General features: G+C 42.2%; 44 protein-coding genes, 2 tRNA genes, 1 pseudogene and 1 riboswitch. Of the genes and pseudogenes, 26 read left to right on the top strand and 21 right to left on the bottom strand.

Features of this window, described 5'->3' with window-relative positions; all coding sequences use genetic code 11:
• Positions 1-91 (top strand) — tRNA-Ser (locus IOC57_RS19820).
• A gap of 3 nt (positions 92-94) precedes the next feature.
• Positions 95-166: transfer RNA gene (locus tag IOC57_RS19815), tRNA-Glu, on the top strand.
• 41 nt (positions 167-207) lie between these two features.
• Here IOC57_RS19815 and IOC57_RS19810 read toward each other — a convergent pair.
• Together IOC57_RS19810 and IOC57_RS19805 are read right to left on the bottom strand one after the other, a co-directional pair.
• Positions 208-957 carry a TraR/DksA C4-type zinc finger protein gene (locus IOC57_RS19810; RefSeq protein WP_207440306.1) on the bottom strand — a complete coding sequence of 250 codons (750 nt, stop codon included), beginning with the start codon at positions 955-957 and terminating at the stop codon, positions 208-210.
• Between the two features lie 148 nt (positions 958-1,105).
• Complete coding sequence (locus IOC57_RS19805; RefSeq protein WP_207440305.1) at positions 1,106-2,026, bottom strand: 1,4-dihydroxy-2-naphthoate polyprenyltransferase; 921 nt, start codon at positions 2,024-2,026, stop codon at positions 1,106-1,108.
• A 300-nt stretch (positions 2,027-2,326) separates the two neighbouring features.
• Here IOC57_RS19805 and IOC57_RS19800 point away from each other — a divergent pair, with 300 nt between their 5' ends.
• The 7 genes from IOC57_RS19800 to IOC57_RS19770 all read left to right on the top strand — a co-directional run bounded on the left by IOC57_RS19800 (position 2,327) and on the right by IOC57_RS19770 (position 10,399).
• Positions 2,327-3,736, top strand: a complete 1,410-nt coding sequence (locus tag IOC57_RS19800; RefSeq protein ID WP_207440304.1) for an isochorismate synthase — start codon at positions 2,327-2,329, stop codon at positions 3,734-3,736.
• Positions 3,729-5,480: a 2-succinyl-5-enolpyruvyl-6-hydroxy-3-cyclohexene-1-carboxylic-acid synthase gene (gene menD / locus IOC57_RS19795; protein WP_207440303.1), complete on the top strand. Its 1,752-nt coding sequence runs from the start codon at positions 3,729-3,731 to the stop codon at positions 5,478-5,480. The genes IOC57_RS19800 and menD overlap by 8 nt, the downstream gene beginning before the upstream one ends.
• The gene (gene menH, locus IOC57_RS19790) at positions 5,477-6,295 is read left to right on the top strand and encodes a 2-succinyl-6-hydroxy-2,4-cyclohexadiene-1-carboxylate synthase (protein WP_207440302.1); all 819 of its coding nucleotides are present in this window, start codon (positions 5,477-5,479) and stop codon (positions 6,293-6,295) included. Before menD ends, menH begins: the two co-directional genes overlap by 4 nt.
• A 7-nt stretch (positions 6,296-6,302) precedes the next feature.
• The gene (gene menB / locus IOC57_RS19785; protein ID WP_370029151.1) at positions 6,303-7,115 is read left to right on the top strand and encodes a 1,4-dihydroxy-2-naphthoyl-CoA synthase; all 813 of its coding nucleotides are present in this window, start codon (positions 6,303-6,305) and stop codon (positions 7,113-7,115) included.
• 86 nt (positions 7,116-7,201) lie between these two features.
• Positions 7,202-8,683, top strand: a complete 1,482-nt coding sequence (locus IOC57_RS19780) for an o-succinylbenzoate--CoA ligase (protein WP_207440301.1) — start codon at positions 7,202-7,204, stop codon at positions 8,681-8,683.
• Entirely contained in the window at positions 8,680-9,783 is a 1,104-nt protein-coding gene (gene menC / locus IOC57_RS19775) for an o-succinylbenzoate synthase (RefSeq protein ID WP_207440300.1), read from the top strand. The genes IOC57_RS19780 and menC overlap by 4 nt, the downstream gene beginning before the upstream one ends.
• Before the next feature lie 466 nt (positions 9,784-10,249).
• Positions 10,250-10,399, top strand: coding sequence for a hypothetical protein (locus tag IOC57_RS19770; RefSeq protein WP_185151124.1), 150 nt, complete (start codon positions 10,250-10,252; stop codon positions 10,397-10,399).
• Between the two features lie 53 nt (positions 10,400-10,452).
• Here IOC57_RS19770 and IOC57_RS19765 read toward each other — a convergent pair whose 3' ends face one another.
• A complete protein-coding gene (locus tag IOC57_RS19765) occupies positions 10,453-11,148 on the bottom strand; it encodes a response regulator (RefSeq protein WP_207440299.1) in 696 nt (231 codons plus the stop codon).
• On the bottom strand, positions 11,141-12,751 hold the full coding sequence (locus IOC57_RS19760) for an ATP-binding protein (protein ID WP_207440298.1): 1,611 nt from the start codon (positions 12,749-12,751) through the stop codon (positions 11,141-11,143). Before IOC57_RS19760 ends, IOC57_RS19765 begins: the two co-directional genes overlap by 8 nt.
• Before the next feature lie 140 nt (positions 12,752-12,891).
• Between IOC57_RS19760 and IOC57_RS19755 the strand changes: the two genes are divergently transcribed.
• On the top strand, positions 12,892-13,956 hold the full coding sequence (locus IOC57_RS19755) for a DctP family TRAP transporter solute-binding subunit (protein ID WP_207440297.1): 1,065 nt from the start codon (positions 12,892-12,894) through the stop codon (positions 13,954-13,956).
• 50 nt (positions 13,957-14,006) lie between these two features.
• Here the strand turns inward: IOC57_RS19755 and IOC57_RS19750 are convergent, their stop codons facing one another.
• Both IOC57_RS19750 and yidD read right to left on the bottom strand, forming a co-directional pair.
• On the bottom strand, positions 14,007-14,954 hold the full coding sequence (locus IOC57_RS19750) for a metal ABC transporter solute-binding protein, Zn/Mn family (RefSeq protein ID WP_207440296.1): 948 nt from the start codon (positions 14,952-14,954) through the stop codon (positions 14,007-14,009).
• 119 nt (positions 14,955-15,073) lie between these two features.
• The gene (gene yidD, locus IOC57_RS19745) at positions 15,074-15,295 is read right to left on the bottom strand and encodes a membrane protein insertion efficiency factor YidD (protein WP_286185065.1); all 222 of its coding nucleotides are present in this window, start codon (positions 15,293-15,295) and stop codon (positions 15,074-15,076) included.
• 209 nt (positions 15,296-15,504) lie between these two features.
• On the opposite strand from yidD, the gene IOC57_RS19740 reads away from it, so the two are divergent.
• Positions 15,505-15,978, top strand: a complete 474-nt coding sequence (locus IOC57_RS19740) for an S-ribosylhomocysteine lyase (RefSeq protein WP_207440294.1) — start codon at positions 15,505-15,507, stop codon at positions 15,976-15,978.
• 38 nt (positions 15,979-16,016) lie between these two features.
• Here the strand turns inward: IOC57_RS19740 and ytzI are convergent, their stop codons facing one another.
• Positions 16,017-16,172: a YtzI protein gene (gene ytzI / locus IOC57_RS19735; protein WP_207440293.1), complete on the bottom strand. Its 156-nt coding sequence runs from the start codon at positions 16,170-16,172 to the stop codon at positions 16,017-16,019.
• A 124-nt stretch (positions 16,173-16,296) separates the two neighbouring features.
• Between ytzI and IOC57_RS19730 the strand changes: the two genes are divergently transcribed.
• Positions 16,297-16,737 (top strand): Dps family protein, encoded by a 441-nt coding sequence (locus tag IOC57_RS19730; protein ID WP_207440292.1) that lies wholly within the window; start codon positions 16,297-16,299, stop codon positions 16,735-16,737.
• Positions 16,738-16,832: 95 nt separating this feature from the next.
• On the opposite strand, the gene IOC57_RS19725 is transcribed toward IOC57_RS19730, so the two are convergent.
• Entirely contained in the window at positions 16,833-17,099 is a 267-nt protein-coding gene (locus IOC57_RS19725) for a DUF6154 family protein (RefSeq protein ID WP_396020867.1), read from the bottom strand.
• 226 nt (positions 17,100-17,325) lie between these two features.
• Between IOC57_RS19725 and IOC57_RS19720 the strand changes: the two genes are divergently transcribed.
• A complete protein-coding gene (locus tag IOC57_RS19720) occupies positions 17,326-17,676 on the top strand; it encodes a hydrolase (protein ID WP_207440290.1) in 351 nt (116 codons plus the stop codon).
• A gap of 113 nt (positions 17,677-17,789) precedes the next feature.
• On the top strand, positions 17,790-18,260 hold the full coding sequence (gene ytkD / locus IOC57_RS19715) for an RNA deprotection pyrophosphohydrolase (RefSeq protein WP_207440289.1): 471 nt from the start codon (positions 17,790-17,792) through the stop codon (positions 18,258-18,260).
• Between the two features lie 68 nt (positions 18,261-18,328).
• On the opposite strand, the gene IOC57_RS19710 is transcribed toward ytkD, so the two are convergent.
• Genes IOC57_RS19710 through IOC57_RS19700 form a run of 3 tightly spaced genes read right to left on the bottom strand, consistent with a single transcriptional unit; the run spans position 18,329 to position 20,864 of the window.
• On the bottom strand, positions 18,329-19,120 hold the full coding sequence (locus tag IOC57_RS19710; protein WP_286185063.1) for an ABC transporter permease: 792 nt from the start codon (positions 19,118-19,120) through the stop codon (positions 18,329-18,331).
• Complete coding sequence (locus IOC57_RS19705) at positions 19,110-19,880, bottom strand: ABC transporter ATP-binding protein (protein WP_207440288.1); 771 nt, start codon at positions 19,878-19,880, stop codon at positions 19,110-19,112. Before IOC57_RS19705 ends, IOC57_RS19710 begins: the two co-directional genes overlap by 11 nt.
• Before the next feature lie 27 nt (positions 19,881-19,907).
• Entirely contained in the window at positions 19,908-20,864 is a 957-nt protein-coding gene (locus tag IOC57_RS19700) for an ABC transporter substrate-binding protein (RefSeq protein WP_207440308.1), read from the bottom strand.
• Between the two features lie 141 nt (positions 20,865-21,005).
• On the opposite strand from IOC57_RS19700, the gene IOC57_RS19695 reads away from it, so the two are divergent.
• From IOC57_RS19695 to IOC57_RS19680, 4 genes and pseudogenes are all read left to right on the top strand, one after another.
• Complete coding sequence (locus IOC57_RS19695; RefSeq protein ID WP_207440287.1) at positions 21,006-21,833, top strand: alpha/beta hydrolase family protein; 828 nt, start codon at positions 21,006-21,008, stop codon at positions 21,831-21,833.
• Between the two features lie 48 nt (positions 21,834-21,881).
• On the top strand, positions 21,882-22,124 hold the full coding sequence (locus tag IOC57_RS19690; RefSeq protein ID WP_207440286.1) for a DUF2584 domain-containing protein: 243 nt from the start codon (positions 21,882-21,884) through the stop codon (positions 22,122-22,124).
• A gap of 317 nt (positions 22,125-22,441) precedes the next feature.
• Positions 22,442-22,899, top strand: a pseudogene (locus IOC57_RS19685) (2-thiouracil desulfurase family protein).
• A 41-nt stretch (positions 22,900-22,940) separates the two neighbouring features.
• On the top strand, positions 22,941-23,711 hold the full coding sequence (locus IOC57_RS19680) for a sulfite exporter TauE/SafE family protein (protein ID WP_207440285.1): 771 nt from the start codon (positions 22,941-22,943) through the stop codon (positions 23,709-23,711).
• Between the two features lie 73 nt (positions 23,712-23,784).
• Here IOC57_RS19680 and IOC57_RS19675 read toward each other — a convergent pair whose 3' ends face one another.
• The 3 genes from IOC57_RS19675 to wecB all read right to left on the bottom strand — a co-directional run bounded on the left by IOC57_RS19675 (position 23,785) and on the right by wecB (position 25,885).
• Entirely contained in the window at positions 23,785-24,192 is a 408-nt protein-coding gene (locus tag IOC57_RS19675; protein ID WP_207440284.1) for a VOC family protein, read from the bottom strand.
• A 198-nt stretch (positions 24,193-24,390) separates the two neighbouring features.
• Entirely contained in the window at positions 24,391-24,510 is a 120-nt protein-coding gene (locus IOC57_RS26350; RefSeq protein ID WP_309487738.1) for a Fe3+ hydroxamate ABC transporter substrate-binding protein, read from the bottom strand.
• Positions 24,511-24,748: 238 nt separating this feature from the next.
• The gene (gene wecB / locus IOC57_RS19665) at positions 24,749-25,885 is read right to left on the bottom strand and encodes a non-hydrolyzing UDP-N-acetylglucosamine 2-epimerase (protein WP_286185060.1); all 1,137 of its coding nucleotides are present in this window, start codon (positions 25,883-25,885) and stop codon (positions 24,749-24,751) included.
• Between the two features lie 196 nt (positions 25,886-26,081).
• On the opposite strand from wecB, the gene IOC57_RS19660 reads away from it, so the two are divergent.
• Genes IOC57_RS19660 through IOC57_RS19650 form a run of 3 tightly spaced genes read left to right on the top strand, consistent with a single transcriptional unit; the run spans position 26,082 to position 29,970 of the window.
• On the top strand, positions 26,082-27,287 hold the full coding sequence (locus IOC57_RS19660) for a glycosyltransferase family 4 protein (RefSeq protein WP_309487737.1): 1,206 nt from the start codon (positions 26,082-26,084) through the stop codon (positions 27,285-27,287).
• 23 nt (positions 27,288-27,310) lie between these two features.
• Positions 27,311-28,627: a glycosyltransferase gene (locus IOC57_RS19655; protein WP_207440282.1), complete on the top strand. Its 1,317-nt coding sequence runs from the start codon at positions 27,311-27,313 to the stop codon at positions 28,625-28,627.
• Positions 28,628-28,668: 41 nt separating this feature from the next.
• The gene (locus IOC57_RS19650) at positions 28,669-29,970 is read left to right on the top strand and encodes a nucleotide sugar dehydrogenase (RefSeq protein ID WP_207440281.1); all 1,302 of its coding nucleotides are present in this window, start codon (positions 28,669-28,671) and stop codon (positions 29,968-29,970) included.
• Positions 29,971-30,123: 153 nt separating this feature from the next.
• On the opposite strand, the gene pckA is transcribed toward IOC57_RS19650, so the two are convergent.
• Positions 30,124-31,713 carry a phosphoenolpyruvate carboxykinase (ATP) gene (gene pckA, locus IOC57_RS19645; protein WP_207440280.1) on the bottom strand — a complete coding sequence of 530 codons (1,590 nt, stop codon included), beginning with the start codon at positions 31,711-31,713 and terminating at the stop codon, positions 30,124-30,126.
• Between the two features lie 430 nt (positions 31,714-32,143).
• A riboswitch (SAM riboswitch) is annotated at positions 32,144-32,306 on the top strand.
• Positions 32,307-32,471: 165 nt separating this feature from the next.
• Here pckA and metK point away from each other — a divergent pair.
• Positions 32,472-33,662: a methionine adenosyltransferase gene (gene metK / locus IOC57_RS19640; RefSeq protein WP_207440279.1), complete on the top strand. Its 1,191-nt coding sequence runs from the start codon at positions 32,472-32,474 to the stop codon at positions 33,660-33,662.
• Between the two features lie 174 nt (positions 33,663-33,836).
• Here metK and IOC57_RS19635 read toward each other — a convergent pair whose 3' ends face one another.
• A complete protein-coding gene (locus IOC57_RS19635; RefSeq protein WP_207440307.1) occupies positions 33,837-34,355 on the bottom strand; it encodes a gamma carbonic anhydrase in 519 nt (172 codons plus the stop codon).
• Positions 34,356-34,565: 210 nt separating this feature from the next.
• Between IOC57_RS19635 and IOC57_RS19630 the strand changes: the two genes are divergently transcribed.
• Positions 34,566-35,369, top strand: coding sequence for an alpha/beta hydrolase (locus tag IOC57_RS19630; RefSeq protein ID WP_207440278.1), 804 nt, complete (start codon positions 34,566-34,568; stop codon positions 35,367-35,369).
• A gap of 71 nt (positions 35,370-35,440) precedes the next feature.
• Here IOC57_RS19630 and IOC57_RS19625 read toward each other — a convergent pair whose 3' ends face one another.
• Together IOC57_RS19625 and IOC57_RS19620 are read right to left on the bottom strand one after the other, a co-directional pair.
• Positions 35,441-37,009: a sodium/solute symporter gene (locus IOC57_RS19625; protein ID WP_207440277.1), complete on the bottom strand. Its 1,569-nt coding sequence runs from the start codon at positions 37,007-37,009 to the stop codon at positions 35,441-35,443.
• Positions 37,006-37,368 carry a hypothetical protein gene (locus IOC57_RS19620; RefSeq protein WP_207440276.1) on the bottom strand — a complete coding sequence of 121 codons (363 nt, stop codon included), beginning with the start codon at positions 37,366-37,368 and terminating at the stop codon, positions 37,006-37,008. The genes IOC57_RS19625 and IOC57_RS19620 overlap by 4 nt, the downstream gene beginning before the upstream one ends.
• Before the next feature lie 234 nt (positions 37,369-37,602).
• Here IOC57_RS19620 and IOC57_RS19615 point away from each other — a divergent pair, with 234 nt between their 5' ends.
• The gene (locus IOC57_RS19615; protein WP_207440275.1) at positions 37,603-38,763 is read left to right on the top strand and encodes a helix-turn-helix domain-containing protein; all 1,161 of its coding nucleotides are present in this window, start codon (positions 37,603-37,605) and stop codon (positions 38,761-38,763) included.
• A 174-nt stretch (positions 38,764-38,937) separates the two neighbouring features.
• Here IOC57_RS19615 and IOC57_RS19610 read toward each other — a convergent pair whose 3' ends face one another.
• From IOC57_RS19610 to mnmL, 3 genes are all read right to left on the bottom strand, one after another.
• On the bottom strand, positions 38,938-39,333 hold the full coding sequence (locus tag IOC57_RS19610) for a hypothetical protein (RefSeq protein ID WP_207440274.1): 396 nt from the start codon (positions 39,331-39,333) through the stop codon (positions 38,938-38,940).
• A 109-nt stretch (positions 39,334-39,442) separates the two neighbouring features.
• Positions 39,443-40,015 (bottom strand): tRNA 5-(aminomethyl)-2-thiouridylate-methyltransferase MnmM, encoded by a 573-nt coding sequence (mnmM, locus tag IOC57_RS19605; protein ID WP_207440273.1) that lies wholly within the window; start codon positions 40,013-40,015, stop codon positions 39,443-39,445.
• Positions 40,012-40,968, bottom strand: coding sequence for a tRNA modification radical SAM protein MnmL/YtqA (gene mnmL / locus IOC57_RS19600; RefSeq protein ID WP_207440272.1), 957 nt, complete (start codon positions 40,966-40,968; stop codon positions 40,012-40,014). Before mnmL ends, mnmM begins: the two co-directional genes overlap by 4 nt.
• A gap of 163 nt (positions 40,969-41,131) precedes the next feature.
• On the opposite strand from mnmL, the gene IOC57_RS19595 reads away from it, so the two are divergent.
• Positions 41,132-41,638 (top strand): SMI1/KNR4 family protein, encoded by a 507-nt coding sequence (locus tag IOC57_RS19595; RefSeq protein ID WP_207440271.1) that lies wholly within the window; start codon positions 41,132-41,134, stop codon positions 41,636-41,638.
• Between the two features lie 95 nt (positions 41,639-41,733).
• Positions 41,734-41,997 (top strand): DUF2524 family protein, encoded by a 264-nt coding sequence (locus IOC57_RS19590; RefSeq protein WP_207440270.1) that lies wholly within the window; start codon positions 41,734-41,736, stop codon positions 41,995-41,997.
• Positions 41,998-42,033 lie beyond the last annotated feature (36 nt).

Below are 42,033 nucleotides of genomic sequence, written 5' to 3'. Positions count from 1 at the left end.
GGGGAAGTACTCAAGAGGCTGAAGAGGCGCCCCTGCTAAGGGTGTAGGTCGCGCGAGCGGCGCGAGGGTTCAAATCCCTCCTTCTCCGCCATTTGGCCCGTTGGTCAAGCGGTTAAGACACCGCCCTTTCACGGCGGTAACACGGGTTCGAATCCCGTACGGGTCATAACAAAAAGGGAAGCATACATTCATGTATGCTTCTTTTTTTCATTTCTTTTCATTGATATAACTATCTTTTTGTCTATAGGGAATGGATCCAAGATTGGATTCTATATTTTCTTCTTCCAGTCTATCTTTAAATTCCTTTTGCTTTTTGTTCGGCATATCCACTCTATTTCTTCCTTCGATATCATTTGCGGCAAATCCTTCATAGTCTTCAGGAAATCCGTTCGTTTCATCTTCGGTTTTATAAAAATCATTATAATTGCCATGATCGCCTGTATAATCAGATGGCGTTTCGGATGTACCGAATTTGGCAACTTCACCAAAGCTATCTTCTTTATCTACGATTTCGATTCCATGACGATTTTCAAAATGATCACCCTTGGATGGAATCAGTATATCCTCTTCCGCTGGACGGTCTTGTGAAAGTGGCCTTTCTGGGGCATGCTCGACACAGTGGAGGGTGCTTGGGATCACTTCAAGCCTCTCGATGGGTATCTCCATATTGCAGGTTTTACAACGCCCATACGATCCTTCTTCTAAGGCTTTCAAAGCATCATCGATTTTCTCCATTTCGGATTCTGCATGCTCATCGAGTGCTTGATTCCGTTCGATCTCGAATAATTCGGTTCCTAGGTCACCAGGATGATTATCATAGGACGATAATTCACCTACGGATTCCGTCTGGCTTTTATCCAGAACCGATTGTTCATCATTTTGAATTCTATTACTTAGCTCATTTTTTTCTTGAAGCAGTTCATTTTTGAATTTTTGCGTTTGTTGTTTCGTTGCCATATCCGATTCACTCCTTCTGAAGTTCGATATCTTATTTTTTATTAGTATGATGGTTGTATTATCTATTACCCAAATCAGAGTATAGGAAAACAATATGGAATGGATGACAGAAAAAAGGACTGAGCCTCATCCGCTCAGTCCTTGGAGATTATATTAGATAGCTGATGAATAATCCAATGGCCATGAGTAAGCCAAAGAAGGTGTTCGTTTGCGCTGTGGCCTTCATTGCTGGCACCATCGTGATCGGTTGCGTTTTACCTACGAAGCCTTTGATTGCCGCCATGGCTTTCGGGATGCTTAGGAAGGCAAGGAGAATCCATGGCGTTACGCTTCCGGTAAGGACTAGTCCAACAAGCCAGAGATAAGAGAAAGCGAACATGACTGCCATGAATGTCAGGGCGTTTTTCCTGCCCATCACTACTGGCATCGTTTTTCGGCCATGTGCCTTATCGCCATCATGGTCACGTAGGTTATTGGATAAGTTGATCAACCCGACCAATATTCCACTTGGAATGGCAATTAAGATGGCTGTTGAAGAAACAAAACCGGTTTGAATGAAAAAGGCAATCAGGATTATCAAAAAGCCCATGAATAATCCAGAAAAAAGCTCCCCGAATGGTGTATATGAAATGGGCAGGGGACCGCCTGTATAAAGATAGCCGACAAGCATGCAAACCAGTCCTACTGCAGCAAGCCACCAAGATGATACGGCACAGATATAGATGCCCAGTAGCAAGGCGATGGCATACATGCCAAGGGCCAAGGTCATGATTAGTTTAGGGGTCATCCCATGACGCACGATCCCTCCTCCGATGCCTACGGATTCCTCTGTATCCAAGCCTCTTTTGAAATCATAGTATTCATTGAATAAATTGGTTGCAGCTTGAATCAGGATACTTGCGATCATCATGGCAGCGAATAGTAACCAATTCACTCCATCTTCCAAAAGTGCAATCACAGTTCCTAGTAAAACTGGGACAAAAGCTGCGGTTAGTGTATGTGGACGAATTAACTCCCACCAAATCTTCCAGGTCCGTTTAAGGGGAAGTCCGTCATATTCTGTTTGCATTATTTCTCTCCTCAAAATCATTATTAGTTCTCTCGAAATTATAACAAATATTGAAATGTTGCACAAAAGGTTATCCTAATAAATGCAGCAAAAGTGGGTAAGGGTGATAATGGGTAATCATGTGATGATGAATTTCCAAAATCAAGGACATTTCTCTACATTCGCTAAGATTCATATAATAAGGAAAAAAGCAGGAAAGAATCGGTCGGTAAAGGGGCGTTTTATTGACATGAGGTTGAAGGGAGGTGTATCTTTAAATAGGTTAAAAAGCTTTTAAAATGTACATTTGGGGGGATTTTTTTGGCTATCTCAGAGGAAACTGAACAGTTTCAGGGACTGGCTTCAGCTATACAAAAGGCGAAGGACTTGAATGATCAAGTTCTATTCAGTCATATTAAGAAAGTTAATTGCAACAACCCCCTTTCATTTTATCAAGCTGGAAGAGAACGGTACGCGGGTGAACGCTTTTTCTGGGAGGACCCTGCAAAGGAAATAACCATCACCGGTTTAGGCAATGTTAAGAAACTCAAAGCGGCATCGAATGCCGAACGTTATAGAGAAGTCGAAAAGAGCTGGATCAAACTGCAGAATAATGCTGTCAAAACAGGGGTGACTGATTTAGAAGCGACAGGTCCTTTACTGTTTGGGGGCTTTTCTTTTGATTATGAAACGGACAGTACGCTCCTTTGGAATCAGTTCGGGGACAACCTGTTTTATATACCTGCCTTCATGCTGTCAATAGTGGGGAAACAAGCTTACTTAACGACAAACTTACTTTGTTCGCCTGATGATTCAGAAAAACTCTTCATAGATATGATAAATGAACGGGAAGCTTTCCTTTTCGAAAGCTTGGATGGCAATGGATTGGGGGCCAATTCCCTGGTTATGCAGAGGGAAGTCGAACCTGAGGAATGGAAGCAGACGGTCGCAGAGGCTGTTCAGGAAATCAAGACGACAGATCTCGACAAGATCGTTTTGGCAAGGGAGATTCGACTTGTTTTTGAACGTTCCATCGATTCAGGGAAAGTGCTTGAACAATTGATTGCTGAACAGCCATTAAGCTATATTTTCAGTTTGGAGGCTGGTGGTGACTGTTTTGTCGGTGCCACCCCTGAACGTTTAATTAAAAAACAGGGAAATGAAGTTTTCTCTACCTGTCTTGCTGGATCGATGGGGCGAGGGAAAGATGAGCAAGAAGATGTTCGTCTTGGTGAAGAATTGCTTCATGACCAAAAGAATTTACATGAGCATCAATATGTTGTGTCGATGATATCCAATGCTTTTGAATCTGTATGCGAAAAGGTGATGGTTCCGGCCGAACCGGCACTTATGAAAAACCGTCATATCCAGCATTTATACACACCGGTCCGAGGTCTATCAAAGGAAGGTGTCACGATTTTTGAATTCGTCGAGAATCTTCATCCTACACCTGCTATGGGCGGACTTCCAAAAGATAAGGCCGTTGTCCGAATTCGGGAAATGGAAGGTATGGAACGCGGCTTTTATGCAGGTCCTTTAGGCTGGGTGGATACGTATGGAAACGGGGAATTCGCTGTAGGGATACGTTCCGCCCTAATACAGAACAATGAGGCATCGCTCTTTGCCGGATGCGGAGTAGTGGAGGATTCGACTCCCGAAAGTGAATTCCGGGAAACGGGGATTAAATTCAATCCGATGTTAAGTGCTTTAGGAGGAAATCTTAATGAATGACCGAGATGCATTGACAGCGTATGCTGCTTCATTCGTCGATGAGCTGGCACAAAATGAGGTGAGGCATGTGGTGGTGAGCCCAGGTTCACGATCCACGCCCCTAGCTTTACTGCTAGTGGAACATCCTGATATCGAAATCCATATTAATGTGGATGAGCGTTCGGCTGCTTTTTTTGCCCTTGGTTTGGCTAAGGCCTTAAAAGAACCTGTCGGACTTCTTTGTACGTCCGGTACAGCAGCTGCAAACTATTACCCAGCCGTCATTGAGGCTTTCTATTCAAGAGTGCCGCTTATTGTACTTACCGCTGACCGTCCGCATGAATTGCGTGATGTCGGAGCCCCGCAGGCGATCGATCAGATACATCTTTATGGAAGGCATGTAAAATGGTTTGTCGAAATGGCACTTCCCGAAAGCACGGATGGGATGATGCGGTATTCCAGGACGGTCGGTGCAAGGGCAGTGGCTACAGCGGCAACTGAACCTGCAGGGCCTGTACATTTGAATTTCCCGCTTCGTGAACCTTTGATTCCGGACCTGGAGCAGGCAAAGGAGTACAGGCAAAATAAAATGAAGCCTGCAGTTCTGATTGACAGTGGCGAACGGTCACTGTCCACATCACAAATAGAATCGGTTGCAACTACATTGTCACAAGCTAAGCAAGGTATGATTGTATGTGGCGAATTACCTCATCCAGAGATGAAGGAAGCCATCGTCACATTAGCTGAAAAACTTGCTTTTCCGGTATTGGCTGATCCTCTTTCACAGTTAAGGAGCGGAAGTCATGACAAGGCCGTTGTAATTGATGCGTACGATACATTTCTACGCGATGAAGCTGCAAAGGCGGCTTTCACGCCGGAAGTGATCTTGCGTTTCGGGGCAATGCCTGTTTCTAAACCCTTATTGTTATTCATGAAAAAACAAAAACAGGCAATCACTCTGGTCGTCGATGGCGGGGCAGGCTGGCGCGAACCGGCCGGATTGGCAACCAATATGATTTACAGTGAAGAGAAAGATTTTTGCCAGCGGATTGCTGATAAAATTACTTCTTCCCCTGATGATGAATGGCTTGGCTTATGGCAAACCGTCAATGGAGCGACAAAGGATGCCTTAGCCTCCGTCAGGGATGAAGCGGAGTTAAGTGAAGGCAAGCTGTTCGCCCTGCTTGCTGATATGATGCCATTGGAATCCACATTGTTTGTCGGGAATAGTATGCCCATACGTGATTTGGATACTTTCTTTTTGAATAATGGAAAAGGAATCAAAACCATTGCAAATCGCGGGGCGAATGGCATCGATGGTGTCGTTTCCACTGCGCTTGGCGTAGGCACGGTATCGAAAAATACCGTGCTGGCAATCGGGGATTTAAGCTTTTTCCACGATATGAATGGCTTGCTTGCGTCAAAACTTCAAAAGCAAAATATCACGATATTGCTGATTAACAATGATGGCGGCGGCATTTTCTCCTTCTTGCCGCAGGCGAATGAGAGGGAACATTTCGAAACGCTATTCGGCACGCCTCATGGGCTCGATTTTTCCCATACTGCCCAGCTTTATGGCGGTAAATACAACAAGGTGCAAAGTTGGGATGAGTTAGAGAAGGTATTTGCGGAGTCATTCAAAATTCAAGGTCTGAAAATCATCGAAGTACCGACAGAAAGAGAGTCCAATTTACAAAAGCATCGAAATTTGTGGAGCTTTGTTTCCCAGGAAATAAAAATGGTGTTAGACAGGGAAATATCATGAATATTGTCAGCAAGGATGTCAAATATGCTGTTGAAATAACGGGAAATGGAGATCCTCTTGTACTTTTGCATGGATTTACGGGAAATCGTGATACATGGAAATTCCTCGTTCCGCTACTGGGTGACCGGTATACCATGATAATGGTCGACATCATCGGACATGGCATGTCTGAGTCACCAGCCGGGCATCGAAGGTATGAGATGGAGCGTGTGGCTGAGGATATCAAGTATATTTTGGATGTGTTACATATCCCGAAAGCCCATATTCTTGGATACTCAATGGGTGGAAGGCTCGGATTGGGATTTGCCTGTTTGTATCCTGAGTATGTTGATACCTTGATTTTAGAGAGCGCTTCACCAGGCCTTTTAACGGAAGAGGAACGGGAAATCCGGAGGGGAAATGATAAGGAGCTTGCCGAACGGATTCTTGCAAATGGCATGGAGGCGTTTGTGGATCAATGGGAAAACATCCCGCTGTTTGAAAGTCAAAAACGGTTGTCGGCCAAAATCAGGTCGGCCATTCGGGAGCAGCGGTTAGCAAATGACCCTTCCGGCCTTTCCAATAGCCTTCTTGGTATGGGGACCGGCAGCCAGGCTTCATACTGGGAACAACTGCCAACCCTTGATTTCCCTGTGCTCCTTGTTACTGGTGAACTTGACCGGAAGTTTTGTGAAATTGCGGACTCGATGAAAAAAAAGCTGAAATGCGCCGAATGGAAAATAATAAATGATGCGGGACATGCGATTCATGTGGAAGTTGGAGAAAAGTTTGGTAAAATAATAAGTGAGTTTTTAAGCGAAAGAAGGAGGAATTAAGGTGACGATACAATGGGAAACAATACGTGAGTATGATGAGATTTTATATGAAAAATATAACGGGATTGCGAAAGTATCCATCAACCGACCACATGTACATAATGCATTCACGCCAAAAACGACTGCTGAAATGATTGATGCATTCGCAAGGGCCCGTGATGATTCCAGCATTGGTGTCATTATTTTAACAGGTGTAGGCGGCAAAGCATTCTGTTCAGGCGGAGATCAAAAAGTACGCGGAAATGGTGGATATGTAGGTGAAGATAACATTCCGCGTCTAAATGTCCTTGATTTGCAACGCTTGATTCGCGTAATTCCAAAACCGGTTGTAGCCATGGTTGCAGGATATGCAATTGGTGGCGGTAATGTCTTGAACGTGGTATGTGACTTGACGATTGCTGCTGACAATGCAATTTTCGGACAAACTGGACCGAATGTGGGAAGCTTTGATGCCGGTTATGGTTCTGGCTACCTGGCTCGTATCGTGGGTCATAAAAAGGCGCGTGAAATCTGGTACTTATGCCGTCAATACAACGCACAGGAAGCATTGGATATGGGATTGGTCAACACGGTTGTACCATTAGACCAATTAGAAGCGGAAACAGTTAAATGGTGTGAAGAAATGCTTGAGAAGAGCCCCACTGCACTTCGTTTCTTGAAAGCGGCAATGAACGCTGATACTGATGGCCTTGCAGGTCTTCAACAATTGGCTGGTGACGCTACACTTTTATACTATACTACAGAAGAAGCAAAAGAAGGCCGCGATGCATTCAAAGAAAAACGCACTCCGGACTTTGGGCAATTCCCTCGTTTCCCTTAATGAAACGCGTGAATCGATGAGACTGACAGCTTGGCGGGAAATCGCCGGGCTGTTTTCTATATCAAAATGGAAGAGGGTAAGCAGCGATGGCAGAAGAAAAGTTGCCGAACTGGCTGAAAAATCGGGCGCATCTTTCACCGGATCGTCCGGCTATTGAGTTTGAAGGTCATACGTATAGCTTTCTTGAACTGCATACATTATCGGAGAAGATGGCTGGTAAGCTGGCAAGCATTGGTCTGGGTGCTGGCGATTCATGTGCGGTTTTGCTGCGTAACCATATTGATGGTGTTATTGTTATCCATGCACTATTTTATCTTGGTGTGAAGATTGTGATGCTGAATAATAAGCTAACGGCAAAAGAGTTGTCCTGGCAGATAGAGGATAGTGGAACCGCCAATCTGGTTTCAGAAGGGTCCTTCTCTGGCAAACTCTCTGATATTGGTAAGATCCTCCCGGGTTTGAACCTCCATTTAGCGGAAGAATTGCCGGATGAAGGCACGGCAGAGATTCTTCAAGAGTTTTATCTTGAGGATACCGCAACGATCATGTATACATCCGGTACGACAGGAAATCCAAAAGGTGTGATCCAAACATTTGGCAACCATTGGTGGAGTGCCGTCGGATCGGTTCTGAACCTTGGATTGCATGAGGAGGATTCTTGGTATTGTGCGGTTCCGATCTTTCATATTAGCGGATTATCCATCCTGATGAAAAATGTGATTTATGGCATGAAGGTCGTTTTGGCGGAACGGTTCGATGAACGGGAAACTAACCGGAGCATCCAGGAAAGCGGCGTGTCGATCATTTCGGTCGTGACGGCGATGCTGAATAGGATGGTGCAGGATTTGAAGGGAACAAGCTATCCAAAAACCTTTCGCTGTATCCTGTTGGGCGGCGGCCCAGCACCCGTCCATTTGCTTGAAGCATGTAAAGAGAAAGGGATTCCTGTCTATCAAACATATGGGATGACCGAAACGGCTTCACAGATTGTGACGCTGGCACCGGAGTATAGCATGACAAAAATCGGATCAGCTGGAAAGCCTTTATTTCCTTCGCAGTTACGGATAGAGAAAGACGGCACTATATGTGAACCGGGTGAAGTGGGTGAAATCGTGGTTTCAGGTCCGAATGTGACGAAAGGCTATTTTAATCGGATGGACGCTACACAGCAGGCCATTATCGATGGATGGCTTTATACTGGGGACCTTGGTTATCTCGATGTGGAAGGCTTTTTATATGTGCTTGACCGACGCTCGGATTTAATCATCTCCGGCGGTGAAAATGTCTATCCGGCCGAAATTGAAAATGTCCTTAGTAAGCACCCTGATGTTTTCGAAGCGGGAGTAACGGGGACTGACGATGAAAAATGGGGACAGGTCCCACTCGCTTTTGTCGTCTTGCATCAAGGTGCAGAGCTTGATGAGAGCGAACTGCTGGAGTATTGCAGAGAGTACTTGGCACCCTATAAAATTCCCCGAAACGTTATTTTTTGCGAGTGGCTTCCGCGGAATGGAGCAAGCAAGCTTCTGAGACGGGAACTGAAGAAGGAAATGGGGGAGTGGCAATGAAGTTATCCTCCATTTCCTTGAAACTGATTAAGGCCCCTTTAAAGCGGCCATTCAAGACGCATCTCGAAACGGTAAGCGACCGGGAAGTGATAATTGTCGAAGCCATGGATGTAGACGGATTGATTGGATACGGGGAAGCTGTCCCTTTTACAAGTCCTTGGTATACCGAGGAAACGATCAAAACATGTTTTCATATGTTGGATGATTTCTTAATCCCGCTGACATTGGCCAGTCAGATCAGGCATCCTGATGAGCTGCCGAACTTATGGGACGGAATCAGACGGAATGCGATGGCGAAGTCAGCTCTAGAGCAGGCAATCCTCGATTTATATGCGAAGCAGGAAGGAGTCTACCTCGGACGGCTGTTTGGCGGCGAACGAAGTGAAGTGGCCGCTGGTGTAGTTATTGCATCCAATGATATAGAAGATGCGATGCACCAAATCGAGGATTTTTCCGGATCTGGTTATCAGCGTTATAAAATAAAAATCAATCCTCAAAATGATCTAGAGTTTTTAGCGGAAATACGTCGGGCCTATCCCGATATCCCGCTAATGGCAGATGCCAATTCAGCATACACCCTTGATGATATCCCACATCTTCAGAAGCTTGATGTGTTTAAGCTGATGATGATTGAACAGCCGCTGGGACATGACGACATTGTGGAACATTCATTTTTGCAGAAACAGCTGCAGACACCCATTTGCCTTGATGAAAGCATAAATTCATTCCATGATGCCAAAAGTGCGCTGTCGCTCCAGAGCTGCGGGGTGATCAACATTAAGATGGCTAAAGTCGGCGGCTGGACGGAAGCTGTAAGAATCCATGATCTATGCCTAGGAAATGGTGTGCCCGTTTGGTGCGGCGGTATGATTGAATTTGGCATTTCACGTGCGCATAATATTGCACTTGCCACATTAAAAGGGTTCACGATTCCCGGGGATATATCATCTTCATCCCGTTATTGGGATGAAGATGTAATCGATCCTGAAGTCATTGTCAAAAATGGCATGATCCAAGTTCCTGATAAAGCTGGAATCGGTTTTGCCATCAATGAAAAGCGGCTAAAGGAATTGACTACATATAGTAAACAGTACAAGTGAAACATCAAAGGAGGTGCAATACACCTCTTTTGATCCAAAATTGATCCTATCTCCTTTTGCCCCCCAGGCCCTATGTAAATCACCCATTTAGTATTTTTTTGACGGAAACCCCACCCTTTTGGAAAATGATTTTAATAGGATAAATAAAAAAATATCAGTTTGTCGACAAAAGAAGGTTCGATTGATCTGGCCCCGCCTTCATGGTCTCCTTTTTTATATGGTTGAAACCCTCATTGGATATCTGAAATGAACCTGGAACTTTTAATTTGTCTACAGTCTGCAAATCTTTTTTATTTCAGGTATTACCTATATAAAATGAGTTTTTAGAGAAGGAAAATCCTTTAAAAAGGCCGATCAGGCATAAAATTTATCAGAAAATGGGGCTTTGTCTATTTTTTCTTTATTGGATTATTTTGTATAATGAAATTAAAAGAATGGCAACCAAGGGAAAGGGAGGGGAGAGTGTATGAAGAAAAAACCGTACCTAATTGCGGAAATTCTACTAAGAAGAGGCATGCCGGACTATGTCATTAAAGAAGTGACGGCATTGGAAGAGTGCGAACTGTTTCTTTTGAAGAGAAAGTGGGGCTTATATGACCGGAAGACAGGTGCGTAAATGAATAAAAGTAAAAAGGGAACCGTTTTGGTTCTGGCCGGTCCCCATGAGTTTTAAGGTTTTTTAAGCCGGTACCTATTGACTGGGCGGCCTATGCTGCCATACTGTACATCAAGCTGAAGGACTTCCTCGCCATGCAAATATTCAAGATAGCGCCTTGCTGTTACCCTGGCGATTCCAATCCCATCAGCCACTTCTTCTGCAGATAGTGACCCAGGCTGGGTCTTTATGAACTTCGTCACTTGCTCAAGAGTCGCGCCATTCAATCCTTTGGGAACATCATATTTCGGACTCGCTTCTGAATCTGTTTTAGTTTGAAAGAGAATTCGGTCGAGCTGATTTTGAGAAATTTGATGATCAGGTTCAACCTCCATCCGAAAAGCAAAGTATTGTTCCAGAGTATGTTTTAGCCTTTCGAATTTAAATGGCTTGATTAAATAGTCAAAAGCCCCGTTCTGCATCATTTTTCTGATCGTTTTCTGATCATTTGCCGCTGAAATGATGATGACATCCACATCCATTTGCTCTTTTCTGATTTGATAAAGTGTATCAACCCCGTTTAAAGATGGCATGAAGATGTCCAAAATGACAAGGTCGGGTTTAGACTGCCTGATTTTTTCCAGACCTTCAAGCCCATTGAAAGCTGTATCAACGACCTTAAAGGCAGGCAGGCGCTCGATGAATTGTTTGTTGACCTCTTGGACCATTGGATCGTCTTCAATTAAAAGTACACGAATTTCGTTAGTCATTTCGGTTCTCCTCCATTTCGTGCATCGGAAAAGAAAGAAAAAAGCTTGTTCCTTCGTTAGGGCGTGTCGTGAATTTCATTTCGCCGTTCGCTTTTTTAACAATTTGGTCTATTAGATAAAGACCAATTCCTGATCCTTCCGCACCTTTTGTTGTAAAACCATATTCGAATATATCTTTATGAATGTCCTCGGGAATGCCGGGGCCATTATCCTCAAGCACGATTTGACAATGGCGTTCATCCTGGTAGATGGATAGATAAACCTGTTTTGTTTCCTCTGAACAATGCTTTAGCGCTGCATATGAGTTTTCGATCAGGTTTCCAATTATCAATACAAAATCGTGATGATCCAAATCAGCGGGGAAGCGGTCCAATTTCGTGTGCTTGTCCATGATGAGCTCGATTCCGAGTTCACGCCCCAAGGAAATCTTGCTTAATAGCAGCCCCACTAAATTATCATCGTGAATGTGCTTCGTTAAAAATCTGGTCAGTTCCTCCTGTTCTTCCGTGATATGGAAAATGTAATGGAGAGCTTCGTCAAGATTACCTAGCTGTATCAATCCCGCTATCGTATGAAGTTTGTTCATATATTCATGGTTTTGAACACGCAGGGCTTCAACGAATGCTTTGACACTAGTCAACTCTTCAGCTAGCTTCGTCACATCGGTGCGATCCTGGAATATGGCCACGGCACCAATCGTTTTATCCGCAATCTTTATTGGTACCCTGCTGCTTACAATATTCCTGTTCTGAACGGAGATTTCCTGATTGAAGATGGGCGATGTCCGGTCGAGCACTTCCGGGAGACGGGTATCATGTATGATATCATTGATATTCTTACCAATGACTGCACCGTTAATATTGAATATTTGCTTAGCCTTTTCATTGAAAATCGTGATTGTCTGATTATTATCTATGGCGATGACCCCTTCATGCATGGCATTGAAAGCAGCTGTCCTTTCAACCAACATCCGTGAAATTTCATGTGGTTCAAGTTGGAAGGTCTCTTTTTTTATCCTTCTTGCCATGAGCCATGAGCCGCATACACCGAATAGAAGTGTAAGGACCAGGATAATCGCTATTTCGCCTTTCAGGTCCTTGATTAATTCCGGAATAGTAGGCAAGATATTCCCAACCAGCACGACGCCGATTTGTTCTCTATCTCTATCAAGGATCGGGACAAAGGCACGGACGGAAATGCCAAGTTCGCCAGCAGCCTTTGAAAGGTATTCGTGTTCAGCGAACGCAGCGCTTTCATCGCTGCTGCCCGAGGGGGTTCCCAATAGACTGAACACCGGGTGGGAATAGCGTATATGCTGATTGTTGAGCACAACAATATAATCAGCTTGATGGATTTTCCTTAAGTTTTCAATAATCGGATTAAGCTGCGTCCAGCCTTCAGGCTTACGAACCAATTTTTGTACTTCTGGGAGTTCGGCGATGGTATGGGCAGTGATCATGGATCGTTTGCCGATTTCATCTTCCCTGACCGAAACGATATTTCCGAAAATAAAAATCCCGCCTATTAGTATCGAAAAAGCGACGATTACGAATGATAGCAGGGTGATTTTAATTTGAATGGGCATATGAAAGGATTTATCCATTGTTTTTCCTCCATTACTTCTATACTTTATAGTAACAGAATTTCCATCACTTTTCGCTATTTTTCGCGCATTGTATTACGACAGTAGAAAGCTGTGATAGAATAGTGATAATGTGAAGTGAGCGGTGAGGAGTTGTCGGTATGCGTACATTATGGGGGTACTTCTTATTAATTGTCTTGGGGCTGTTGATAGCAGTGTATATATCGTTTCAATCGTTCTTTACAGGTTTCGGTTTCAATTTGCCGGAGGATGAGGAGCAGGTCGGGATGAAGGATCAAATCGTGATTAAGTTCAGTCATGTCGTTGCCGAAAATACACCTAAAGGGCTAGCTGCGAACCGTTTTGCCAAACTAGTCGATGAATATACAGAACATCGTGTTAAAATTGAAGTTTATCCTAATCAGTCATTATATAGTGATCATGAAGAAATCGAAGCATTACAGGAAAACAAGGTGCAGATGATTGCTCCAACTACATCTAAAATTACGAGCATATCAAAGAAATGGATGCTATTGGACCTCCCTTACGTCTTTCCAACGGACGCTGCCTTGCAGGAAGCGCTGAATGGGGAAGTGGGGGAAGAGCTGCTAGAGCAGCTGAATACCATCGATATCGAGGGACTCGCATTTTGGTCGAATAACTATAAGCAGGTTACAAGCAGTAAACCGATACGGCATCCAAGTGATTTTGCCGGAAGGAATTTCAGAATCATGCCAAGTGCAGTCCTGGAAAGCCAATTCAAGCATTTTGGGGCGACAACCTCTGAGCTGGAGTTTAATGAAACGTTTAAAAGCCTTGAAATAAATGAAACGGACAGCCAGGAAAATACGATTTCGAATATCTATTCCAAGAAATTATATGAGGTGCAAAAATATTTAACGATCAGTGATCATGGCTATTTAGGATATGTAGTCATGATAAACAAGCCATTTTGGAACAAACTCCCCTTGGACATTCAGCAGCAAATCCAACGGGCAATGGATGATACAACGAAATGGCTCTGGATCAGATCAAATGAATTGAATCAGGAGCAGCTTAGGGAAATCCAGCAAAAATCGACTATCGATATCTATACACTGTCAGATGAAGAAAAAAAAGAATGGATGGATGAGATGACGGTCATCTATCCGGAATTCGAATCAACGATTGGAACAGAATTGATGACGAAAATGGAAAAAATCCGTGAGAAGCATTTAAAGGAATAATTAAATGATGGGAAAAAGGAGTGGACCCAAAAGGGCCCGCTCCTTTTTTTCTATTGCAATGCAGTTTGAAGTGTCTTGATATTTTTTTCCATTAAACTGAAGTAATCTTCTCCTGCTTCGATATCTTTATCAGTCAATACAGAAAGGTTATGGAGCTCTAGTGATTTCGCTCCCATTTCCTTCTGGATGATCTCGGTTAGTTTAGAACTGATATTTTGCTCAAAGATGACGTAGTTGAGGTCTTCTTCTTCAGCCATGTTCACGATTTTTCCCAGTTCTTTTTGAGAAGGTTCGTTTGAAGAGGTTAGTCCTGTGACACCAATTTGTTCCAATCCGTAGCGTTCCTCCCAATAACCATATGCAGAATGGGAAACGATGATTTTATTGGTACGGCCCGACTCGATCGTGGCCGCGAATTTTTCATCTAGTGCCTTAAGCTTTTCGGAAAGCTTGTTGAACTGGCTGTTGAAATATTCTTCCTGTTCAGGCATTTTTTTCGTTAACTCGTCCTTGATGGTTTTAGCCATGTCAATGGAATAGATGGGATCTAACCACAAATGCGGATTGACGCCCCCATGGTCATGACCTTCATCTTCATGAGCATGTTCTTCTTCGTGTGCTTGCTCATCTTCATCAAGATGAACCGCTTCACCCACTGCGATCGTACCGACGCCTTCTTTGCTTAGAATGGGTTCAGCCTTGGTTACAAAGCCTTCAAGATTATAGCCAATATAGAAAAACAGGTCTGACTCAGCCATTTTTACAATATCTTTTTGGGAAGGTTCGAATGAATGTTCATCCGTTCCGGGAGGATAAATAGTCTCGACGTTTACATACTCCCCGCCAATGGCCTCAGTGAAGTATTGTAAAGGGTAAACTGTCGTATATATATCTAAGGCATCCTTGGTTTCTTTACTCGATTCTCCCTTTGAATTGCCGCAGGCTGAGAGAAATAGCACAGTAACAAGGAAAAGTGAGAGTAATGCTCGAATTTTCATATGAAATGCTCCTTTATAATTCGTATTGATTACGATTTGTGTTTTATGTGGTAAAAACGAAATGATTACGATTTGACCTCTGTATGATACAAAAGATTGCAAAAGAAAGCAAGGTTTTTTTAATGGTCCTCACTTTTTTCTTTTTTTTCAGGAACAAGATCAATGCCTCCTGGATGAAACGGATGACATTTAAGAATCCGGATGAGTGCTAACCAGCTTCCTTTTATAGGTCCGAAACGATTGATCGCTTCCAAACCGTAATGGGAACAAGTTGGGTAAAAACGGCAGGTAGGCGGTTTTAATGGAGAAATAGCAACTTGGTAAAAACGGATGAATCCCATTAATATTTTTTTCAACACAATGCTTTCATCTCTTTTCGAGTAAATTCACTACCCTCCATTATAGCATATTTTCTGAATTTCCAATAAGGGCAAAAAAGGAATAAGCATATTGGTAATCCGATTGATATAATGAGAATTAATTTTAATGGATGAAATATATTGTTATTCAAGGTAAAATAGAGATGACATACAATTAAGGAGTGAATTAAATGCCTTCAGTTGAAAGCTTTGAATTAGATCATAATGCTGTTAAAGCTCCATATGTTAGACATTGCGGTGTCCATAAGGTAGGAACAGACGGTGTTGTTAATAAATTTGATATCCGTTTTTGCCAGCCGAATAAACAAGCGATGAAGCCGGATACGATCCATACACTGGAACACTTGCTTGCATTCAATATCCGTAAGCATTCCGAGCGCTACGATCACTTTGATATAATCGATATCTCGCCAATGGGATGTCAAACAGGATATTACCTTGTGGTCAGCGGCGAGCCGACAGTGACGGAAATCATCGATGTTCTTGAAGATACATTCAAGGATGCTGTTACAATCACGGAAATTCCTGCTGCAAACGAAAAACAATGCGGCCAAGCAAAATTGCATGATCTTGAAGGAGCTAAGAAATTAATGAATTTCTGGCTTGCACAAGATAAAGAAAATCTTCATAAAGTTTTCGGTTAATAAAAAAAGTTCCTGTCTATTTGTGACAGGAACTTTTTTTATTTTTCAGGTTCTTCTTTTTCCCCCTCATCCTCAGGCAAAGGATCGACCGGATCCACTGTATGCTTGTAGCTGTAACCTTTTCCGATTGTTAGAACCGATAAGGCCAATACAATCAGTATCACAATAATGGAGATAACTAAAACAGTAATCATACTTAACAGCTCCTAACGTTCACAATTTACATTCATTTTAGCATAAGAACCGAGTCATAAAATGTTTCAATTTACGAATAGAGGGAATTATAAAGGTATAACCAACTTACGGAGGTAGATATTTATGGCTCAGAAGAAATTAGGAACTTTAGTGAATAAGGAAATTGCCAACTTCAGTGTTCTTTATACGAAAATTCATAATTACCACTGGTTCGTGAATGGACCGCACTTCTTTGAACTTCACCAAAAATTGGAAGAACTATACAAAGAAGTGACATCCAACTATGACGAATTGGCTGAAAGACTATTGGCCATTGGTGAAAAGCCGGTTGCAACCCTTAAAGAGTACATGGAATTAACTACGATCGAAGAAGCGACAGGGAAAGAAAATACAGAAGATATGGTTCAAAGCGTCATCAGTGATTTTGAGAAGCTTTCCAAAGAGTTCCTGGAAATCATCGAAGTAGCCGAAGAAGAAGATCCGGTTACGGCTGATATGCTGACAGGCATGAAGAAAAGTTTAAACAAACATGCTTGGATGCTGCGTGCGTATTTAGGACATTAAGGTATAGGAAAAGCTCTGCTTCGGTAGGGCTTTTTCTTTTGGCCAAAATAATAAAAAGGCATCCATCAAAAGAGGGACACCTGACAAGGTATGTATTAATGAATGTTTCTTGGCGGAAAATGTGTAGGTTTCGTGTCGTTCATACCATTTTGAGCGAACTTCCCTTTTAACGTTTCAATAATGTAAAGGCCCATTAAATTGGTTAGTTCTTGATCATCCATCTCTTGAAGCAATTCGAAAATTTCTTTGCGGTCAAGCTGTTCGAGAACCGCAAAGGTAAGCATATCAATATCTTCTTCATCACCAGTCATCTTATCACGGTACATATTGTATAATTCTTCAATTAACTTCAAAACGCTCACCTCACACTTATTAGAAATCCGTTATCTCTTTATATGTAGGTTATCAAAAAAACCTCTGGGTGCATATAAAAATATTAAGGGATGCTTGGGCTTATTATATGTTTTACCCTTTGAAAGATACTTTAATCTATTATTTAACATCTTTGTTCTTCTGTAAACAAAATTTTCCATTGTATGAAGTAGGGAAATACGTGAAAAATAAGCGTAGGAAATATGGAAAGGGTGGATGAATGTGTCTGAAAAAAGGAAAAAATATTACATTTGGATTCCGAATGGGCAGATAACACAAGATAGGGAAAGTTCTCCATGGAATTTCGAGATCGAGGCGACCGATAATGAAATCATCAAATTACGTGAATTATTTGATTATAATTATTCAGTAGGGGAAGAAAATTTTTACCGGGCACATGTCCCATACCTTCAATATCATTTTGACCGTGAAAATGATAAACAGGATATCACTCTCCAAAAAATTTATGAGATGATTTATGCTCTGGGTACTGAAGAAGGAAGAAGACATATAGAAAGCATGGGGATTTTACAGGCAAAAGCAACAGACGATGGCCTCGAATATTGAGGGTCCATCGTTTTTTTGATGTGTTGAAGATTCTGGCTGGATAGTGTTTTTTTTAACCCATATAATGAATGGAGGGCCATAGCATTATTTCTTATACGGAGAGAAGGGGAAAAATGAAACGTTTTCTTGATAAGAACGGATATAAGGTGGAATTCTCGGAGGATCCCGTCTTTGGAGAGCCTTGGCATGTTTTTGTGCTTAGCAGTTATAAGGGCAGGTGGGTATTGACCAAACACAGGGAGCGTGGATTGGAGTTCCCAGGAGGAAAGCGGGAATCAGGGGAATCGATTGAAGAAACGGCCAGACGGGAAGTGTATGAAGAAACAGGAGGTGTGGTGGGCCAACTGCAATTTTTGGGACAATATAAAGTATATGATCCATTGAAGCCATTCGTTAAATCCATATACTATGCTGCATTGGTAGAAGTAGAGAAGAAACAGAATTACCTGGAAACGGAAGGCCCAATCTTTTTGGAAGCATTGCCGGATGTACTCGGTGAGGAATTTAGCTTCATCATGAAAGACGAGATTGTACCGTTGAGCTTATCAAGACTGGATGCTTGTATTTTGCTGAGGAACGAGTGAATCGCCGAAACTACTTCATGTTTATCTCAGCATGATTGAAAAACTGCCGAGGATCATCGGCAGTTTGGTTAGTCTTTGATTAATTTTCGTTCGAGCAGTTCGACTAGTTGATACATGATTGTGGCAAAGACGGCAATGATCATCAAGGCAAGCATTACGAGGGTGAAGTTGAAAACTTGAAAGCCATAAATAATGAGGTAGCCGAGTCCTTTTGCCGAAACAAGGAATTCCCCGACGATGACGCCAACCCAGGAGAGGCCGACATTCACTTTCAATGTTGAGATGATTGTTGGAAAGGATGCGGGTAATATGGCTTCCCGAAAAGCTTGTGTTCTTGTGGCGCCAAAAGTTTGGAGTACCTTCAGGTAGTTCGGATCCACTTCGCGAAAGGCTGTGTAGACGACAATGGTGGTGATGATGATGGAGATGATCGCCCCCATCGAGATGATGGATGGAAAGCCAGGACCGAATGCTACGATGATGATGGGGCCGAGTGCCACTTTCGGCATGGCATTTAAAATGACGAGATAGGGGTCAAGTGTTTTTGATAATTTCGGCGACCACCAAAGCAGGGATGCCAGGATCGTTCCAAGCAGTGTCCCAATGATAAAGCCGAGAACGGTCTCGAATAGCGTGACTCCGGAATGGGATAACAGTGTTCCATCACCTAATTTCTGTATGAAAAGATTCCATACTTTAGTTGGGGAGCTGAAGATGAGCGGATCGATCACTTCCATCCTGGACAAAAGTTCCCAACTGCTGAAAAAAACGATGAAAATCAGGATCTGATAAAAGCGAATGAGCCTGTTTTCTTTTTTTAATGAAGTTTTATATTGGTTATGAAGCTGTTCAATATTCAAGGGTCTCAAGCTCCTTCCAGATCGTTTGGAATAGCATCGGGTACTGTGGATGATTGCGTGCATGGAAAGGCGTGAGTTCACGCAGTTCATCGGGCACCTTAAACGTTTTGTGCACGCTTCCCGGGTTTGCGGAAAACAGATAAATGCGGTCACTCATTGCAATGGCTTCACCGATATCATGGGTGACAAGCACGGCTGTCTTTCCAAAGGATTTCAGGGTTTCAAAAACAAGGTCTTCAAGTTTTAACTTCGTTTGGTAATCAAGAGCCGAAAACGGTTCATCAAGCAAAAGGATTTTTGGATCGACCGCCAGTGTCCGTGCCAGTGCAGCCCTTTGCCTCATTCCTCCCGAGAGTTCGCGCGGATATAATTTTCCGGTGCCTCCCAATCCAACGTCACTTAAAAGTTTCAGCGTTTTTATTCTCTCAAGGCCTTCATCTTTTTTAATCAGTTTCAATCCTAATAATATATTTTCTTCAATCGTCTTCCATGGAAATAGATAATCCTGCTGCAGCATATAGCCAATTGAAAGGCCACTGTTGGATTTCAGCGGTTTGTTTTCGAGCAGGATCTTTCCCGCAGTGGGCGGAAATAGCCCGGCGATAATGGAAAGCAGGGTGGTCTTTCCGCAGCCGCTCGGACCTAGAAAAGAGACGAATTCACCTTTTTCAATGTCGAGGGAAATGTCCGCTAGTGCGGTCGCTGCCGTCTGATTTGAAAAATAAGTATGGTGAATGTCTTGGATTTTTAAAAAGCTCATCGGACATCCTCCTTACCTTTAGCTATGCTATTTTATGACATCTTCAGCAAAATCGGTATTGACCAGCTCTTCATGGCTTATACGCGAAGGCAGCTCGCCTGCTTCATCCATGATGTTTTGCAGATTGTTCCACTCTTCTTCATCAAGAATGGGGTCCGTGGCAAAGGATCCTTGTTCTTTGTAGCGATTGATAACTGTTTCCATCGTCTCGATATTGGTATCCTCAAAATACGGCTGAATGACTTCAGCAATTTCAGCAGCATCATTTTCCTGAACCCAATCCTGTGCTTTCTTCAATGCCCTCGTGAATTTTTCGACAGTCTCTTTGTCATCTTTCAAATAGCTTTCCTTAGCCATATAAACTGTATAGGGAAGATGCCCCGACTCTGTGCCGAAAGAAGCGACAATATAGCCTTTTCCTTCTTTTTCGAACACACTGGCTGTTGGTTCGAACAGTTGAACAAAATCGCCGGTTCCGGAAGCGAAGGCAGTTGCGACATTCGCAAAATCAATATTCTGGATGAGGTTCAAATCTTTTTTCGGGTCTATGTTATGTTTTTTCAATACGAACTCGCCGGCCATTTGCGGCATCCCGCCTTTTCGCTGGCCTAGGAATGTAGAGTTTTTCAGCATATCCCAATTGAAGTTGTCAATTTTTTCACGTGAAACAAGAAACGTTCCATCCGTCTGTGTTAATTGAGCGAAGTTGATGACCGGGTCATTCGAACCTTGTGCCTGAACATAAATCGATGTTTCAGAGCCAACGAGGGCGATATCCGCCCCATTGGATAGAAGCGTGGTCATCGTCTTGTCTCCGCCTGCAGTCGTTTTCAAATCAATGCTTAGACCTTCCTCTTTAAAAAATCCTCTTTCAATCGCTACATATTGCGGTGTATAGAAAAGGGAGCGGGTTACTTCGGCCACTCTGACCTTCGTTGTATCATTTTCCTTGTTGCCACATGCTCCAAGCGGGATCACCAGCATGCACAGAAGTAAAAATACGGCACCTGCTTTATACCATTTTTTCAAAATTCCTTCCTCCTTGATATATAGGTATTTTGCCTACATTATCGTATGAACGGAAGAAAAAAATGTGAATGCCTCTCAGGGGATAAAAACAAGCGGATGTTTTACAATAAGATTAAAGAGAAAGGAGAGTGGAAATTGGAGAACGGAACGATTATTTCAAAACGGCGGTTTCCATCACCGCATCCACAAATCCATCTTTATTCAGTTACATACATATCACAAGGCCTGAAGGTGAAGGGGCTGCTTGCCGAACCGGTTTATGGCGAAATACATGATGCCTTCTTATATTTACGAGGCGGGATTAAAAATGTCGGCAAGGTGAGACCTGCAAGGATCGTACAGTATGCCGTAGAAGGTTTCATCGTCTTTGCCCCTTTTTACCGTGGAAATCAAGGCGGAGAGGGAGATGAGGATTTTGGAGGCGAAGATAGATTCGATGCGATATCAGGATTCAATCTTCTTGAACAGCATCCCCGGGTGAACAAAGACCACATTCATATCCTCGGATTTTCCCGTGGCGGCATCATGGCGCTTTGGACTGGGATCTATTGCAGGAATGCCGCCTCGATCGTCACATGGGGAGGTGTGTCGGATATGTTTTTAACATATGTCGAACGTGTCGATATGCGGCGGATGATGAAGCGGGTCATAGGCGGAACACCTAAAAAATGCCCCAATCAATATGAATACCGTACGCCATTGTTTGCGATTGAAGATTTGAATGTACCCGTCCTGATCATTCATGGTGAAAAAGATGACAATGTCGCCATTGAACATGCGTACAGGTTGGAAAAAAGGCTGAAAATGCATGACAAAGAGGTCGAAAGCTGGTATTTCCAGCAATTCACGCATTACTTCCCACCGGCCGTGAACAGAAAAGTAGTCGAAGATTTAACATCTTGGATGAAAAGTAAAACCGAATAATGATAAAATGAAGTATACTAAGTATATTGGCAAGAGGAGGAGATACACATGGGCATGCCTATGGAGCTAAATACCATGATCGTTACAAAAGGGAACGAAACCCGTGAAGAAGAAAACATTTTTCGGCTGTCGAAAGCTGGTTACAGGTTATACCCTATCGACATTCCAATCGATGTCCGCAAATCGATTCAATCTGACTCAAGCGGAACAGCCGTTATCCAAAAAATTGAATGGACGAGTGAAAAGACCATCATTACGTACCAACTGCTATCACTGAATTCAACTAACTAAATAGACAGGCGCTTGCCGTGAATAGTCTTCACTGTAAGCGCTTTTTTTGATTGAGTTGCAGAATTCGAGTTGTGAGCCAATAATTTCACCACCAATTCGGCTCATGTGCTAAAAGTTCGGCCTGTGCACCCATAATTCGACCTAAACGTCCATAATCGGCCGTATACGCCCATAAATCGACCTGCGCTCGCATAACCCGACCTCCACACCTATAATCCATCCTACGACTTGTCTGCACAAGTGGATATTCAATCTTCGAAATGATGGTCACTACAAGAGTGGTAAAATGGTGTAAAGCGCATGGGGTGGGTGATTTGATGATTTTGGTGAGTTCCTGTTTAGCGGGTCTTGAGGTGAGATACAATGGTACACACAGCTTGGATGATGGAATTAATGAGGGAGAAAAAGGTTATAACCGTCTGTCCTGAGTTGCTAGGGGGTTTTTCGATACCGAGGGAACCTGCTGAGATAGTTGGCGGTGAAGGTGGGGATGTCCTTGATGGAAAAGCGAAGATCATCGAAAAGTCGGGCAGGGATGTAACGGAATTATACATAAATGGGGCGAATCTTACGTTATTGAAAGCCCGGGAGGTAGGGGCGACATTAGTCGTTTTAAAAGAAAATAGTCCATCCTGTGGGAGTGGCATGATTTAAAATGGGGAATTCAAGGGGAAGAAGAAGGTTGGGAATGGAGTGACCGCAGGCTTTGCTTAGGCGGCATGGATTCACGGTCATTTCAGAGGAAAGGTTATTCGATTATCTGGATGGAAAATGAGTAATGGCATTTTAGAAGTGTCTTTGAAAGAAGGGGAATACATGGAGGACATCAATCTCTATACTTTGTTATTTTTAGTACTTGCGGGTTTTATTGCCGCATTCATCGATTCCGTTGTGGGCGGGGGCGGTTTAATTTCCATTCCGGCTTTATTGTTCACGGGGATTTCGCCTTCAGCGGCACTTGCCACTAACAAGCTGGCGGGTACAATGGGATCTTTAACGAGTACGATTTCATTCATTCGGGCTGGAAAAGTGGATTTCAAATTCGTCATCAAGCTGTTTCCGATAACTGTGATTGGAGCGGCGTTAGGAGCATACGTTGTACATTTCGTTTCCGCAGAGATATTGAAGCCACTCATTTTGATTTTGTTGGTCATTGTCGCGATTTATACGTTGGTAAAAAAGGATTGGGGTAAAGATGCAAAGTATAAAGGGCTGAAAAGGAAGAAAATGATTCTTTTGATAGGCATCATATTTGCGATTGGTTTTTATGATGGCTTTCTTGGACCGGGCACAGGTTCCTTTTTATTATTTTCATTTTTGATCATTGGGTTTGATTTTGTCCAGGCTGCCGGAAATGCAAGAATATTGAATTTTGGAAGCAATATTGCCGCACTTATCATTTTCTTATCTATGGGGACCGTCAATTTTGCGTATGGAATTCCGATGGGTCTTGCAATGGTTGCAGGAGCATTGGTAGGAACGAATTTCGCAATTAAGAAAGGTGCTTCCTATGTACGTATATTATTCATTTGCGTCACGATTTTATTGATTGGAAAAAATATCCTTAACTATTTTCATGTGTTTTGATGGATGGTTTCCGGGAATCATCCCTATTAAAAATGGCTGGGGATACAAATCGTGTTTCCGGCCATTTTTACATTCATTTTGTAAAATTCAAGTCCCAGTGTATGCCAAATTGATCCTTGACCTTACCATACTTAGCTCCCCAAAAGGTATCTTTCAGTTCCATTAAGGATAATCCCTTTTCACACATAACATCATATAAATGCTGGATTTCCGAGTCGCTTTCACATTCAAGGACCAGAGCTACATTATTCCCGACTTCAAGGGGATTGCCTGGAAACGTATCAGATACCATGATCAACATATCGCCTTTTTTGATTTTGGCATGCAAAACAAGGTCATTCGCTTCTTCGGGTGTTGGGAAATCGGCTTCCCCATAGGTTTGCATATCGGTAATCTCTGCATGAAATACTTCTGCGTAAAAGGCTAATGCGTCCTTTGCTTGGCCATTGAAAAATAAATAGGGAGTAACCTGATTTTTCATACTAATCCTCCAGTTTCGTGTCATGACTATCCATTCGACAGGGAGATCTTATCCTCCTTTATATTAACTGGTGAAATCATGCACAAACGGGTGGCTTAGCTGCATTTTCTAATGTGAACCATCTTCAGTTCCCCATAAAAAAATTAAAACATATTTCTTGAGCAAAACAAGCTTCGCAGATGGAACTTCCTTCATTTTTTAATATGCCTTTATTTCAGTCATCCCTTTACGCTGTGGATAAAGCATTTTTACAAGAGCGACCTCGTCTCCCTTAATTTCCTTGCCACAATTGCCACACTTTGGATCTTCCCTGAACATTTAAACACCTCCAAGCCATTTAAAGTTTTCAATCTAATACGATAGATTTCAATGAAACCTTGATCTACCCAAACTATCACATATGGATCTTACATTTTTACATTCAAATTAGGATTAGTTTTGTCATTGCTTTAATCTTGCGCAACGAAAATGGAAGTAGCTTTTTCAAAAGCTGACAGAATAGAAAAATCCTGCCGCTTACGTGACAGGATTTTCTCATTTTTCTTCTTGAGTTTTTTCATAAGGGAAGGGGGGATTTCATTCCGCAATGCTTTAATAGGATTTCAACTATCCGCTTTGAAGCGAATCCATCACCATATGGGTTGGAAGCTGTCGCCATTTTTTTATAGGCTTCTTCATTTGTAAGTAAGCCTGTTGCTAATTGATAAATTCGTTCTTCCTCAATTCCTGCCAATAAAAGGGTACCAGCCTCAATTCCTTCCGGCCGTTCTGTCGTATCGCGTAACACAAGGACAGGAACACCAAGTGAGGGAGCTTCTTCTTGCACCCCTCCGGAATCTGTCAAAATTAGATGGGCGTGCGCCGCAAAATTATGAAAATCAAGCACTTCAAGCGGTTCTATTAAGTGAAGTCTTTCCGTTTCACCAAAAATCCGGTAAGCAATTTCACGGACTACTGGGTTTTTATGGAGTGGGAAAACAACTTGGATATCCGTGTGATCTTCAAGCAGCCGTTTGACGGAACGGAATATTTCTTCCATTGGTTTTCCGATATTTTCTCGTCTATGCGCAGTCATCAATAACATACGATCTCCATTCAAACCAGATAGAATCGGATGTTCATAGTCTTTCCGGACGGTTGTTTTCAAGGCATCGATAGCCGTATTGCCAGTAATATGGATACAATCACTTTTTTTATTTTCCAAAATTAGATTCTCTGCCGCCTGATTTGTTGGGGCAAAATGCAAATCAGCTAAGACACCTGTCAGCTGCCTATTCATTTCTTCAGGATATGGAGAATACTTATGACCAGTCCGAAGGCCAGCTTCAACGTGACCAATCTGTATCTTATTATAGAACGCAGCCAAGCTCGCAATGAAAGTTGTCGTTGTGTCCCCATGTACGAGGACGATATCCGGTTTTATATCTTTCATGAGCGAACTCAATCTTTCAATGCCCCGCGTTGTAATCCCTTCTAATGTTTGTCTATCCTTCATCATATCCAAATCGTGATCGGGCTTTATTTGAAAACATTGCAAGACTTGGTCGAGCATTTCCCTATGCTGGGCGGTGACCACCACGATGGTATCTATTTCTGCTTGATGCTTTTTCAGTTCCAAAACGACTGGTGCCATTTTGATAGCCTCCGGTCTTGTACCAAATACGGTCATGACCTTTATACGTTGTTTAGGCATGCTCATTTCCTCCCCTTCTGAATGTCTCCCCCATTATAACGGGAAGTTCATGGGAAATATAAAAAAGAAACAATAATTAACAGAATTTTTACAATATTAATAAGGACTTTATATTTCTTTAACCTTCAGTTAATATCTGGCATTTACAATGTAAAGCAGGAAGCATAGCAAAGCAGAATAGAGGTGATAGGCGAATATGAAAAGCGTCCTGATGATCGTGCAAAACTTTTATCCGGAAATCGGAAGTGCGGGAAATAGAATGAAAAATATATATCTCCATTTGAAAAAAAACGGATTTGAGGTAACGGTCATCACATTGAAGCCGAGTTATCCTAATCAAAGTTTATATCAAGATACAAAGTTTTGGGATGAAGAAAGCATTGAAGAGGATGTCATCAGGATTAAACCGGACAAAGTGAAGAGGTATACAAGCAATATGGGGAAGCGGTTGCTTCATTATCTTGAAGCGATGTGGCTTTTCATTTATACAATCATCCGTCTCGAAAAAAAATATGATTACGTGTTTGCCACGACCCCGCCGATCTTCCCGACAATGGCGGCATTGATAGCCAAGAAAAAGATGAAGGCGAAACTCATTACAGATGTCAGGGATTTATGGCCGGAATCACTGATAGGAGTAGGCGTATTTACTAATAAGTGGGTTTTGAAAATCGCTTTCTTCCTGGAAAGGAAGCTATATCGGCATTCAGATTTCATAATCATCAATAGTCCGGGTTTCAGGGATTATATCGTTGCAAAGGGAGTCAAGGAAGAGGCCATCCAATTCATCCCTAATTCGCTTACTGCGGATGAGCTGACGTTAAAGAATTTGCTTACACCCGTATCGGAAGAGGTAATCAAGGTTGTTTATGCGGGGAATATCGGACTGGCCCAGGACTTGAAAAAACTGATAGCCGTAGCTGAAAGGCTAAGGGAACATAAACAAATCGAGTTCTCGATGATTGGATATGGATATCGGATAGCGGAAGTGGAGAAGGAGATAAACTCTAGAGGGCTGACTAATATTAAGATGATTAATGCGATGAATCGAAGAGTGACTCTTCATGAAGTTTCGACGTCCCATATTGCCTATGTGAGCTTGGTTGAAAAAGAAGTCTTCAATAAGGTTCTGCCTGGTAAAATCATCGATTATATGTGTGTCGGTAAACCCATTGTCGGTGATGTGGACGGCAGGGCCAAGAAGATGCTCTCAGAGGCGAAATGCGGGTTGGTGGCAGAGAGCAGGAATGTTGATGAAATCTGTCAGCATATATTGACCATGGCCTCAGATCCAGCCCTCCGTGAAGAACTGGGGGAAAACGGCCATCGGTATGCTAAACAACATTTTCAATGGTCTAAAAATATTAAGGGTCTCATCAATGTGATGGAAGCGTCAGGCTGAAAAATCCGGAAGTGGAGGACAACATGGCGAAGAAAGTATGTATGTTCGTGTGGAATCACTTTACGAACGATGCGAGGGTGTTAAGAGAATGCACAGCACTTACTGAAGCGGGTTATGAAGTCGATTTAATCGCCATTCATAACTGGAAGATCAAGGATTTGCCCAAAAAGGAGAAGCACCAAAATGGTTTCTCTGTCACTAGGGTGAATAATCGCTGGGAGGCGCTTAATAGGATTCTTAGGATCGTAGGCAAATTGAAGAAAAAGAAGTTTGAAATCGTTCTATTGACTTTATTGGTCTGGAATACGTTATGGAATTTGAACTTAATCAACGGTTGGGCGGGATCGGGAATACTGTTCGGTTCCCTTGCGCTCCTTGCGCTGGGTACCCTTATCATCACTAAAACGAAGCTGCCGACACTATTAACAAGGAGTTACATTTTTGGTCAAATGATCTATCATGGCCGGAAAAGGAAATATGATTTTTATCATTCGAATGATTTGAATACGCTCATGCAGGGAGCGATCAGCAGTAAATGGTTGAGAAGAAAAAAGCTGATTTATGACTCGCATGAGGTACAAACGAGCAGAACGGGATATAATAGCCGAATTTATGGAATGATGGAGAAATTCCTATTGATGTTCGTCGATGAAATGATTGCCGAAAACCATACGAGAGCTAAGTATAACGAAGACTTATATGGTCTTTACCCTAAAGTGGTCCATAATTACCCGATTCCAACCAATCCTGAGGAAAGTACGGCCGTGAATTTGCATGAGCTGCTCGATTTGCCAGAGAATGAACCGATATTGTTATACCAAGGCGGCGTTCAAATGGGAAGAGGATTAGAGCAATTGATTGATGCTGTGCCGATGATCGAAGGCGGGACCGTAGTTTTTATCGGAGATGGAAGGATCAAGGATGAATTAATGAAAAAAGTAAGGGACATGAATCTCGAGCATCGTGTGAAGTTCCTGCCAAAGGTTCCGGTCGACGAGCTGCTCCATTATACAAAAAATGCGTATTTAGGTTTTCAGATATTGAATAATGTCTGTTTTAATCACTACTCCGCCTCTTCAAATAAATTGTTTGAATACATGATGAGCGGTGTGCCTGTGGTTGCATGCAGCTTTCCTGAAATTCAAAAGGTTGTCGATACGGAAAAAATCGGTGTGTGTGTCGATTCACATGATCCAAAATCAATTGCCGAAGGCGTCAATTACTTATTGAAACATCCTGAAAAAAGGGCGGAAATGAGCAATAACTGCCTGAAGGCTCGGCAAAAATACAATTGGAAACAAGAGAAGGAAATCTTTATCGAAATCTATCAAACAGCCTAACAAATTTGAGTGCAGCAGAAAAATAGATAGGAGTGGTTTATATGAAACTTTGTACAATCGGACTTGGTTATATAGGACTTCCAACTTCTTTAATGTTTGCGAAACACGGTGTCGATGTTGTCGGCGTGGATATCCATCCTGAGATTATTTCCAATTTGAATAGCGGCAGGCTCCATATCGAAGAACCTGGATTGGATGAGGTATTAGAAGAAGTGATTGCTTCCAATAAGTTCCGAGCTGCGTTAAGCCCGGAACATGCGGATGTCTTCATTATCGCGGTACCTACTCCAAATAAAAAGGACATGCATCAATCCTGTGATTTAACTCATGTCATGGATGCAACTTCCAACATTCTTCCTTTTATCAAAAAAGGGAATGTCATCATTATCGAATCGACGATTGCGCCAAGAAGCATGGATGATCATATTAGACCGATGATCGAGAGGACGGGCCTTACCATTGGAAAAGACATTTTCCTCGTTCATTGTCCGGAACGTGTTTTACCTGGTAGGATTCTTGAAGAGTTGGTTCATAATAACCGTATCGTCGGGGGCATTACGGAAACATGCTCATATAAAGGAAGTCTTGTTTATAAAACCTTCGTTCAAGGGGAGATCATTCAGACGGATGCGAAAACGGCTGAAATGTCCAAACTGATGGAAAACACCTTCAGGGATGTCAATATCGCCCTTGCGAATGAGTTGACGAAGGTCTGTTTTGAGCTGGACATCAATGTTTTGGATGTCATATCAATGGCAAACAAACACCCTCGTGTCAATATACACCAACCAGGACCAGGAGTTGGCGGCCATTGTTTAGCTGTCGATCCGTATTTCGTCGTTGCAAAGGCACCAGAGTATGCGAAAATCATTAAATTGGCCCGTGATACAAACGTATCAATGCCTTATTATATCGTTAATTGCGTAAGGATGATGCTAGAGGGGATCCGGAAGCCAAAAGTGGCTGTTTTCGGTCTTGCCTATAAAGGAAATGTAGATGATATTCGTGAAAGTCCCGCCATTGATGTCGTCAATATCTTGATGGGGATGGAAAACATGGATGTAGCCTTGCATGACCCGCATGTCCAATCTGGAAAAATGCCAGTCGTATCAGTTGAAGACGCTGTAAATGATGCAGATTTGATACTTGTCCTGACTGACCATGATGAATTTAAACAGATGGATTATGATAAACTATCGAATCTCATGAGCAATAAAATGATTTTGGATACACGCAATTGCATTGATGAAACTAAATCCGAGGTCCCGGTGGCCAACCTGGGCAATATATATCAATACAAAACGATGTCCATGAAAAAAGCCAGGAATAAAGCGATCATCTAAAAAATTGGACAAACATCGATAATGGATTAAGGATTAAGGGGGCGCTGACCATGACAGTGCCCTTTTTGAATATCATGATCGGCAGGGGGACGAAGGGCAGAAAACCAATGAAGAAAAGGACCAAGCAAGAGGCTTGGTCCTTTTGTGTACAATTTATTGAGCTGTCGGTCCGCCAAGTTCTTCGATTTCACTTGGAACACTGCCAAATTTCTTGAAGTTTGCACGGAATTGAGCGGCGAGGGCTGTTGCTGCTTGGTTATAAGCGGCAGGATCTGCCCAAGTCTTGATTGGTTGAAGCACTTCGTCAGGAACCCCAGGAACATGAAGAGGAATATCCAAACCGAAGATTTCATCTTTGATCGTTTCGATGTTCGCTAATTCACCTTCAAGTGCCGCTTGTACCATTGCACGAGTGTAAGCAAGTTTCATACGGCTTCCAGTTCCGTATGCTCCGCCAGTCCATCCAGTGTTGACAAGGTAAACCTTTGCACTGTGCTCGTCAATTTTATCACCAAGCATCTCAGCATAGCGTTGAGCGGGAAGCGGTAAGAAAGGTGAACCGAAGCAAGTGGAGAATGTAGATTCCGGTGAAGTTACTCCTCTTTCAGTACCAGCCAATTTACTAGTGTATCCACTTAGGAAATGGAACATTGCCTGCTCTTTCGAAAGCTTGCTGATTGGAGGCAGAACGCCTGAAGCATCAGCTGTTAAGAAAATGATTGTATTAGGGTGTCCTGCAATACTTGGATTCACGATGTTATCGATCGCTTGCATTTGGTAAGCGGCGCGAGTGTTTTCAGTCAATGAACTGTCATCATAGTTCGCTTCACGTGTATCAGGATCAACAACAACATTTTCCAGTACGGCACCGAAACGGATCGCATCGAAAATTTGTGGTTCTTTTTCACGTGAAAGATTAATCGTTTTCGCATAGCAGCCACCTTCGATGTTGAATACACCGTTAGAAGACCAGCCGTGCTCGTCATCGCCAATCAGTTTACGACTAGTGTCTGCCGATAAAGTTGTTTTGCCTGTACCGGACAGTCCGAAGAATAAAGCGACGTCCCCTTCACGTCCTACGTTTGCAGAACAATGCATTGGAAGGATTCCAGCCTCTGGAAGTAAGTAGTTCATGATCGAGAAGATCGATTTTTTCATTTCTCCTGCATATTCCGTTCCGCCGATCAGGATTGTCCGGCGTTCAAATGAAATGATGATGAAAGTTTCGGATGAAGTTCCGTCCACTTCTGGGTCTGCTTTGAAGTTAGGTGCAGAAAGGATCGTGAATTCTGATTCGTGACCTCTTAGTTCCTCTTCGTTTGGACGGATGAACAAAGTATGGGCGAAAAGGTTATGCCAAGCATATTCATTAACAACACGGATTGGAAGACGTGATGATTCGTCCGCACCAGCGAAACCTTTAAAAACAAAAATCTCTTCTTTTGCTTTTAGGTAGTCCACTACTTTATTATATAGTTTATTGAACACATCTTCGGAAATTGGCTGGTTCACTGAACCCCAATCAATTTTATCTTTAACTGATGCTTCATCAACGATATATTTATCCTTAGGTGAACGACCGGTATATTTGCCAGTTTCTGCTTTTACCGCGCCGGTTGATGTTAAAACTCCTTCATTTCTGCTTAATACTTTTTCGACCAATTGAGGAACTGAAAGTTGAGTTTGCACATTGTTTCCTGTTAATAATTGGTGTAACTCATTAGAAACATCTACAGAATTCATTATGAGGTACCTTCCTTTGTTTAAGTTTTTATATTACAATTAGTATAACACATTCATTTAATTAGTCTATACTATTTATTTTAATTTGTGATTATTTTCAGCTGGTCGCGTTAATCATTTTAATCCGGCAGGAACCGAGACAGGATTATCGCATATACTTTCATGAAGAAAATTTTATTTTAATAGGAAGTAAGTAAGCAATATATGTCTATTGGTAAAGTCAGGATGTCGTTCCTTTTCGAATGCTCAATACTTTATTATTAATGGCAATTTACAACATTTCTATTCGTATTTTACATTGTGAACCCCTTTGGGACGTTGTATCAACATGTTTTTTGCAAATGGACGCCATTCTGGGTGGAGATGTTCTTTTTAGAAAAGCATTGACAAATTCCAGCCAGATAGGATAATATCTTAAATTGTACGGATTCTCTTATCCCGAGTTGGTGGAGGGACAGGCCCTTTGAAACCCAGCAACCTGCCATATTGAACTTGACTCCAAGATCGATCGCCGAAAATAAAGCGAAGGTCTTCAAGGAATAGTGGTGATGGTGCTAACCTGAGCAAGGTAAAAAACCCTTGAACGATAAGAGTGAAAGGATAGAAGACAGAATTTTAAACCTTTCCTCATTTGCCAGGGAAGGTTTTTGTGTTTTTTATAAGTAATTCTGTGTCTATAGTTGAAACTAATGAGGGAAACGAGTTCCGTAAAAACAGGCTTATGCCTACAACATACTAACTTCCAAGGAGGAAATACGATGTCAAAGAAACGTCTATTTACTTCTGAATCTGTTACAGAGGGCCATCCGGACAAAATTTGTGATCAGATTTCAGATTCCATTTTAGATGCTATCCTTGCTAAGGATGCAAATGCACGTGTTGCGTGTGAAACTAGTGTCACAACAGGTCTTGTACTTGTTGCCGGAGAAATTACAACGTCCGCTTACGTGGATATTCCTCGTATCGTTCGTGATACGATTAAAGGAATTGGCTATACACGTGCGAAATACGGTTTCGATGCTGAAACTTGTGCCGTGTTGAGTTCCATTGATGAGCAGTCTGCCGATATCGCAGCTGGCGTCGATAAAGCATTGGAAGCTCGTGAAGGAAACATGTCAGAGGAAGAAATCGATGCAATCGGTGCGGGGGACCAAGGTCTTATGTTCGGATTTGCTTGTAATGAAACAGAAGAGCTTATGCCGCTTCCGATTTCATTGGCGCATAAACTTTCATTCCGCTTGGCTCAAGTTCGTAAAGATGAAACTCTTGCTTACTTACGCCCTGATGGTAAAACACAGGTAACTGTGGAGTATGATGAGAATAACCTTCCTGTACGTGTAGATACGATCGTTATCTCTACACAGCATGATGCAGAAATTACGCTTGAACAAATTCAAGCCGATTTAAAGGAACATGTGATCAAAGCAGTTGTCCCAGCTGAATTGATCGATGCTGAAACTAAGTACTTCATCAACCCGACTGGCCGTTTCGTAATTGGCGGACCTCAAGGGGATGCTGGTCTTACTGGACGTAAAATCATCGTTGATACTTACGGCGGATACGCTCGTCACGGCGGCGGTGCATTCTCTGGTAAGGATGCTACTAAAGTTGACCGTTCTGCTGCATATGCTGCTCGTTACGTTGCGAAAAACATCGTGGCAGCCGGCCTTGCCGACAAAGCGGAAGTTCAATTGGCATACGCAATTGGTGTGGCAGAGCCTGTATCAATCTCTATTGATACGTTCGGAACTGGTACGGTTAGCGAAGAAGTCCTTGTTGACCTCGTTCGCGCTAACTTCGACCTTCGTCCAGCAGGTATCATCAAAATGCTTGACCTTCGTCGCCCAATCTACAAACAAACAGCTGCATACGGACACTTTGGCCGTACAGATGTCGATCTTCCATGGGAACGCACGGACAAAGCAGAAACATTAAAAGCACAAGCGTAATCCATAAAAAAGGTGTCCCGCAATTAGCGGGGCACCTTTTTTATGGATTAATTTTGCCGTCAGCGGGAATAATTCAAGAAATCCCAAAGAAATTCAATTACGTATATTGAGTTAGGGCCGTTTACAAGTTTGTATGGGTCAGTTGTTCGTAACATTCAGTCAATTGCTCGTGAGTCACTTTATTCGTTCCGCCATTTTATAGTATTGTCCTTTTTCAGCGTATTCACGTACGATGCGTTCCATATCCTGGCGATCTTCTTCGTTGATTTCGCGAATGACTTTAGCTGGGCGTCCGAATGCCAACATGTTCGGGGGAATGACTTTACCTTGGGGAACGAGGCTGCCGGCACCGATGAACGCTCCTTCGCCGATTTCAGCTTCATCAAGTACAATCGATCCCATGCCGATCAAAGCTCCTTTACGGATTTTACAGCTATGTAAAATGACCTGATGGCCAATGGTTACTTCATCCTCGATGATCAATGGATTATTTGGGCTTTGGTGCAGGATGCTGTTATCCTGTATACTGACTTTTTTCCCGATGATGGTTGGGGATACATCACCGCGAATGACGGAATTGAACCAAATTGATGTTTCGTCGCCAATTTTGACATCACCAGTCACGACAGCATTTTCAGCAATATAAGCGCTTTCTGCAATTTCAGGTTCTTTGCCTTTATACGGATAAATAATCATTTTCAATCATTTCCTTTCCGAAGTGAATGTTTTTATGTATTATTTTAATATACCGTATGCAAATACACTTGGCTATTTATAATAGCAATGTACAACTTGTTAGATTTCTTTTTTGTCGAAAATCACGAATATGGTTATAATTTATATATATTATTTTAACTATCATGGATCGTATACAACAAGTGAAAAGTGAAAGGGGGATTTCGAATGTGGAAATGGGAGACAGAAGGAGACGCAAAGGGCGTCATTGTCATCATTCATGGGGCAATGGAACATCACGGACGTTATAAGTGGGTAACACAAATGTGGCTTTCAGCTGGATACCATGTCGTCATGGGCGACCTTCCTGGGCAGGGTATGACAACCCGTGCCTACCGGGGACATATCGATTCCTTTGATGAGTATTTGGACGAAGTGAAAAGCTGGATAGAAGAGGCTTACGAATATTCGTTGCCGGTCTTTTTACTTGGACATAGCATGGGAGGTTTGATTTCGATACGCCTTCTTCAGGAAGAGGAATGGGACATTGCAGGGGTGATTCTTTCTTCTCCATGCTTGGGCCTTGTGACGAAGCCGCCGAAGTTCCTGGCAACCATCTCGCATGGTTTGAACATCGTGATGCCTAAGTTCAGGGTAGATTCTGGATTGACACCTGAAATGGCGACGAGAAGTGCGGAAATTCGTGAATCCGATAGAAACGATACATTATATATTACAAAGGTTTCGATTCGCTGGTATCGTGAACTTGCACAGACGATGAAGGATGCTTTTGAAGAGATCCCTGAATTTCAGGATGTGCCGCTTTTGGTCATGCAGGGCGGAGATGACCGAATCGTGAATAAGAAGGCGGTTCGTGAGTGGTTTAATTATAACTTGGCCAGTGAAAAGCAGTATAAGGAATGGCCGAAGCTTTATCATGAAATCTTCAACGAACCAGAGCGTGATGATGTATTTCAATATGCACTGAGTTTTGTTGAAAACCGTTTAAAGATATTAGGGTACGTCGTTTGATAAGAAGCTGCTGAATTTAGGTTCAGCGGCTTCTTTTGGTTAAATGGGCGGAGAAAAACCTGTACCTTTATTTAAGTAACCTCAGACTCTTTAGAATGAACTTTTTGCATGAATTTATTGACATCACTAGGAACCTTACCGTCTAATTTAGAAACGATATATACGCTAAGGAAGCCAATCGGAACGGTAATTAGCCCTGGAACATTGAATTGTAGAAAGTTAGGTAGTGTGTATTTTAAGAAAATCATATACATCGATGAAGCAAGTCCAAGAAGAAGTCCGGCAATTGCCCCTTTTTCTGTCATGCCGCGCCACCATATTCCCAAGATGAAAATGGGGGTGAATGTACTTGCGGCAACAGTGAATGCAAGGGCAACAAGATGACCAATTGAAGCCTCTTTAACAAGTAATCCAAGTACCCCGTATAACATACCAAGAATGAGAATAGCTACTTTACCAGCAATAACACGTTGTTTTTGGGTAATGTCTTTCTTGAGAAATGTAGCATATACATCATGGGCAAGTGCTCCTGAGCTTGCGATGAACAGACCTGACAAATTTGAGAAAATGGCGGCAAAGGCACCAGCGATAACAAGACCTAGCATCCATTCGCCACCTAGTGCTTGAGCTGTAGATGGAACAACCATGTTGTTCCCACCCATAATAAGGTCACTCATAACTTGTGAAGAAGCCTCACCTTTGATGAAGATTGCGCGACCAACTGCTCCAAGATAAACAGCGAATAAGAAGAATACGCTGGCAATACCGATCGCCATTAATGCAGAACGTCTAGCTGCTTTTGCACTGGGGTTTGTATAGAAACGTAATAATAGATGAGGGAGACCAATTGTACCAAGGGAAAGACCGATCGTCATCGAAATTGTTTGCCAGAATGTGGGGAAGTAGTTACCTGTTCCGGACCAAGAATCACCATCTACAACAAAATCTTTGCCATCATTTGTGTATTGAGCGGTGTTCATAATTGAACCAGAAAAATCATTAATATTTGCTAAAATGGTATGGTAATGAAATCCGGCATAAATAGCAGCAATAGTCATTGCGATAAATGCAGCAAGACGGATCCATAGTTCAAGGGCTTGGTTCAACGTGGTTCCTTTCATGCCACCGACTCCAACATAGAACACCATAAGGGTACAAGTGAAAATAATTCCAAATTCATAACTTGTTCCAAAGAACATACTTAATATTTGTGCTGCACCAAGTAACTGAGGTGCTGCATAAAATCCTGAAATTGCCAAGACGACAACAACAGCTGTCAGTCGGGCACGTTGACTATGGAAGCGATAGGCGAGGAAGTCGGCCACTGTAAAAGCACCGAATCGGCGTAGTGGACCAGCCACGAAAATAGCAAGCAAAGTTAAACCGATGGAGAAACAAAACGCATAATAGGCTCCGTCATACCCTAATTGAAAGGTTAGGCCGGCGATTCCAAGGAAGGTTGCTGCACTTAAATAGTCTCCACCAATCGCTGACCCGTTCGTGAACCAACTGAAGCTACGTCCTCCAACAAAGAAATCACTTGCGTTTGAATTACGTTTTGTTAAATATGTTATAAAGATAATTGTTCCCATCAAGATAATTGTTAGTAACATTTTTGGCTCTAGTAAAGTTTTAATCAAGTAATGTTCCTCCTCTCGGTACTGCCAGCATTCTTATCTTCGTACTTTTTAAGCCGCTTCTCATAAAGTGACGTGTGAACATAGGCAATAATGAAAGCTAATGCCATCGCAATGACACTAGTGAAAAACCATGAATACGTCATGCCACCAACAAATTTAGAAAAGAAAATTTCAGGCATATACCAATTTAAAATCGGAATGGAAAAGATAAAGATGTAGTAAAAAATCGTTAGTTTAAAACCTGTTCCAAATTCTTGTTTCATGACTCTGCTTGTTTCGGCATCAAGTGGAGCTAAATCTTTAATGTCCACTTTTTCTGCTGCTATGTATTCATAATCGTCATTGAACTCACTAGCCATCTTCTTACAACTCCTTTCGTTTAATGAAAGGGCTTTCATTTAGTGCGTGTAAACCTTTCATTATTTTTTATTGTACTTGAAAATCAAACGAGGTACCTTTCAAAATTTTGTTTGATTTTTACATAATTATGCTCAGTATCCAGGGGGAAATAGTATAATGATTAATAAATTGAATTTTCTGTCAGAATAGGGGGGAACATGGCGTATTGTGTAAAATTATTAGTGACCGATTCATTGGAAAAAGAAAAAATTGAAACTTGGCTAGCTCATCCTTTTTTTGAAAAACTAATGCTCCGAGACGATTTAGAGACATTCTGTAACGATGAAATAATTATAATAATAATGGAAATCAAGACCCCATTTGATTGGTTAAAGGTGAGAAGATTGCTCAAAAAGCATCCAAATTTACTCTTGTTTCCATTGATTGACGCCTCGATGTTACAAACGGCCCCTATTGTGATTGAACTTCAGCTACCATCGTTATTCATCAAACCGATTAGTAAGCATCTGTTTTATCGGAATATAAAAAAAGTACTGGATTCATCTAATAGAAACATGGTTACATTTGAACAAGAAAATTCAGCCGATGAACAGTTTTTACAAAGTATTCTTAGAGAAGAAGTAGCTCTTGAGCAGATGAAAACCCTTTTAATAAAAGGAATGATCCCGAATGTGGTGTACTTCATTCAAGGTTTTGTGCTTTCGCCAAAGAGGGAGGAGAACGAGGGGTGGCAGGCTTCGAGCGTAATTCAAAGAAAGTTTATGAAAGCGCTTTCTACCATTGGGAATGATGTCTATTTTCTTCCCTTTAGGAAGCATTTAGTGTTTACGTTGAAAATTCCTAAAGGGATCGCTGCTCCATGTTATTGGGAGGAAGGAGAAAAGACAATTGTTGAACTGATAGATCTCTTGAAGCATCGATATGGCATTCAATTATATATAGGTGTGGGCTCTATCCATCGAGAGTTATCAGGTTTAAAAAAGTCCTATCAAGAAGCAAGAACGGCTCGGAGGAGTCCGCCCAGACATCGATTATCTCTACGCTATTTCGATGAAATTCCACCGAATCTATCTGTACAAACGAGCATAGATTATATTGCTGAACACTTCGCGGAAAACTTGACGATTCAACAAGCGGCAAATGAAGTTAATTTTAGTCCAACATATTTTAGTAGAATATTTAAAAAAGAAACTGGCCATAGCTTCGTTTCCTATTTAACGTTTGTGCGTATCCAAAAGGCAGTATGGCTTTTGAGACACACCGATCAAACGATAGAAAAAATTGCTTTTGAACAAGGTTTTAATACGCCCAGCTATTTCAGTACAATTTTTAAAAAGGTAGTAGGGCTTTCACCAAGTGAATATCGAGCGACGAGAGAGATTATTTTCATATGAAGCATGTTAATATAGTTGGTAAAAACTATAAAAATGGATTGTACAAGCGATTCAAGAAAGATAATGATACCTACTTGGTGAAAAAGCAACAGAGACTTCCAAATGAAGGGAGTCTCTGTTGCTTTTATTTTTAATGTGCAACTGGTGATTTTTGGGCAGCTTTGTTTGAATAGATCAGCCCGCGTTTCTAACCAATTCGTTCGACTTGATGACCGGTGCCCAGAAAGTAACCGGGTACATAAATTGGTTCAAATGTGTAAGTTCTTTTTTATTGGATAATGCAGCGGATAGAAGATAAATGGATTTGAAGGTCAAGTCATTGGCGAATAGGTCCAAAAGCGTCGCTTTCATATTCAAGATCGCTTCATGGGTTTGGGTGGAAATCATTAAATCGAGCTGTGGCAGGAACTTATCAAAATGTCGATCGAATTGTTTAAGGTCCTCCATGGTTTTTTGTTTTTCTGTCAACGTGTTAAGCGAATTGATAAAATCCCCGTATTGTTCACTTGAATCCCTTTTAATTTTTTCAGTCAATATATCCGTCAGTAATGAAGTAGGCAAATGTTCCATTTTCTGCACCCTCTTATCTATTTTCTATCCATTATAATCATTATAGACGAAAAATTCAAAAAGTTCTGATTGCAAAAACACCATTCGTAAAGAACGGTGTCAAAAGTCATCATCTCTTTTCAATCGCGACAATGAATGGCGGATTGTTTGCTTGGTTGATGAACCCGTATTTAAGGATATGGGCCTTCTGTTGAGGGAAGTTGTGTACATAATCCATCAATGCATCACGTTCTGCCGATCCCCCTGGATGACCATGGTAAATGACGAGGATGATGATGCCTTCGGGCGCCAGCAGTTCGAACAGCTGTTCAATGGCTGATATCGTCGTACCGGCTTGGGTGATGATTGATTTGTCTCCGCCAGGAAGGTAGCCTAGGTTGAAAATGGCACCCGTGATCTTACCGGAATGTTCTTTTCTGATGTATTTGCTTAAATGTTCATGCCCATCGTGAATGAGGGTGCAGCGCTCTTGTAAATTCTCGGCGCTCAATTTCGCCGTTGTGGTTTGGATGGCTTCTTTCTGAATATCAAAACTATAGACATGTCCGTTTACACCTGTAAGTCCGGCAAGAAAGACCGTATCAAACCCGTTGCCCATTGTGCCATCTATGGTTATATCCCCGGGGCGGACCGCTTTTTCCAGCAGAATCCTGGCGAATGGCAAAATTCGGTCAAGCTTCATGATTGTACCTCCGTGTGATTTTTCCCTTGCCAGCTGTTGCGGCTTTTCAATTCGGCGTCGATGGCATTCAAGACATCCCATTTATTGACGCTCCACATTGGACCGATCATCAAATCGATCGGACCGTCACCCGTAATGCGGTGAACGATCATTTCTGGAGGGATTATTTCCAGCTGGTCACAGACCAGGCTGACATAATCGTCACGGTCAAGAAACTCGAGCAGTCCTTTTTCATATTGTTTGACCATCGGTGTCCCTTTTAATAAATGAAGTAAATGGATCTTTATCCCCTGCACATCGAGTTTGGCGACTTCACGGGCAGTTTCCATCATCATGTCGTAATCTTCCTGAGGAAGGCCATTGATGATATGTGAGCATATGCGAATGCCGTGTTTGCGCAGTTTATCGACGCCTTCTTTGTAGCAATCGAAGTCATGGGCACGGTTGATCATCGTCGCGGTCTTTTCATGGACCGTCTGGAGACCAAGCTCCACCCAAAGGTAGGTGCGTTCGTTCAATTCCGCTAAATACTCGACTACATCATCAGGAAGGCAATCCGGGCGTGTCGCGATCGAGAGTCCGACGACACCTTCCTGGGTCAATACACTTTCGAATTTCTCGCGAAGCTCTGCCACTGGTGCATGCGTATTCGTGAACGCTTGGAAATAGGCCATATATTTTCCATCTCTCCATTTATGATGCATCCGTTCGCTGATCTTCTTAAACTGGACGTCGAGGGGTTCAACCCTGCTGCCGGCAAAGTCACCAGAGCCCGAGGCACTGCAGAAGGTACAGCCGCCATGTGCGACGGTGCCATCACGGTTCGGACAGTCAAAACCGCCATCCAGGGCAACTTTAAAAACCTTATGACCAAAATGTTCCCTAAGGTGGTAATTCCATGTATGATATCGTTTGTTATCCGTTGCATATATAAACGGGTTTGCTTGATTCAAATCAGCAACCTCCTAAATAAAATAAAGCGTAACATATATTATACAACATTCTCGCAGCTAGGTCTTTTTTTGAAAAAAAAGCGTATACTGTATAGTTGAAGGCTAAACATTTTTGCTGCTATTATATCTTTGAATGACTATATCCTATCGGGAGCTGATGGACATGACCGGTCAAGTTGAAGAAGCGATTAATCAAATGAAAAAGAAATTAGCCGAAAATAATCAGGTGATCGAAGTAAATGAAGATGGATTCATATACAAAGCCACTTGCACCTTCAATTCACCTGCTTCGGATGAACAAATTCATTCCTTTGAAAAGAAAACCGGACTGCTTCTGCCCGAGGATTATAAGGAGTTTTTAAAAATAACGAATGGATGCCGTCTGTTCGATAATGTCGAATTAGGCGGGGAAAATGATTTATACAGTCTTGATGATATTATTAATTACACATATGAAAATTCCTATGAGGGATGCTATAAAGTGGCTTGCATTTATCAAGATAATATCGTCATCGATGGGGAAGCCGTCGCTAAAGGCGATAAGGAGTATTTAATGGTAAAAGGCCATATCGATGATTTTGAAGAAGGCGAGAGGCTTCATATGAGCTTTGCCGAGTGGATCGAGCAATTCATTTCCCGTCAGGGTGAGAAGTTTTGGGATAGAGGTTGATTGTTCAAAAAAAATGATAATCCACCCGTTATTTGCTCAAACTAGAAAAGATGATTCCGAATCATCCAAATGAGACGCGAAGGAGAGGGTTTGAAATGGCAACCAGACAATCCGTCGATCATTTTTTAGAGCAATGTGAAGGGGCTCTCCATTTTGCAGAGTTTGAATTTAACGAGGCCTCACGGCAGGAGCATTATGATGATGAACAATTTCAAAATTCGCAAAGGTATATCGAAGAGGCTTTGACGGATATGGAACGATTGTATGCCAGTTCGAATGACCAGCAACGGGAAATGCTTTCGCGGATGGAGCAGCAGTTGAATGAATTGAGGAATGAAATGATTTTACTGCGACATTAAAGGGAAGCAAGGGAGCTATGTATGCATAGCTCCCTT

Source organism: Bacillus sp. SD075 (assembly GCF_017355165.1).
Classification (GTDB): domain Bacteria; phylum Bacillota; class Bacilli; order Bacillales; family DSM-1321; genus Peribacillus.
The sequence above is the reverse complement of the archived record's forward strand: the minus strand, read 5'-3'. Positions and strand labels throughout refer to the sequence as shown.

Excerpts from the sequence above, each read along its gene's own strand:
- mnmM (WP_207440273.1), bottom strand. The coding sequence starts at position 40,015 with ATGAAGCTTGACCGAATTTTGCCATTCGCCAGGATTCTGCTGGAAAAA.
- IOC57_RS19655 (WP_207440282.1), top strand. The coding sequence starts at position 27,311 with ATGGCGAAGAAAGTATGTATGTTCGTGTGGAATCACTTTACGAACGAT.
- IOC57_RS19660 (WP_309487737.1), top strand. The coding sequence starts at position 26,082 with ATGAAAAGCGTCCTGATGATCGTGCAAAACTTTTATCCGGAAATCGGA.
- IOC57_RS19760 (WP_207440298.1), bottom strand. The coding sequence starts at position 12,751 with ATGGATAAATCCTTTCATATGCCCATTCAAATTAAAATCACCCTGCTA.
- ytkD (WP_207440289.1), top strand. The coding sequence starts at position 17,790 with ATGAAACGTTTTCTTGATAAGAACGGATATAAGGTGGAATTCTCGGAG.
- IOC57_RS19700 (WP_207440308.1), bottom strand. The coding sequence starts at position 20,864 with ATGCTGGTGATCCCGCTTGGAGCATGTGGCAACAAGGAAAATGATACA.
- IOC57_RS19595 (WP_207440271.1), top strand. The coding sequence starts at position 41,132 with ATGACCGGTCAAGTTGAAGAAGCGATTAATCAAATGAAAAAGAAATTA.
- IOC57_RS19650 (WP_207440281.1), top strand. The coding sequence starts at position 28,669 with ATGAAACTTTGTACAATCGGACTTGGTTATATAGGACTTCCAACTTCT.
- IOC57_RS19630 (WP_207440278.1), top strand. The coding sequence starts at position 34,566 with ATGTGGAAATGGGAGACAGAAGGAGACGCAAAGGGCGTCATTGTCATC.
- IOC57_RS19705 (WP_207440288.1), bottom strand. The coding sequence starts at position 19,880 with ATGAGCTTTTTAAAAATCCAAGACATTCACCATACTTATTTTTCAAAT.
- IOC57_RS19720 (WP_207440290.1), top strand. The coding sequence starts at position 17,326 with ATGAATGTGTCTGAAAAAAGGAAAAAATATTACATTTGGATTCCGAAT.
- IOC57_RS19730 (WP_207440292.1), top strand. The coding sequence starts at position 16,297 with ATGGCTCAGAAGAAATTAGGAACTTTAGTGAATAAGGAAATTGCCAAC.
- IOC57_RS19620 (WP_207440276.1), bottom strand. The coding sequence starts at position 37,368 with ATGGCTAGTGAGTTCAATGACGATTATGAATACATAGCAGCAGAAAAA.
- ytzI (WP_207440293.1), bottom strand. The coding sequence starts at position 16,172 with ATGATTACTGTTTTAGTTATCTCCATTATTGTGATACTGATTGTATTG.
- IOC57_RS19805 (WP_207440305.1), bottom strand. The coding sequence starts at position 2,026 with ATGCAAACAGAATATGACGGACTTCCCCTTAAACGGACCTGGAAGATT.
- metK (WP_207440279.1), top strand. The coding sequence starts at position 32,472 with ATGTCAAAGAAACGTCTATTTACTTCTGAATCTGTTACAGAGGGCCAT.
- IOC57_RS19750 (WP_207440296.1), bottom strand. The coding sequence starts at position 14,954 with ATGAAAATTCGAGCATTACTCTCACTTTTCCTTGTTACTGTGCTATTT.
- pckA (WP_207440280.1), bottom strand. The coding sequence starts at position 31,713 with ATGAATTCTGTAGATGTTTCTAATGAGTTACACCAATTATTAACAGGA.
- menC (WP_207440300.1), top strand. The coding sequence starts at position 8,680 with ATGAAGTTATCCTCCATTTCCTTGAAACTGATTAAGGCCCCTTTAAAG.
- IOC57_RS19810 (WP_207440306.1), bottom strand. The coding sequence starts at position 957 with ATGGCAACGAAACAACAAACGCAAAAATTCAAAAATGAACTGCTTCAA.
- menD (WP_207440303.1), top strand. The coding sequence starts at position 3,729 with ATGAATGACCGAGATGCATTGACAGCGTATGCTGCTTCATTCGTCGAT.
- wecB (WP_286185060.1), bottom strand. The coding sequence starts at position 25,885 with ATGCCTAAACAACGTATAAAGGTCATGACCGTATTTGGTACAAGACCG.
- IOC57_RS19765 (WP_207440299.1), bottom strand. The coding sequence starts at position 11,148 with ATGACTAACGAAATTCGTGTACTTTTAATTGAAGACGATCCAATGGTC.
- IOC57_RS19695 (WP_207440287.1), top strand. The coding sequence starts at position 21,006 with ATGTTTTACAATAAGATTAAAGAGAAAGGAGAGTGGAAATTGGAGAAC.
- IOC57_RS19590 (WP_207440270.1), top strand. The coding sequence starts at position 41,734 with ATGGCAACCAGACAATCCGTCGATCATTTTTTAGAGCAATGTGAAGGG.
- IOC57_RS19755 (WP_207440297.1), top strand. The coding sequence starts at position 12,892 with ATGCGTACATTATGGGGGTACTTCTTATTAATTGTCTTGGGGCTGTTG.
- IOC57_RS19610 (WP_207440274.1), bottom strand. The coding sequence starts at position 39,333 with ATGGAACATTTGCCTACTTCATTACTGACGGATATATTGACTGAAAAA.
- IOC57_RS19770 (WP_185151124.1), top strand. The coding sequence starts at position 10,250 with ATGAAGAAAAAACCGTACCTAATTGCGGAAATTCTACTAAGAAGAGGC.
- yidD (WP_286185065.1), bottom strand. The coding sequence starts at position 15,295 with ATGGGATTCATCCGTTTTTACCAAGTTGCTATTTCTCCATTAAAACCG.
- menH (WP_207440302.1), top strand. The coding sequence starts at position 5,477 with ATGAATATTGTCAGCAAGGATGTCAAATATGCTGTTGAAATAACGGGA.
- IOC57_RS19680 (WP_207440285.1), top strand. The coding sequence starts at position 22,941 with ATGGAGGACATCAATCTCTATACTTTGTTATTTTTAGTACTTGCGGGT.
- IOC57_RS26350 (WP_309487738.1), bottom strand. The coding sequence starts at position 24,510 with ATGTTCAGGGAAGATCCAAAGTGTGGCAATTGTGGCAAGGAAATTAAG.
- IOC57_RS19690 (WP_207440286.1), top strand. The coding sequence starts at position 21,882 with ATGGGCATGCCTATGGAGCTAAATACCATGATCGTTACAAAAGGGAAC.
- IOC57_RS19740 (WP_207440294.1), top strand. The coding sequence starts at position 15,505 with ATGCCTTCAGTTGAAAGCTTTGAATTAGATCATAATGCTGTTAAAGCT.
- IOC57_RS19780 (WP_207440301.1), top strand. The coding sequence starts at position 7,202 with ATGGCAGAAGAAAAGTTGCCGAACTGGCTGAAAAATCGGGCGCATCTT.
- IOC57_RS19675 (WP_207440284.1), bottom strand. The coding sequence starts at position 24,192 with ATGAAAAATCAGGTTACTCCCTATTTATTTTTCAATGGCCAAGCAAAG.